43 protein-coding genes (1 of these 43 cut by a window edge) are annotated in these 53,390 nt (G+C 71.0%); 2 read left to right on the forward strand and 41 right to left on the reverse strand.

Annotated features, from left to right (window positions below):
* The 14 genes from ABZS37_RS20770 to pyrR all read right to left on the reverse strand — a co-directional run.
* Nucleotides 1-140, reverse strand: partial view of a primosomal protein N' gene (locus ABZS37_RS20770; RefSeq protein ID WP_355171192.1) — the 5' portion only. The gene continues 1,780 nt to the left of window position 1, outside the view; the window shows 140 of its 1,920 coding nt (coding positions 1-140); its start codon is at nt 138-140; the stop codon falls past the left edge of the window.
* Nucleotides 141-199: 59 nt separating this feature from the next.
* On the reverse strand, nt 200-1,393 hold the full coding sequence (gene metK / locus ABZS37_RS20775) for a methionine adenosyltransferase (RefSeq protein ID WP_204944578.1): 1,194 nt from the start codon (nt 1,391-1,393) through the stop codon (nt 200-202).
* Nucleotides 1,394-1,480: 87 nt separating this feature from the next.
* Nucleotides 1,481-2,689 (reverse strand): bifunctional phosphopantothenoylcysteine decarboxylase/phosphopantothenate--cysteine ligase CoaBC, encoded by a 1,209-nt coding sequence (gene coaBC, locus ABZS37_RS20780; protein ID WP_355171194.1) that lies wholly within the window; start codon nt 2,687-2,689, stop codon nt 1,481-1,483.
* Between the two features lie 14 nt (nt 2,690-2,703).
* Nucleotides 2,704-2,967, reverse strand: a complete 264-nt coding sequence (gene rpoZ / locus ABZS37_RS20785) for a DNA-directed RNA polymerase subunit omega (protein WP_074318577.1) — start codon at nt 2,965-2,967, stop codon at nt 2,704-2,706.
* Nucleotides 2,968-3,031: 64 nt separating this feature from the next.
* Nucleotides 3,032-3,565, reverse strand: coding sequence for a guanylate kinase (locus ABZS37_RS20790; protein WP_355171196.1), 534 nt, complete (start codon nt 3,563-3,565; stop codon nt 3,032-3,034).
* 25 nt (nt 3,566-3,590) lie between these two features.
* Entirely contained in the window at nt 3,591-3,908 is a 318-nt protein-coding gene (mihF, locus tag ABZS37_RS20795) for an integration host factor, actinobacterial type (RefSeq protein ID WP_112584585.1), read from the reverse strand.
* A gap of 178 nt (nt 3,909-4,086) precedes the next feature.
* Nucleotides 4,087-4,923 (reverse strand): orotidine-5'-phosphate decarboxylase, encoded by an 837-nt coding sequence (gene pyrF, locus ABZS37_RS20800; protein WP_355171198.1) that lies wholly within the window; start codon nt 4,921-4,923, stop codon nt 4,087-4,089.
* 72 nt (nt 4,924-4,995) lie between these two features.
* Nucleotides 4,996-6,270, reverse strand: coding sequence for an adenosylmethionine--8-amino-7-oxononanoate transaminase (locus tag ABZS37_RS20805; protein ID WP_355171200.1), 1,275 nt, complete (start codon nt 6,268-6,270; stop codon nt 4,996-4,998).
* Between the two features lie 99 nt (nt 6,271-6,369).
* Complete coding sequence (locus tag ABZS37_RS20810; RefSeq protein WP_355171202.1) at nt 6,370-7,413, reverse strand: quinone-dependent dihydroorotate dehydrogenase; 1,044 nt, start codon at nt 7,411-7,413, stop codon at nt 6,370-6,372.
* The gene (gene carB, locus ABZS37_RS20815; RefSeq protein ID WP_355171204.1) at nt 7,410-10,757 is read right to left on the reverse strand and encodes a carbamoyl-phosphate synthase large subunit; all 3,348 of its coding nucleotides are present in this window, start codon (nt 10,755-10,757) and stop codon (nt 7,410-7,412) included. Before carB ends, ABZS37_RS20810 begins: the two co-directional genes overlap by 4 nt.
* The gene (carA, locus tag ABZS37_RS20820) at nt 10,750-11,943 is read right to left on the reverse strand and encodes a glutamine-hydrolyzing carbamoyl-phosphate synthase small subunit (RefSeq protein WP_355171206.1); all 1,194 of its coding nucleotides are present in this window, start codon (nt 11,941-11,943) and stop codon (nt 10,750-10,752) included. Before carA ends, carB begins: the two co-directional genes overlap by 8 nt.
* Nucleotides 11,940-13,217 (reverse strand): dihydroorotase, encoded by a 1,278-nt coding sequence (locus ABZS37_RS20825; protein ID WP_355171208.1) that lies wholly within the window; start codon nt 13,215-13,217, stop codon nt 11,940-11,942. Before ABZS37_RS20825 ends, carA begins: the two co-directional genes overlap by 4 nt.
* Nucleotides 13,214-14,140: an aspartate carbamoyltransferase catalytic subunit gene (locus ABZS37_RS20830; protein ID WP_355171210.1), complete on the reverse strand. Its 927-nt coding sequence runs from the start codon at nt 14,138-14,140 to the stop codon at nt 13,214-13,216. The genes ABZS37_RS20825 and ABZS37_RS20830 overlap by 4 nt, the downstream gene beginning before the upstream one ends.
* On the reverse strand, nt 14,137-14,721 hold the full coding sequence (gene pyrR / locus ABZS37_RS20835) for a bifunctional pyr operon transcriptional regulator/uracil phosphoribosyltransferase PyrR (RefSeq protein ID WP_355171212.1): 585 nt from the start codon (nt 14,719-14,721) through the stop codon (nt 14,137-14,139). Before pyrR ends, ABZS37_RS20830 begins: the two co-directional genes overlap by 4 nt.
* 289 nt (nt 14,722-15,010) lie before the next feature.
* Here pyrR and ABZS37_RS20840 point away from each other — a divergent pair, with 289 nt between their 5' ends.
* Nucleotides 15,011-15,499: a transcriptional regulator gene (locus tag ABZS37_RS20840; RefSeq protein ID WP_007458348.1), complete on the forward strand. Its 489-nt coding sequence runs from the start codon at nt 15,011-15,013 to the stop codon at nt 15,497-15,499.
* An 83-nt stretch (nt 15,500-15,582) separates the two neighbouring features.
* Here ABZS37_RS20840 and nusB read toward each other — a convergent pair whose 3' ends face one another.
* The 5 genes from nusB to ABZS37_RS20865 form a co-directional block, all read right to left on the reverse strand.
* Nucleotides 15,583-15,993: a transcription antitermination factor NusB gene (gene nusB, locus ABZS37_RS20845; protein WP_354994042.1), complete on the reverse strand. Its 411-nt coding sequence runs from the start codon at nt 15,991-15,993 to the stop codon at nt 15,583-15,585.
* Nucleotides 15,994-16,016: 23 nt separating this feature from the next.
* Complete coding sequence (efp, locus tag ABZS37_RS20850; protein ID WP_354993669.1) at nt 16,017-16,574, reverse strand: elongation factor P; 558 nt, start codon at nt 16,572-16,574, stop codon at nt 16,017-16,019.
* Nucleotides 16,575-17,013: 439 nt separating this feature from the next.
* The gene (gene aroQ / locus ABZS37_RS20855; protein ID WP_355171214.1) at nt 17,014-17,445 is read right to left on the reverse strand and encodes a type II 3-dehydroquinate dehydratase; all 432 of its coding nucleotides are present in this window, start codon (nt 17,443-17,445) and stop codon (nt 17,014-17,016) included.
* Nucleotides 17,442-18,521 carry a 3-dehydroquinate synthase gene (gene aroB, locus ABZS37_RS20860; RefSeq protein WP_355171216.1) on the reverse strand — a complete coding sequence of 360 codons (1,080 nt, stop codon included), beginning with the start codon at nt 18,519-18,521 and terminating at the stop codon, nt 17,442-17,444. The genes aroQ and aroB overlap by 4 nt, the downstream gene beginning before the upstream one ends.
* A gap of 10 nt (nt 18,522-18,531) precedes the next feature.
* On the reverse strand, nt 18,532-19,530 hold the full coding sequence (locus ABZS37_RS20865; protein ID WP_355171218.1) for a YafY family protein: 999 nt from the start codon (nt 19,528-19,530) through the stop codon (nt 18,532-18,534).
* Between the two features lie 79 nt (nt 19,531-19,609).
* On the opposite strand from ABZS37_RS20865, the gene ABZS37_RS20870 reads away from it, so the two are divergent.
* Nucleotides 19,610-20,338 carry an alpha/beta hydrolase gene (locus tag ABZS37_RS20870; RefSeq protein ID WP_355171220.1) on the forward strand — a complete coding sequence of 243 codons (729 nt, stop codon included), beginning with the start codon at nt 19,610-19,612 and terminating at the stop codon, nt 20,336-20,338.
* A gap of 82 nt (nt 20,339-20,420) precedes the next feature.
* Here the strand turns inward: ABZS37_RS20870 and ABZS37_RS20875 are convergent, their stop codons facing one another.
* The 22 genes from ABZS37_RS20875 to ABZS37_RS20980 all read right to left on the reverse strand — a co-directional run bounded on the left by ABZS37_RS20875 (nt 20,421) and on the right by ABZS37_RS20980 (nt 51,425).
* On the reverse strand, nt 20,421-20,924 hold the full coding sequence (locus ABZS37_RS20875; protein ID WP_354993674.1) for a shikimate kinase: 504 nt from the start codon (nt 20,922-20,924) through the stop codon (nt 20,421-20,423).
* The gene (gene aroC, locus ABZS37_RS20880) at nt 20,924-22,102 is read right to left on the reverse strand and encodes a chorismate synthase (RefSeq protein ID WP_355171222.1); all 1,179 of its coding nucleotides are present in this window, start codon (nt 22,100-22,102) and stop codon (nt 20,924-20,926) included. The genes ABZS37_RS20875 and aroC overlap by 1 nt, the downstream gene beginning before the upstream one ends.
* Nucleotides 22,103-22,571: 469 nt before the next feature.
* Nucleotides 22,572-23,093 (reverse strand): hypothetical protein, encoded by a 522-nt coding sequence (locus tag ABZS37_RS20885; RefSeq protein WP_355171224.1) that lies wholly within the window; start codon nt 23,091-23,093, stop codon nt 22,572-22,574.
* Between the two features lie 49 nt (nt 23,094-23,142).
* Nucleotides 23,143-29,241: an RHS repeat-associated core domain-containing protein gene (locus tag ABZS37_RS20890; RefSeq protein ID WP_355171226.1), complete on the reverse strand. Its 6,099-nt coding sequence runs from the start codon at nt 29,239-29,241 to the stop codon at nt 23,143-23,145.
* A gap of 313 nt (nt 29,242-29,554) precedes the next feature.
* Nucleotides 29,555-30,442 (reverse strand): sulfotransferase domain-containing protein, encoded by an 888-nt coding sequence (locus tag ABZS37_RS20895; RefSeq protein WP_355171228.1) that lies wholly within the window; start codon nt 30,440-30,442, stop codon nt 29,555-29,557.
* Nucleotides 30,443-30,455: 13 nt separating this feature from the next.
* Nucleotides 30,456-31,979 carry a polysaccharide biosynthesis C-terminal domain-containing protein gene (locus ABZS37_RS20900; protein ID WP_355171230.1) on the reverse strand — a complete coding sequence of 508 codons (1,524 nt, stop codon included), beginning with the start codon at nt 31,977-31,979 and terminating at the stop codon, nt 30,456-30,458.
* Nucleotides 31,976-33,388, reverse strand: coding sequence for an O-antigen ligase family protein (locus ABZS37_RS20905; RefSeq protein WP_355171232.1), 1,413 nt, complete (start codon nt 33,386-33,388; stop codon nt 31,976-31,978). Before ABZS37_RS20905 ends, ABZS37_RS20900 begins: the two co-directional genes overlap by 4 nt.
* Nucleotides 33,389-33,515: 127 nt before the next feature.
* Entirely contained in the window at nt 33,516-34,457 is a 942-nt protein-coding gene (locus ABZS37_RS20910; RefSeq protein ID WP_355171234.1) for a glycosyltransferase family A protein, read from the reverse strand.
* Nucleotides 34,450-36,108: a lipopolysaccharide biosynthesis protein gene (locus ABZS37_RS20915; RefSeq protein WP_355171236.1), complete on the reverse strand. Its 1,659-nt coding sequence runs from the start codon at nt 36,106-36,108 to the stop codon at nt 34,450-34,452. The genes ABZS37_RS20910 and ABZS37_RS20915 overlap by 8 nt, the downstream gene beginning before the upstream one ends.
* 189 nt (nt 36,109-36,297) lie before the next feature.
* Complete coding sequence (locus tag ABZS37_RS20920) at nt 36,298-38,217, reverse strand: delta-60 repeat domain-containing protein (protein ID WP_355171238.1); 1,920 nt, start codon at nt 38,215-38,217, stop codon at nt 36,298-36,300.
* A gap of 202 nt (nt 38,218-38,419) precedes the next feature.
* On the reverse strand, nt 38,420-39,361 hold the full coding sequence (locus ABZS37_RS20925; protein ID WP_355171240.1) for a glycosyltransferase: 942 nt from the start codon (nt 39,359-39,361) through the stop codon (nt 38,420-38,422).
* An 89-nt stretch (nt 39,362-39,450) separates the two neighbouring features.
* A complete protein-coding gene (locus tag ABZS37_RS20930) occupies nt 39,451-40,281 on the reverse strand; it encodes a phosphatase PAP2 family protein (RefSeq protein WP_355171242.1) in 831 nt (276 codons plus the stop codon).
* A gap of 328 nt (nt 40,282-40,609) precedes the next feature.
* Nucleotides 40,610-41,860, reverse strand: a complete 1,251-nt coding sequence (locus tag ABZS37_RS20935) for a hypothetical protein (protein WP_355171244.1) — start codon at nt 41,858-41,860, stop codon at nt 40,610-40,612.
* Between the two features lie 107 nt (nt 41,861-41,967).
* A complete protein-coding gene (locus ABZS37_RS20940) occupies nt 41,968-43,476 on the reverse strand; it encodes a family 16 glycosylhydrolase (RefSeq protein WP_355171246.1) in 1,509 nt (502 codons plus the stop codon).
* 204 nt (nt 43,477-43,680) lie between these two features.
* A complete protein-coding gene (locus tag ABZS37_RS20945; RefSeq protein ID WP_355171276.1) occupies nt 43,681-44,502 on the reverse strand; it encodes a shikimate dehydrogenase in 822 nt (273 codons plus the stop codon).
* A gap of 383 nt (nt 44,503-44,885) precedes the next feature.
* Nucleotides 44,886-45,251, reverse strand: coding sequence for a hypothetical protein (locus ABZS37_RS20950; RefSeq protein ID WP_355171248.1), 366 nt, complete (start codon nt 45,249-45,251; stop codon nt 44,886-44,888).
* 128 nt (nt 45,252-45,379) lie between these two features.
* Nucleotides 45,380-46,573: an endolytic transglycosylase MltG gene (mltG, locus tag ABZS37_RS20955; protein ID WP_355171250.1), complete on the reverse strand. Its 1,194-nt coding sequence runs from the start codon at nt 46,571-46,573 to the stop codon at nt 45,380-45,382.
* Nucleotides 46,573-47,031, reverse strand: coding sequence for a Holliday junction resolvase RuvX (gene ruvX / locus ABZS37_RS20960; RefSeq protein ID WP_354993688.1), 459 nt, complete (start codon nt 47,029-47,031; stop codon nt 46,573-46,575). Before ruvX ends, mltG begins: the two co-directional genes overlap by 1 nt.
* A gap of 72 nt (nt 47,032-47,103) precedes the next feature.
* A complete protein-coding gene (gene alaS / locus ABZS37_RS20965; protein ID WP_355171252.1) occupies nt 47,104-49,782 on the reverse strand; it encodes an alanine--tRNA ligase in 2,679 nt (892 codons plus the stop codon).
* Nucleotides 49,779-50,084: a hypothetical protein gene (locus tag ABZS37_RS20970; RefSeq protein WP_354993690.1), complete on the reverse strand. Its 306-nt coding sequence runs from the start codon at nt 50,082-50,084 to the stop codon at nt 49,779-49,781. The genes alaS and ABZS37_RS20970 overlap by 4 nt, the downstream gene beginning before the upstream one ends.
* A gap of 29 nt (nt 50,085-50,113) precedes the next feature.
* Nucleotides 50,114-50,578 carry a DUF948 domain-containing protein gene (locus tag ABZS37_RS20975; protein WP_355171254.1) on the reverse strand — a complete coding sequence of 155 codons (465 nt, stop codon included), beginning with the start codon at nt 50,576-50,578 and terminating at the stop codon, nt 50,114-50,116.
* Between the two features lie 151 nt (nt 50,579-50,729).
* Entirely contained in the window at nt 50,730-51,425 is a 696-nt protein-coding gene (locus ABZS37_RS20980; protein WP_355171278.1) for a hypothetical protein, read from the reverse strand.
* Between the last annotated feature and the right edge of the window lie 1,965 nt (nt 51,426-53,390).

Consider the following 53,390-nt stretch of genomic DNA (forward strand, 5'->3'; position numbering starts at 1 on the left):
GCGCGCGACAGCAACCACCCGTCGACGAGTTGCCCGGCGAAGCGCACCTTCACCCGGGTGCCGGGCACCGCCACCTCGTCCAGCTCCGCCGGCACCAGGTAGTCGAACGGCCGGTCCAGGTGCGCCAGCGGGACATCCACGCAGACGCGCGCGACCGGCGACCCGTCCGCGGGTCGCCGGTCGCTACGCGTGGTGGCGGTCAGGCTCCCGCGGCCGACTTGAGGTCGGCGGCCCGGTCGGTGCTCTCCCAGGTCAGGTCCGGCAGCTCCCGGCCGAAGTGGCCGTACGCTGCGGTCTGCTGGTAGATCGGACGGAGCAGGTTGAGGTCCCGGATGATCGCGGCCGGGCGCAGGTCGAACACCTCGGTGACGGCCTTCTCGATCGAGGAGACCGGCACGGTCTCGGTGCCGAACGTCTCGATGAACAGGCTCACCGGGTGCGCCTTGCCGATGGCGTACGCGACCTGCGCCTCGCACCGCTCGGCGAGACCGGCGGCGACCACGTTCTTGGCCACCCAGCGCATGGCGTACGCGGCCGAGCGGTCCACCTTGGACGGGTCCTTGCCGGAGAACGCGCCGCCGCCGTGCCGGGCGTACCCGCCGTACGTGTCGACGATGATCTTGCGGCCGGTCAGCCCGGCGTCACCCATCGGGCCGCCGATCTCGAACCGGCCGGTCGGGTTGACCAGCAGCCGGTAGCCGTCGGTGTCCAGACCGAGGCTCTCCAACTCCGGGGCGATCACGTGGTCGCGCACGTCCGGGGTGAGCAGCGAGTCGAGCGAGATGTCCGCGGCGTGCTGGCTGGACACGACCACGGTGTTCAGCCGGACCGGGCGCAGCCCCTCGTACTCGATGGTCACCTGGGTCTTGCCGTCCGGCCGCAGGTAAGGGATCGTGCCGTCCTTGCGGACCGCGGCGAGACGGCGGGCCAGCCGGTGCGCCAGCGCGATCGGCAGCGGCATCAGCTCGGGCGTCTCCGAGCAGGCGAAGCCGAACATCATGCCCTGGTCGCCGGCGCCCTGGGCGTCCAGCGCGCTCTCCGAAGCCCCGGTACGCAGCTCGAAGGCATTGTCCACGCCCTGCGCGATGTCCTCGGACTGCGCGCCGATGGAGACGCTGACCCCGCAGGAGGCGCCGTCGAAGCCCTTCTTCGACGAGTCGTAGCCGATGTCGAGGATGGTCCGGCGGACGATCGTCGGGATGTCGGCGTACGCCTTGGTGGTCACCTCACCGGCGATGTGTACCTGGCCGGTGGTGATCATGGTCTCCACCGCCACCCGGCTGTGCGGATCCTCGGCCAGCAGCGCGTCGAGGATGCCATCGCTGATCTGGTCGGCGATCTTGTCCGGGTGGCCTTCCGTGACCGATTCGGACGTGAAGAGACGGCGTGTCACGGCACTCCTAAGCGTGTGAGGTCGTTCCGCGGCAGTCTAATCACCACTGCGGCCGGTGTCGGGATCGGTCGCGCCCTGTACCACCCATCAGGAGCGGCCGGTCAGCCGCGTCACGACGAGATCCCACACGGCGTCGGCCACATCCTCCTTGGCCTGCTCGGGCAGTCGGCTGACCGAGCCGTCCGCGCCGATGACCGTCACCGTGTTGGTGTCGGCGCCGAAGACCAGGTCCGGACCGACCTCGTTGACCACGATCAGGTCGGCCCGCTTCCGGGCGAGTTTCGCCCGGCCGTTGGCCTCGGCATCGCCGGTCTCGGCGGCGAACACCACCAGCAGTTGCTCCGGTCGTTTGCGCTGGCCGAGCTCCGCGGCGATGTCCGGGTTCGTGACGAGCTCGATGGTGGGCGCGACACCATCGTCCGACTTCTTGATTTTGCCAGGCGCGTACGTCGCCGGCCGGAAATCGGCCGGAGCCGCCGCCATCACCACCGCGTCGGCCTCGACGGCGGCCTTCAACGTCGCCTCCCGCAACTCGCCGGTGGTGCCCACCCGGATCAGGTCGACGCCAGCGGGGTCGGGAAGGGAGACGTTGGCCGCGATCAGGGTGACCCGGGCGCCCCGGGCGACCGCCGCTCGGGCGAACGCGTAACCCTGCTTGCCCGAGGAGCGGTTACCCAGGAAGCGGACCGGGTCCAACGGCTCCCGGGTGCCACCCGCGGTGACGACCACCCGGCGGCCGGCCAGGTCGGCGGGGGCGGAGTCGCCCCGGGCCAGGACCCGACGGGCGACGGCGAAGATCTCCGCCGGGTCGGGCAGCCGACCCTTGCCGGTGTCGACGCCGGTGAGTCGGCCGACGGCCGGCTCGATGACCCGGACACCCCGAGCGCGCAGCGTGGCGACGTTGGCCACGGTGGCCGGGTGCTCCCACATCTCGGTGTGCATGGCCGGGGCCAGCAGCACCGGGCAGCGGGCGGTCAGCAGGGTGTTGGTGAGCAGGTCGTCGGCGAGCCCGTGCGCGGCCTTGGCGAGCAGGTTGGTGGTGGTCGGTGCGACCACCACCAGGTCGGCCTGCTTACCGAGCCGGACGTGCGGCACCTCGTGGACGTCGGTCCAGACGTCGTCGGCGACCGGCTGGCCGGAGAGCGCCGCCCAGGTCGGCGCCCCAACGAACCGGAGCGCCGACGCGGTCGGCACGACCCGCACCTGGTGGCCCGATTCGGTGAAGAGTCGCAGCAGCTCACACGCCTTGTAGGCGGCGATGCCGCCGCCGACCCCGAGGACGATCGAGGGGGACATCGGCCGTGGAGGGCTTACGGCTGGTCGGTCGGCTCAGCGGTGAGCAGGCCCCCGTTGATCTCGCGCATGGCGATGGAGAGGGGCTTCTCCTGTGGGGTGGTCTCGACGAGCGGGCCGACGTACTCGAGCAGACCCTCACCAAGCTGGCTGTAGTAGGCGTTGACCTGGCGCGCGCGCTTGGCCGCGAAGATGACCAGCGCGTACTTCGACGTCGTCTTCTCGAGGAGCTCGTCGATCGGCGGGTTGGTGATGCCTTCGGGGTTGGCGATGGATCCCACGAATTAACCTCTGCGTCTTTCGAGCCGCGCGGACGCGGTGCTGAGTCTCAATGGCGGCCGACCGTCAGCCGCGCACGCGCGACCAGGCCGGATCCGGATAAGAAGAACCGAGTAAGCCTACCAGCTCATCAACCACCCGACCGGTGCGGTCGTGGGTCAGCGTGTGCTCGAACGCGGCCGCCACGGCGGCGTCGGGTCGGTACCCGGGCGGGCTCAGCAGCACCAACCGGGAATCGGGCAGGCGCGCACGGACCAGCGGAGCGCCGGCCAGGTCGAGCGGGAGCAGCACCGACTGCCCGGCGTCGAGCCGGGCGCGCAGTGGTGGGTACGGGGTGCCCCGGCGGTACGAGCCGATCCGGGACCACTCCAGCAACTCGCCGGCGGCGACCCTGCGATCGAAATCGGCGGGGGCGAGGAAGACACGGTCGACCTCGTCGATCTCCGACTCCCGGCGCGGACGGGTGGTTGCCGGCACCGGGATCCACACGGACGGAGAACGCGCCCGGACGAGCTCGACGACACTCTCCCTGCCGGAACCCGAAGGTCCAGCCAGGACAGTGAGCCGAGCCGCCGGGCGCGCCTCGTCATCCGTGCTCACTGCTTGTTTCTACACGCTGCCAGGTTCAGTTGGCAGCGAACTCTCCAAGCAGTGCCTTGCGCTGCTGCTCGCCGAGGCCGCGCAGGCGACGGCTGTCGGCGATCTTGAGCTTCTCCATGATCTGGGTAGCCCGGATCTTGCCGATGCCCGGCATGGCCTGCAGGACGGCCGAAACCTTGAGCTTGCCCACGACGTCGTCGTTCTCGGCTCGCTCAAGGACAGCACCGAGGGTGGTCTTGCCCTGCTTGAGCTGCTCCTTCAGTTGAGCACGGGCCTTGCGGATCTCCGCGGCCTTCTCGAGCGCGGCAGCGCGTTGTTCGGGGGTCAGTGACGGGAGCGGCACCAGTTCTCCTCAGGTCCCTATCGCGGCGGGCGGGGCGCACCGCCGCATCTGTGAAACGTGGTGTCGCTGTGAACCAAGGGGTCCGTGGTTCCCAGCGCGGGGAAAACTAGCGGCCAACGGAGCTTTCGGCAACGTGGGGGCCGCATGATCACCGTAGAGTGACCGACCCATCAGTCAGTCACCGGGCAGGCAGGACGGCCCGGCAGTCGACCAACACGCGGTCCGCGGCGGCCCGCAGGGCGGCGACATCGGGGCCTGCCGAGAGCACCTCCCGGGAGTACGACGGGAGCACCGAGGCGAGGCTGGAACCGAAGACGGTACGCAGATCGGCTGCGCCGGCACCCTGTGCGCCGAGCCCCGGGGCGAGCAGCGGGCCCCCCACGCCGGAGAGGTCGTGACCGGTTTCTCCGATGGTCGCGCCGACCACCAGACCGAAGCTGCCGAGCGGGGTCGCACCCCTGTTGAGCTGGGAAATCTCGTCGATCACGGTCTGCGCCACGGTGCGGCCGTCGGCCGTGCGGGCCTGCTGAACGGCCGCGCCCTCGGGGTTGGAGGTGAGGGCCAGCACGAACACTCCGCCGCCGTGCTTGGCGGCGAGATCGAACATCGGTGCCAGCGAACCTACCCCCAGGTAGGGGCTCGCGGTGACCGCGTCGACATACAGAGGGCTGGATGGATCGAGGTACGCGGAGGCGTACGCGCTCACCGTCGAACCGATGTCGCCGCGCTTGACGTCGAGCAGAACGAGCGAGCCGGCATTCCGTAACTGTCGGATAGTTGACTCAAGAACCGCCACACCTCGGGACCCGAACCGCTCGAAAAAGGCCGACTGAGGCTTGACCACCGCAACCCGGTCACCGAGCGCTTCCACGACGGTTTGGGTGAACCGGTCAAGCCCCTGAACGTCGTCCGCGAGGCCCCAACGGGCCAGCAGACCGGGATGCGGGTCGATGCCCACACAGAGTGGCCCGCGCTCGGTGATCGCCCGGTGCAGCCGGGTGCCGAAGCTCTCCATCGGAGTGTTCCCCTCTCCTCGTCCGGACGGCAGCCCCGCCCGGGTAACCGTCGACCCGGTGACCGGGCCGACTCAGCCGGCCGCCACCGCCGCCGCCACACCGGCCGCGATCCGGGCCAGGTCGGCGTCGTCGGTGACGTACGGCGGCATCGTGTAGATCAGGTCGCGGAACGGGCGTAGCCACACCCCCTGGTCGACGGCGGCCGTGGTGGCCGCGCCGAGGTCGACCTCGTGATCGAGCTGGACCACCCCGATCGCGCCGAGCACCCGTACGTCGGCCACGCCGGGCGCGCCGCGAAGGGGCTCCAGGCCGGCGCGCAGGCCGGCGCCGACCCTGGCCACCTGTGCCGACCAGTCCCCGGCCCGCAGCAGCCCGATGGAGGCGTTGGCCACCGCGCAGGCCAACGGGTTGCCCATGAACGTGGGTCCGTGCGCCAGGACGCCAGCGGCAGAGATGCCCCGGGCGACCTCCGGGGTGCAGAGCGTCGCCGCGAGCGTCAGGTAACCACCGGTGAGCGCCTTGCCCAGGCACAGCACGTCCGGCGTCACCCCGGCGTGCTCGGCGGCGAACATCTCACCGGTACGGCCGAACCCGGTGGCGATCTCGTCGAAGATCAGCAGGATCCCGTGCGCTCGGGTCACCTCGCGCAGCACCCGTAGGTAACCCGGGTGGTGGAAGCGCATCCCGCCGGCGCCCTGGACGACCGGCTCGACGATCACGGCCGCCAGTTCGTCGGCGTGCCGCTCGACTGTTTCCACCAACGCCGCCACGTACGCGTCGTCGGGCGGGTCGGTGAAGCCGCCCGGTGGGACCGGGGCGAACACCTGCCGGGGCAGCACGTCGCCCCAGAGGTGGTGCATCCCGCCCTCCGGGTCGCAGACGCTCATCGGGTGGAACGTGTCGCCGTGGTAGCCGCCCCGCCAGGTCGCCAGCCGGTGCCGCTGCGGCCGACCGATGGCCCGCTGGTACTGCAGGCACATCTTCACCGCCACCTCGACGCTGACCGAGCCGGAGTCGGCCAGGAACACGTGTTCCAGGCCGTCCGGGGTCAGTTCGACCAGGGTCCGGGCGAGCCGCACGGCGGGCTCGTGGGTGAGCCCACCGAACATCACGTGGCTCATCCGGCCGAGCTGGTCGGTCACCGCCGCGTCCAGCACCGGGTGTCGGTAGCCGTGGATCGCCGCCCACCAGGACGACATCCCGTCCACCAGCTCCCGCCCGTCGGCCAGCCGCAACCGCACCCCCTCGGCGCTCTCCACCACATACGGCGGGTTCGCCGACGGAATCGCGGCGTACGGATGCCAAACATGCGCCCGATCAGCCCCAAGAATCTCCTCAGGCGTCACGCCCACCCCGTCCCCCAGCCCCTACCCACGCCCGCACCCACGCCCGCGTCGATCTAGGGAATCTTGTCGCTACTGGATCTCCAATCACGACGATCTGCCCTAGATCGACGCGGAAGGGGCGGCAGGCGCGGAAGGGGCGGCGCGGGCGGCGGCGCGGACCAGGGCGGGGCCTCGGTAGATGAAGCCGGTGTAGAGCTGCACCAGGGCGGCGCCGGCGTCGAACATCCGCGTTGCGTCGTCCGGGTCCAGCACGCCGCCTACGCCGATGATGGGCAGCCGGCCACCGGTTTCCCGGTGTACGAAGGACACCACCTCGCGGGCCCGGTTGGTGAGCGGCCGACCGGAGAGGCCACCGGCCTGGGCGCCGCGCTCGGCGTCCACAGTGGCCAGCCCGGTACGGGCCAGCGTGGTGTTGGTGGCGATCACTCCGGCGGCGCCCCGGGCCAGGCAGACCTCCAACAGCTCGGCGATCGCCGCCTCGGTCAGATCAGGCGCGATCTTGACCAGCACCGGCTTCTCCCCCACCAGCGCGCCGAGCAGCGCGTCCAGGTGAGCGCGGTCCTGCAACGAACGCAGCCCCGGCGTGTTCGGTGAGGACACGTTCACCGCGAAGTAGTCGCCGTGCCCGCGCAGCGCCCGGTACGAGGCGAGGTAGTCCTCGACCGCCTCGTCGAGCGGTGTCACCTTGGACTTGCCCAGCGAGATGCCCAGCGGCACGCCGATCGGGCGCGGCAGCGCCGTCAGCCGGGCGGCCAGCGCCGCGGCCCCGGCGTTGTTGAAGCCCATCCGGTTGACCACAGCCTCGCTGGTGGGCAGTCGGAACAGCCGCGGCCGGGGGTTGCCCGGCTGGGCGTGCGCGGTGACCGTGCCGACCTCGACGAAGCCGAAGCCGAGCGCCGGCCAGGCCGGCAGCGCCGCCCCGTCCTTGTCCATCCCCGCGGCCAGCCCGACCGGGTTGGGGAACCGCACACCGAACACCGTGCGCGGCGCGCTGACCGCGTACCGGGCCCGCAACGCCGCCAGCGCGGCCGGCCGCCGCGACAGCACGCTCAACCGCCGCAGTGTCCACTCGTGCGCCGCTTCGGCGTCCCCGCCGCCGAGCCGGAACAACCACGGCCGCACCGCCTGCTCGAACAGGGTCACTGAGCCGCCCGGAGGGTGGCGTGCAGGTCCTGCAGAGGGCGTACCTGCATGTCGCCGCGGATCCGTGCCTCGATGCCCATTACAGCCGCGGCGGCGCCGGGGACCGTGGTGATGCAGGGGATGTCGGCGGTGACGGCCGCGCTGCGGATCTCGTAGCCGTCGGAGCGGGCGCTGGCGCCCGAACCCTGCGGCGTGTTGATCACCAGTGCAACGTGGCCGCCGCCGATCAGCGACACCGCGTCGTCCCCCTCACCGGCCTGGTAGTGCTTGCGGATCTGCTCGCACGCGATGCCGTGTCGGCGCAGCACCTCGGCGGTGCCGGTGGTCGCCACGATCTCGAAGCCCAGATCGGCCAGACGCTTGATCGGGAAGATCATGCCGCGCTTGTCCCGGTTGGCCACCGAGACGAAGATCTTCCCGGCGGTCGGCAGCGAGCCGTACGCGGCCGACTGGCTCTTGGCGAAGGCATGCCCGAAGTTGGTGTCGATGCCCATCACCTCACCTGTCGACTTCATCTCCGGCCCGAGCAGCGAGTCGATCCCCTTGCCGGAGCGGGTCCGGAAGCGCTTGAACGGCAGCACCGCCTCCTTGACCGCGATCGGAGCGTCGGCGGGCATCGTGCCCCCGTCCCCCGTCGCCGGCAGCAGGCCCTCGGCGCGCAGCTCGGCGATGCTCGCGCCGAGCGCGATCCGGGCCGCCGCCTTGGCCAGCGGCACCGCCGTCGCCTTGGAGACGAACGGAACGGTCCGCGACGCCCGCGGGTTGGCCTCCAGGACGTAGAGCACGTCGTCCTTGAGCGCGTACTGCACGTTGAGCAGGCCGCGGACGCCGACGCCACGGGCGATGGCCTCGGTGTAGCGGCGGACCTCGACCAGGTGCGAGCCCGCGAGGGTGATCGGCGGCAGCGCGCAGGACGAGTCACCGGAGTGGATGCCGGCCTCCTCGATGTGCTCCATCACCCCGCCGATGTAGACCTCGCCGTCGGCGTCGCACAGCGCGTCCACGTCGATCTCGATGGCGTCGTCGAGGAACCGGTCCACCAGCACGGGGTGATCCGGGGAGATGTCGGTGGCCCGACCGATGTAGTCGCGCAGCGTCGGGTCGTCGTAGACGATCTCCATGCCCCGCCCGCCCAGCACGTACGACGGTCGGACCAGCACCGGGTAGCCGATCTCGTCGGCGATCGTCTTGGCCTCGTCGTACGAGGTGGCCATCCCGTGCGCCGGCGCGCGCAGCCCGGCCCGGGCCAGCACCGCGCCGAACGCGCCCCGCTCCTCGGCCAGGTGGATCGACTCCGGGGAGGTGCCGACCACCGGTATACCCGCGTTCTTGAGCCGCTGCGCCAACCCCAGCGGGGTCTGCCCGCCGAGCTGCACGACCACCCCGACCACGCCCGGCCCGCCGGCCGCCCGGCCGGACGAGTCCTCGGCGTGCCAGACCTCCAGGACGTCCTCGAAGGTCAGCGGCTCGAAGTAGAGCCGGTCTGCGGTGTCGTAGTCGGTGGAGACCGTCTCCGGGTTGCAGTTGACCATGACGGTCTCGTAACCGGCCTCCCGCAACGCCTGAACCGCGTGCACGCAGGAATAGTCGAACTCGATGCCCTGCCCGATCCGGTTCGGGCCGGAGCCCAGGATCAGCACCTTCCGCCGGTCCGACGGCACGACCTCGGTCTCCAGGTCGTACGTCGAGTAGTGGTACGGCGTGGTCGCCTCGAACTCGGCCGCGCAGGTGTCCACGGTCTTGTAGACCGGGCGCACGTCGAGTCGGTGCCGCAGGGTCCGTACGCCGTCCTCGGCGGCCAACTCCGGGCGCAGCGCGGCGAGCTGCCGGTCGGACAGCCCGGCCCGCTTGGCCCGGCGCAGCAGCTCGGCGTCGAGCACCGGGGCGTCCACGATCTCCGCACGCAGCTCGATCAGCGAGGCGATCTGGTCCAGGAACCACGGGTCGATCCCGCCGGAGGCCTCGGCCACCTCGGCGATCGACGCACCGAGGCGCAGCGCCCGCTCGACGGTGTACAGCCGGCCGTCGTGCGGGATCCGCAGCGCGGCGAGGGTGTCCGAGCGGGTGGCCCCCTCTGGGTCCGGAGTGGTCCAGAAACCAGATGATCGGGTCTCCATCGAGCGCATCGCCTTGTTCAGCGCCTCGGTGAAGTTACGCCCGAGGCTCATCGCCTCGCCCACCGACTTCATCGTGGTCGTCAGCTCCGGGTCCGCGCCGGGGAACTTCTCGAACGCGAACCGGGGGATCTTCACCACCACGTAGTCCAAGGCCGGCTCGAAAGCCGCCGGGGTCTTCAACGTGATGTCGTTGGGAATCTCGTCGAGGGTGTAGCCGATGGCCAGCTTCGCGGCGATCTTCGCGATCGGGAAGCCCGTCGCCTTGGAGGCCAGCGCCGAGGAGCGGGACACCCGGGGGTTCATCTCGATCACGACGATCCGGCCGTCGACCGGGTTGACCGCGAACTGGATGTTGCAGCCGCCGGTGTCCACCCCGACCTCGCGCAGCACGGCGATGCCCAGGTCACGCAGGCGCTGGTACTCACGGTCGGTGAGCGTCATGGCCGGGGCCACGGTGACGCTGTCGCCGGTGTGCACGCCCATCGGGTCGATGTTCTCGATCGAGCAGACCACCACCACGTTGTCGTTCCGGTCGCGCATCAGCTCGAGCTCGTACTCCTTCCAGCCGAGCACGCTCTCCTCGATGAGCACCTCGTGCACCGGGCTGGCGGACAGGCCGTCGCCGGCGATGCGGGCCAGGTCCTCCGGAGTGTGCGCCATGCCCGAGCCCAGGCCGCCCATGGTGAACGACGGCCGGATCACCACCGGCAGGCCCAGCTCGGCGACGGTCGCCTCGACCTCGTCCATCGTGTGGCAGACCCGGGAGCGGGGCACCAGCCCGGTGGGCTCGTCGACGCCCAGGCGTACGCCGGCCTTCGCGACGATCTCCTTGAACAACTGGCGGTCCTCGCCCCGGTTGATCGCGTCGATGTTCGCGCCGATCAACTCCACGCCGTACTTGTCCAGGACGCCGGCCTCGTGCAGGGCGACCGCGGTGTTCAGCGCGGTCTGCCCGCCGAGGGTGGCCAGGATCGCGTCCGGCCGCTCCTTGGCGATGACCAGCTCCACGAACTCCGGGGTGATCGGCTCGACGTAGGTCGCGTCGGCGAACTCCGGGTCCGTCATGATCGTCGCTGGGTTGGAGTTGACCAGGCTGACCCGGATCCCCTCACTGCGCAGCACCCGGCAGGCCTGGGTGCCGGAGTAGTCGAACTCGCAGGCCTGCCCGATGACGATCGGCCCCGAGCCGATCACCAGGATGTGCTTGAGATCGGTCCGCTTAGGCATTGCTGCGCCCCTCGCTGTGGGTCCGGCCTTCACTGGGCTGCCGGTCGAGGGCACGGCCTTCGATCAGCTCGGCGAAACGGTCGAAGAGGTAGTCGGCGTCGTGCGGGCCGGCCGCCGCCTCCGGGTGGTACTGCACGGTGAAGGCGGGCACGTCCACGGCCCGCAGCCCCTCGACCACGTTGTCATTGAGGCAGACGTGCGACACCCGCACACCGCCGAAGTCGGTGTCGATCACCTGGTCGGGGACCACCGCGCCGTCACCCGCACCGGGCACCTGCACGGCGAAGCCGTGGTTGTGGCTGGTCACCTCCACCTTGCCGGTGGCCCGGTCGAGCACCGGCTGGTTGATCCCCCGGTGGCCGTAGCCCAGCTTGTAGGTGCCGAAGCCGAGCGCCCGCCCGAGGATCTGGCTGCCGAAGCAGATGCCGAACAGCGGCACCTGCCGCCGCAGCGCCTCCCGGGCCAGCGCCACCGGAGCGTCGGCGGTGGCCGGGTCGCCGGGGCCGGGCGACAGGAAGATCGCGTCGGCGCCGGTGGCGAGCAGCTGATCGATGCTCGACGAGGCCGGCAGCACGTGGGTGGTCACCCCCCGCGTGGCGAGCCGGCGTGGCACGTTGCGCTTGATGCCCAGGTCCAGTGCGGCCACGGTGAACCGGTGTTCGCCGACGGCCTCGACGACGTACGGCTCGGTGGTGGTCACCTCGGCGGACAGGTCCGCGCCCACCATCTGCGGCGCCTGACGGACCCGGGTCAGCAGGCTCTTCGGATCGTTGTCGATGCTGGAGATGCCCACCCGCATGGCACCCCGCTCGCGCAGGTGCCGGGTCAGCGCCCGGGTGTCCACCCCGCTGATGCCCACCACACCCTCGGTGGCGAGACGGTCCTCGAGACCGCCGCTGGCCCGCCAGTTCGAGCCGATCCGGGCCGGGTCGCGCACGACATAGCCAGCCACCCAGATCCGGCCGGACTCGTCGTCCTCGGCGTTGACCCCGGTGTTGCCGATGTGCGGCGCGGTCTGCACCACCACCTGACGGTGGTAGGACGGATCGGTGAGGGTCTCCTGGTAACCGGTCATGCCGGTGTTGAACACCGCCTCGCCGAAGGTCTCCCCGACGCTGCCGTACGCCTCACCGGGGAACGTGCGCCCGTCCTCGAGCACGAGGATCGCGGGCCTGCGCTTGGTCACTTGATGGCCTTTCCGTCCAGGACCGTCGGCTCGCCGCGCAGGAAGGTCGCCACGATGCGACCCGGCAGCGTCATGCGGGCGTACGGGGTGTTGCGACTGCGACTGGCCAACTCCGCCGGCTCGATGGTGCGGCGGACGGCCGGGTCGATCAGGGTCAGGTTGGCCGGCACACCGGGTGCCGGGTCGACGCCGTGCCCGGTCAGCCCGGCGATCCGGGCGGGGGCGCGGGACATCCGCTCGGCGATCAGGTCCCACTCGGGGCCGAGCACGTCCAGCGCGATGGAGAGGGCCGTTTCCAGGCCGAGCATCCCCGGCCGGGCGTACGCCCACTCGCACTCCTTGTCCTCCACCGCGTGCGGAGCATGGTCGGTGGCGATCACGTCGACCACACCGTCGGCGAGCGCGGCGCGCAGGGCGACGACGTCCACGGCGGTGCGCAGCGGCGGGTTGACCTTGAAGACCGGGTCGTAGGTTTCCGCACGCTCGTCGGTGAGCAGCAGGTGGTGCGGGGTGACCTCGGCGGTCACGCGTACCCCACGCGCCTTGGCCTGGCGCAGCACCTCGACGCTGCCGGCGGTGGAGACGTGGCAGACGTGCAGTCGGCTGCCCACGTGCTCGGCGAGCAGCACGTCGCGGGCGATGATCGCCTCCTCGGCGACCGCCGGCCACCCGATCAGCCCGAGCCGGGTGGAGACCTCACCCTCGTGCATCTGGGCGCCCTCGGTGAGCCGGGGCTCCTCGGCGTGCTGGGCGATGATCCCGTCGAACGCCTTGACGTACTCCAGTGCCCGGCGCATCAGCTTCGGGTCGGCGACGCAGTGCCCGTCGTCGGAGAAGATCCGCACCCGGGCCGCGGAGTCGGCCATCGCGCCCAGCTCGGCCAGGCGCTCGCCGGCCAGCCCCACCGTGACCGCGCCGATCGGCTGCACGTCGACCAGACCGGCCTCCCGGCCGAGCCGCCAGACCTGCTCGACCACGCCGGCGGTGTCCGCGACCGGGGAGGTGTTCGCCATCGCGCAGACCGCCGTGTAGCCACCCATTGCCGCCGCGCGGGAGCCGGACTCGACGGTTTCGGCGTCCTCCCGACCGGGCTCGCGCAGGTGGGTGTGCAGGTCGACGAGGCCGGGCAGGGCGACCAGCCCGGTGCCGTCGACCACGGTCGCGTCCGGCGCGGACAGGCCGGGGCCGACCTCGGCGACCAGGCCGTCGCGGATCAGCAGGTCGGTCGGCGGTCCGCCGACGACACTCACGCTGGTGATCAGGTACGCGGTCACCGGTTGTTCCCTCCGAGCAGCAGGTACAGGACGGCCATCCGCACGGAGACCCCGTTGGTGACCTGTTCGACGATGGTGGAGCGGGGTGAGTCGGCGACCTCGGGGGTGATCTCCATCCCCCGGTTCATCGGGCCGGGGTGCATGACGATGGCGTGATCGGGCAGCCGGCGCATACGCGGACCGTCCAGCCCGTAGCGGCGGGCGTACTCACGCGCGGAGGGGAAGTAGGAGTCGTTCATCCGCTCCCGCTGCACCCGCAGCATCATCACCACGTCGACGTCGGGCAGCACGGAGTCGAGGTCGTAGGAGACGTCGGTGCCGGGGGCGAGGGCTCCCGCGATGTCGACCGGGATGAGGGTCGGCGGGCCGACCAGGGTGACCTTGGCGCCGAGGGTGGAGAGCAGCAACACGTTGGAGCGGGCGACCCGGGAGTGCAGCACGTCCCCGACCACCGCGACCGACAGACCGGCAAGCCGGCCCAACCGCGCCCGCATGGTGTACGCGTCCAGCAGCGCCTGGGTGGGGTGCTCGTGGGTCCCGTCACCGGCGTTGACGACCGACCCGTCGACCCAGTTGGCCAGGCGGTGCGGCGCGCCGGAGGCGGGGTGCCGGATGACGACGGCGTCGGCGCCCATGGCCTGCAGGGTCAACGCGGTGTCCTTCAGGCTCTCGCCCTTGGTGACGCTGGACCCCTTCGCGGAAAAGTTGATCACGTCGGCGCTGAGCCGCTTGGCCGCCGCCTCGAAGGAGATACGGGTGCGGGTGGAGTCCTCGTAGAAGAGGTTCACCACGGTCCGGCCGCGCAGCGCGGGCAGCTTCTTGATCTCCCGACCGGCGACGGTGGCCATCTCGGCGGCGGTGTCCAGGATCTCGGTGGCGGTGTCGGCGTCCAGGTCCGCACCGGAGAGCAGATGCTTGATCATGCGGTGGTCCCTCCGTACAGCCTGACCTCGTCGGTGCCGTCGGTCTCGGCGAGCGTCACCTTCACGCTCTCGGCGAGCGAGGTCGGGATGTTCTTGCCGACGTAGTCGGCGCGGATCGGCAGCTCCCGGTGCCCCCGGTCGACCAGGACGGCGAGCTGCACGGACGCCGGGCGACCCACGTCGTTGAGCGCGTCGAGCGCGGCCCGGACGGTCCGGCCGGAGAAGAGCACGTCGTCGACGAGGATGACCCGCTTGCCGTCGATGCCGCCCGACGGCAGCTCGGTCGGGCCGATCGCGCGGGTGGCGTTCCGGCGGAGGTCGTCGCGGTACAGGGTGATGTCGAGCACACCGACCGGAATGGCGACGTCCTCGAAGGTGCTGATCCGCGCGGCGAGCCGCCGGGCGAGGGGGGTGCCCCGGGTGGGAATCCCAAGAAGCACCGTGTCGGCGGCGCCCTGGGTCTTCTCCAGGATCTGGTGAGCGATGCGGTCGACCACGCGTTGCACGTCGGCGCTGGCGAGGATCACCTTCACCGAGGGTTGTCGCGGTGGTGACGAGCGGGCAGCCGGTGGGTATGCCACGGCGGACCTCCTTCCCCGCCTCACTGGACGGGTCGTTAAAGGATGTCGGGCACCTCCGGCCGGACCGCACAGCGGACCTGAGCCGGGGCTTCACGCCACGTTACCAGTGGTCACCGGGCCGATGGACGGCGGCCGCTGACCACCGGATCAGGCCCACGAAATGGGGATAACTTCCCTGACGCTCCTCAACGGTAGGGTCACGACCACTTGACCAGGTGTCGCAATCCCCGTACCGTCACGCTCCGTAGCGATCGACGGGAGAACCCCGAGCAGCACTGGGAGTGTCCGAATGCCCTCTGAATACGCCAAATCTCTGGGCGCCCGCCTGCGCTCCATCCGCCAGCAGCAGGGTCTCTCCCTGCAGGGTGTGGAGGAGAAGTCCAACGGGCGGTGGAAGGCCGTGGTGGTCGGCTCGTACGAGCGTGGCGACCGGGCCGTGACGGTGTCCCGTCTGGCCGAGTTGGCCGAGTTCTACCGCGTCCCCGTCTCGGAGCTGCTGCCCGACGGCAGTGGTGTCCGTCACGAGCCCACCAGCAAGATCGTCCTGGACCTGGAGCGGCTCTACGACGAGGCCTCCGAGGACCTGGCCTACGTCGCCCGCTACGCGCGCGCCATCCAGCAGCAGCGTGGTGACTACAACGGCCGGGTGCTCTCGATCCGCGCCGACGACCTGCGGGCGCTCGCGATCGTCTACGACGCCTCGCCGTCGGGCCTGATCGAGCGGCTCACCGAGCACGGTGTGCTGGTGGCCGACCCCCGGGCGTTCTTCGCCTCCTGAGCTGTCGTTCCACCGAAAGGGCCCGTGCCATCCGGCACGGGCCCTTTTCGTTCGTGGTGCTGGTGTGCTGCGCTGGCGCTGACTCAGCGGGTGGCGTACTCGGCGATCCGGCCGAGGATGCCGTTGAGGAAGCGCGGCGAATCGTCGGTCGACATCTGCCGGGCCAACTCCACAGCCTCGCTGATCGCCACCGCGTCGTCGATCTCGTCGACGTAGAGCAACTCGTAGACGGCGATCCGGGCCAGGTTCCGGTCGACGACCGGCATCCGCTCCAGCGTCCAGCCCTCGGCGTAGCTGGCGATCAGCTCGTCGATCCGGTTGAGGTGCTCGGCAACGCCCTCGACCAGGCCCACCGCGTAGCCCAGGTGCTCCGGTCGGGGCTGCTCGATCCGCTGCACGTAGCCGGCGAGCACCTCCACCGGAGGCTTGTCCCGTAGGTCGGCCTCGTAGAGGACATCCAGCGCCCGCTTGCGCGCCTTGCGGCGCGCCGGCATCTGCTGCTTGGAACCCTCGGCCATCAGGCGCGGCCGAGGTAACGGCCGTCGCGGGTGTCGACCTTGATCTTCTCGCCGGTGGTGATGAACAGCGGCACCGGCACGGTGGCGCCGGTCTCCACGGTCGCCGGCTTGGTGCCGCCGGTCGAGCGGTCGCCCTGCAGGCCCGGCTCGGTGTAGGTGACCTCCAGCACGACGCTGGTGGGCAGCTCGATGTAGAGCGGCACACCCTCGTGGGTGGCGACGGTCGCCTCCGCCTCGGGCAGCAGGTAGTTGGCTGCCTCGCCGACGGTGCCACCGGGCACGGTGATCTGGTCGAAGGTCTCCAGATCCATGAAGACGTAGTCCTCGCCGTCGGCGTACAGGTATTGCATGGTGCGCTTGTCCACGGTCGCGGTTTCGACCTTGGTGCCCGCGTTGAAGGTCTTGTCGACCACCTTCCCGGACAGCACGTTCTTCAGCGTGGTGCGCACGAACGCACCACCCTTACCGGGCTTGACGTGCTGGAACTCGACGACAGCCCACAGCTCGCCGTCCAGGTTGAGTACCAGGCCGTTTTTGAGGTCGTTGGTGGAGGCCATTTCCTGCCTTGATCATCAATTGGCGGACAGACCTTGAGAGTCTACTAGCTGCGTCGCGGTGTGTTTCCCGCCGCGGGTTCGGATGCCGGCCCACGGCGGGCGTTCCCGGCCCGACAACAGTGACAGAAAGTCATGTTCTACCCACTAGTGACCCCCACTCCCACGCCCTTTGCTCTGCTTCAACCGGCGCAACAGCCACGCTCCGTACTCTGCGCACAAGGGCCCCCACCTCTGGCGCACATCACATATCCGCAGCTCGCCACCAGTGTTGCGTCGGTTGAAGCAGAGCAAAGGACCCGTACAGGAGTGGTCTACCCCCTGTGGGATGCCCTCGTAACGGCGGCCGACGGTCACGGCCAGCAATGGGGGCCACCGTCACGCTGAGTAACGTCAATTTACTGGGGCGCAGGGCGGCACGAGAGGCGGAATGCCCTGCTGCTCAGCCGGTCACGGTGGCCAGGTGGTGCAGGGCGAGGCGATAACCGTTGACACCGAGACCGCAGATCACCCCGGTCGCCACCGCGGAGACCACCGAGTGGTGCCGGAACTCCTCGCGGGCGTGGATGTTGGAGAGGTGCACCTCCACCAGCGGCCCGCGCAGCATGGCGCACGCATCCCGCACCGCGTACGAGTAGTGCGACCAGGCAGCCGGGTTGAGCACCACCGCGGCGCCCTCGTCAGCGGCGGTGTGCAGCCAGCCGAGCAGTTCGTGCTCGGCGTCGGTCTGCCGGACCGTCACGTCCAGCCCCAACTGCTCGCCCGTGGACTCGCAGAGCGCCACCAGGTCGGCGTAGGTGGTCGCGCCGTACACCTCGGGCTCGCGGGTGCCCAGCCGGCCCAGGTTCGGCCCGTTCAACACGTAGACCTTCACCCCGCGCAGACCTCCTGGTAGGCGGCCTCCAGCAACGCATCGTCCGGGCCTTCCAGCATCGCCGGGCGAGCCAGCCCGTCCAGCACCACGAAGCGCAGCCGGTTGCCCCGGGCCTTCTTGTCCACCCGCATGGCGGCCAGCAGTTGCGGCCAGGCGTCGGCCGGGTAGCTCACCGGCAGGTCGAGCGCGGCCAGGGTGGCCCGATGCCGGTCGGCGGTCGGGGCGTCCAGCCGGCCGGCGAGCCGGGCCAGCGCGGCGGCGTAGACCAGGCCGACGGCGACGGCGTGCCCGTGCCGCCAGCGGTAGCCCTCGTTCTGCTCGATCGCGTGGGCCAGCGTGTGACCGTAGTTGAGCACCTCCCGCATGCCCGACTCGCGCAGGTCACCGGCGACCACGTCGGCCTTGACCCGGATCGCCCGCTCGATCAGCTCCCGCGTCACCGGTCCGCGCGCGTCGGTGGCCGCCACCGGGTCGCGCTCGACCAGCTCCAGGATCGCCGGGTCCGCGATGAACCCGCACTTGACCACCTCGGCGAGCCCGGCCGCCAGGTCGACCGCGGGCAAACTGTCCAAAGTGGCCAGGTCGGCCAGCACGCCGACCGGCGGGTGGAACGCGCCCACCAGGTTCTTGCCGGCAGCCGTGTTGATGCCCGTCTTGCCACCCACCGCGGCGTCCACCATGCCCAGCAGCGAGGTCGCCACCGGCACCCAGCGCACCCCGCGCAACCAGCAGGCCGCGACGAAGCCGGCCAGGTCGGTCACCGCACCGCCACCCACCCCGACCACCGCGTCGGTGCGGGTGAAGCCGGCCGCTCCGAGCCGGTCCCAGCAGGCGGCGGCCACGTCGATCTGTTTGCCCGACTCGGCGTCGGGCACCTCGATCAGCAGCGGCTCGACGCCAGCGGCGCGCAATCGCTCGCCAAGTGCGTCCGCGAGGGCCTTGAGCGGGGGCGCGTGCAGCACCGCCGCCCGGGTCGCCCCGGGCAGCAGGCCGGGCAGCGCGCCCAGCAGGTCGCGTCCAACCAACACGTCGTACGGCCGCTCGCCGCCGACCGGAATCCGGGTCACCTCGTCCATCGCCGGCAGCCTAGTCCAGCGAACGGCGCGGTGAGGGCAACCGCCCACCTGCTGGCCGGGCGGCCCAGTCGGCCAGCAGGCGGGCGTGCTCGGCCACCGCGGCGCGCAACGCGTCCGGGTGTCGAACAGTGAACGGGCAGCCCAGCCCGGCGAGCAGCGCGGCCGCACCGGGCAGGCTCTCCACCCGGGTCCGCAGCAGCACCCCGTCGGTGGTGGCGGTCAACTCGGCCACGCTGGGCGGAACGCGGCGGCGGGCGGCGACCAGGTCGGTCTCCAGCAACACCTCGATCTCGTGCGTGTACGGCACGCCGGCCAGCGACCGCGTCACCCAGGCCACCGGGTCGAAGCCCTCCGGCACGGTGAACGTCGCCACGCCGGGGGTCACGGCGCCGATGCGGTCCAGCCGGAAGGTGCGGACCTCACCGCGCCGGTGGTCGTGCCCCGTGACGTACCAGCGGCCGGAGTGGAAGACCAGGCCGTACGCGTCGAGCTCCCGGCGCGACTGCTCGCCCCGCCAGGAGCGGTAGTCCAGTGCCACCCGCTGCCGGTGCCGGGCGGCCGCGGCCAGGATGAGCAGGGTGCCCGACGCCGGCCCTCGCTGCGCCTCGGGGCGTCGCAGGGTGAAGCCCAGGTGCTCCTGCACGGCGGCCAGCCGGTCGGCGAGCGCCACCGGCAGCACCCGGCGGATCTTCGTCAGCGCGGTGGCGGTGGCCGGCTGCTCGGTGGCCAGCCCGACCCGCTCCGCGACGACCAGGCCGAGCAGCACGGCCACCGCCTCATCGTCGGTGAGCATCAGCGGCGGCAACCTGAACCCGGGGTGCAGCCGGTAACCGCCGTAGCGGCCCCGGTCGGCGGTGACCGGGATGCCCAGCTCGACCAGGGTGGCCGCGTACCGGCGCACGGTTCGCTCGTCCACACCGAGCCGGCCGGCCAGTTCGGCGGCCGTCGCCCGGTGCCGCGCCTGGAGCAGTTCGAGTAGGGCCAGCACCCGGCCGGCGGGATGTGACACGGGCCACTCCTCCAAACCGGGCGGATTCTGTCCGGATTCGATCGTACGGTCTGTCGGTAGCCGAGAGAAGGAGCGACAGATGGCGACGTTCGTGCTGGTACCGGGGTTCTGGCTGGGTGCCTGGGCGTGGCGGGAGGTGACCGGAACGCTGCGCGCGCAGGGGCATGAGGTCTACCCGATGACACTGACCGGATTGGCCGAGCGTGACCACCTGGCCGGGCCGGAGGTGAGCCTGGAGACGCACACCGCCGACATCGTCCGGCTGATCGAGGTGGAGGACCTGCGCGAGGTGCTGCTGGTCGGGCACTCCGGCGGCGGCATGCCGGTCGCCCAGGCGGCGGACCGCATCCCGGACCGGATCGCCCGCGTGGTCTACGTGGAGAGTGGGCCACTGCCGGACGGCACCGCGCAGTTCGACACGGTGCCGCCCGAGGAGCAGGAGGCGCTGCGGGCCGCCATCGGCGACGGGCACCTGCTGCCACCGCCGGCCTGGGATCCGGCGGCCGACCCGGCCAACCTGGCCGGACTGGACGAACCGACGCTCGCCCTGCTGCGCGCCCGGTCCACTCCGCAGCCGCTGCGGGCGGCGACCGACCCGGTGCGGCGCACCGGCGGTCGCCCGGTGCCGACCGCGCTGGTCGCCAGCACGTTCCCGTTGGCCGTGGTGGAGCAGATGATCGGCCAGGGGCACCCGTTCTTCACCGGGCTGGCCGGCGGTCAGCTGTTCGAGCTGCCGACCGGGCACTGGCCGATGCTCAGCGAACCGAAGGCCCTGGCCGACGTCCTCGACGCCGTCGCCCACGGCTGAGGCGAGGCCCCAGCAACGGGCACCGTCGTCGGACACCGCCCCGCCCGCCGCCCAGCCGCCTGCCCACCGGCTGGGCCCGGCGTCAGCGGGGCAGCAGGGCGGCGATCTCGGTGACGATCTCCGCCGGGGCCCGCCCGTCGGTGGTCACCGTCGCGGTGGCGACCTCGGTGTAGAGCGGCCGGCGCTGGTCCATCAGGTGCTTGAGGGTGGCCCGCGGGTTGATCGCCAGCAGTGGCCGGCCAGCGCCGAGCCCGACCCGCTTCACCGCGTCGGGCAGCTCGACCGAGAGGTGCACCACCCGGTGCCCGACCAGGGCGGCCCGGTTCTCCTCGGCCAGCACCGCGCCGCCGCCGAGGGCGAGCACACCCGTGCCGGCAGCCAACGCCGCGGCCACCGCGGCCCGCTCCAGGGTACGGAAGTGCGCCTCACCCTCGTCGATGAAGATCTCCGGGATCGGCTTGCCGGCCATCTGCTCGATGTCGGTGTCGGTGTCGCGGAACTCCACCCCGAGGGTGGCGGCGAGTGCCCGTCCGACGGTGGTCTTGCCGCAGCCGGGCGCGCCGACCAGCACGACGACCGGTGCCATCAGCGGATGACCAGCGCGTCGAGGTACCCGGCCAGGTTGCGGCGGATCTCGGGGATCGAGTCGCCGCCGAACTTTTCGGTCGCCGCCTCAGCGAGCACCAGGGCCACCATCGCCTCGGCGACCACCGCCGCGGCGGGCACCGCGCAGACGTCCGAACGCTGGTTGATCGCGGTGGCCGGCTCGCCGGTGGCGACATCCACGGTGGCCAGCGCCCGGTTCAGTGAGGAGATCGGCTTCATCGCGGCGCGAACCCGCAGCGGCTCACCGGTGGTGATGCCACCCTCCAGACCGCCGGCCCGGTCGGTGACCCGCCGAACGCCGGTGGCCGACGGGATGATCTCGTCGTGCGCCTCCGAGCCGCGGGACCGGGCCTGCTGCCAGCCGTCGCCGATCTCCACGCCCTTGATGGCCTGAATGGACATCAGCGCGGTGGCCAGTCGGGCGTCGAGCTTGCGGTCCCACTGCACGTGGCTGCCCAACCCCGGCGGCACCCCGTACGCCAGCACCTCGACCACACCGCCGAGGGTGTCGGCGGCCTTCTTCGCGGCATCGACCTCGGCGACCATCAGGGCGCTGGCCTCCGGGTCGAGGCAGCGCAGCGGGTCGGCGTCGATGCGGGCGGCGTCGGCCGGAGTGGGGCGCAGCCCGGGCTTCGCGGCCACCGGGCCCAGCTCGATGACGTGCGAGACGATCTCGATGCCGAGCGCCTGACGGATCAGCGCCTTGGCGACCGCGCCGACGGCGACCCGGGCGGCGGTCTCCCGGGCGCTGGCGCGCTCCAGGATCGGCCGGGCGTCGGTGTGGCCGTACTTCTGCATGCCGGCCAGGTCGGCGTGGCCCGGGCGGGGGCGGGTCAGCGGGGCGTTGCGGGCCTGCTGGGCCAACTCGTCGGGGTCGACCGGGTCGGCGGCCATCACCGTGCGCCACTTCGGCCACTCGGAGTTGCCGACCCGGATCGCCACCGGGCTGCCCAGGGTAAGCCCGTGCCGCAGACCGCCGAGCAGCTCGACCTCGTCCCGCTCGAACGACATCCGGGCGCCCCGGCCGTAGCCCAGCCGTCGGCGGGCCAACTCGTCGGCGATCTCGGTGGTGGTCACCTCGATGCCGGCCGGCACCCCCTCCAGCATCGCGACGAGGGAGGGACCGTGCGATTCACCTGCAGTCAGCCAACGCAACACAGCGGTCAGTCTGTCACGCCCGCGTCTCGTCCCAGCGGACGCGCCTAGCGTGTCCCAGCCTGCGGGCCAGGCGCCGGGATCTCCACCGACGCCCTGGGCCTCACCCACATCCCAGGGCAGTCGCAAGATCGAGCTTTGACCGGATAGTCGGTTATGGGATAGTCACGCCGGTTCCGGTTGGTACATAGTTCCATCGCGCCAACACTCCGGAAGAACAGCCGGAACCCATACCGATCCCTACAACTACTAGGAATCGCCTAGAACGGGCATGCCTCTACCTTGCGAACGCCCTGACCCACAAACAGACACCACACTCCAGGAAGGACATACGATTGCCATGAAGGGTGTGCTGTGCATCGACTACAGAGACTTAACCAATCGAGTCTTTGCAGAAGCCCTGATCGGTTTATAGCACTGAGCGACACCTCACGGTCGTGAGGTGTCGCTCAGCGGGCAGGCGGAACTACTACTACTGGAGAATTCTGGCTACGTCATCTCCATTCAGAGCAACGAGGTCCTCTGCCGCCTCGCGACATACCTCCCGCAGAACAATATGGCCGTCCGAGGTGACCCGAGGATATTGCGGAAGAACTGCCACTTTCCTGATCACGTACATGGACGCCAGAGCGGCAAAGCCGACCGCAAGCAGGACCTCGGACGCTCGCCGATAACTCGGCTCAACATCCTGTTCGACCATCCTGGCCAGCACGAGGAGAACAAGGCTAGTCAGCAAGGCGAGGACAGAGACCGGTGCCGCAGCGAAGTTCGCTATCGTGACGGCCCAAAAGGAGCGCTTTGCACGTCGCGCCTGATCAGGGGTCAATGCCAGAGGAACGGCAATGTCTCTCCTCACAAAGCCACGCCGATTAAGAGCCCGGAACTCAACCACTTGCATCCCCGCCCTGCCGTCCAGCACCGAAAGACGGGGCGGCACGACGGACCCTATCCCTGCGGCAATAATTGCGACGTCAACCCGGCCTTTCAAATCCATGTCACACCCTTACCCACTCTAGAGCGCGCCTTCCTCATAGCCGGAAGCCTCAGTCGACCCATTTCGAGTGCCAGCGGCAGCTCACTCCAGTCCAGTAACCGGTCCAAACCTTGTTGTTGCGGTAGGTGATGATCCGGTAGTCGACCCAGACACCGTACTGCTGGGTGCACTTCCTTCTGTATATGTTCATCATCGCCCAACGCGCAGCCATTACGACGCCGGCGGTAGCGGCGGCGGGTGGGTAGAAGACGCCGGCGATGCCGCCGACAATTGTGATCCCCTCGAGCAAATCCCAATAGTCGGTCAGCACGCGATGAGTGATCGTACAGCGGAGTTTCACGTCGCGAGTCGTACCGCCGTACCACGTCCAGTACTTCTTGTACGAGGTCTTGGAGCAAGGCACGCGAGCCAGTCCACTCACGTCAGTACAGTTGACGGCGTCGCCCGCACAGTACTCGTACGAGTTCAGGTTTCCACCGTATACCGCATCCACCGATCCAAAGCGCCCCATCGTCGGGTTGTAGATACGTGCGCCCATAAGAATGGAGCCGTCCGGCGTGTCGGCGGCACGTTGGGCACCCGCGAGCCATCCGTATCGTTCGCTGCCAGCGTTCGCGGTGCCAGTTGGTGAACCGAGCTCGGTATAGTCCTGAGTGTAAGCCAAGCCAACCTGGGCCTCCGTCATGCCCGCGACGTTGTCACCGTGCAGGTTAAGGATCTTCCAATTGACGCCCGTCGCGTTGTTGAACGTAGCCACCAGCCCCGTCAAGCCCGCGATGGTTCGTGAGAAGTTGGCACCACCCTCCTCAGTCCAGGTCGGAGTGTCCTCGTCGTCGCCATAGTGGTTACGCATGATGAGTCCGTGAGCCGTGTCGGTCCAGGAGCGAATGCGGTTCGCAACAACATCGACCGTGTAGGTCGCCGTCCTGGAGCCCTGCGTAATGGTGCGCACCATGTCGTTGACGTAGTAGCTCGCTTGTCCGGCACCACTCGTTGGAACCGCAGTGTCGGCGGCCGGCTGAGCGGTCCTCCGTCCCAGAGCGTCAAAAACATAGCCGCTCGTGGTCAACCGATCCGCACTGTCGTAGTCCCAGCCGCGCGCCGTGCCTGCTGTCGTCGTCTGGCAGGTGCCATTCGCTCCGGGGGCGTACTCCGTCAGCGCGGTCCGGTTCGCCGTGGCGTCATATTCGTGAACCCTACTGATGCACTGGCTTGCGACGGTGTCACGCACCGCAACGAGCCGAGCCGCCTCGTCGTAGGAGTACGCCCGGTCGGAGACGGTGGAGGTACGTCTCGTTTGCTGACCGTGAGCGTTCTCTACCACCTGCTCCTGGTAAAGGGTGCAGTCGGATTGGCCACAGCCGGGCCGGGTGTAGACGATCTGGACGGCGTTACCCGTTTCGTCCAGCGTCACGAGGACCGCGACGCCGTTGGCCCACGTTTGGCTGGTCAGGGTGCCGTCGGGGTCGTAGGTGCCGACGAAGGTCCCAGCCTGCGAGTCGGCCACCGAGGTCGCCAAGCCCCGTCGTTCGTTACCGCCGTCAAACGTGAACGTGCGGGTTCCCTTGCCGTCCGTAGTGCGGTCCGTCCGACCGACCAAGTCGTAACTGGTGGTCGTGACGCTGCCATCGGAATCGGTGTATGACGTCTGGCGTCCGAGACCGTCATATGTACGCACCACCTCGGCGATAACCGTATCGTTGGCGCTGATCGTCTGGGTCCGCAACAGTTGGCTGCTGGCCTGGTCGTACACCTGCCGGCGGACCTCCAGCGGTGCGCCCAGCCCGCTTGCGACAATCGACGCTTCCGCCTGGCGCCCTGCGGCGTCGTAGGTCATCACGGACCGACGAAGTTCACCTGCACTCGACTTCTCTACCTTGGTGCGCAGTTGTCCGTACAGGTCATAGGTGGTGATCGTGACCGGGAGTTCCTGGCCTGCCTCCGGCTGGCCGCCTAACTCGGTCCGACAAACCAGGCCCTCCCACTCCGCCCGATTGCCGCACTCGGGGAGGGACGCGTTGGCCGTCGCCGTGTAATAGACGGTGACCCTCGTTGCCGGGGTCGTATCGACGCTTCCCCCGCCGGGATTGGTATCCGAAACAACCCGACCAGAAGCGTCGTATTTGGTCCGGGTGACGAGATCGAGTCCACCCGGGTCCGTGGTCACGTGGGTCGCCTGCTTTAGCGTCCAATCGTATTGAGTGGTAGTCGTCCGAGGGTCGGCGTCGGCCGTCTGACCGAGATTGACGTAGCTGACAGATACCCGCTCGGTGGTGAGTAGATTGAATGGCCCCCCGTTGGCTGGCGCCCCCTCGTCGTAGGTAAAGCGGGTGTGGGTGCGACCGCGAACCACCGCACCGGTTGACAGCATCACGTCATGTTCGGGTCCGAAGGTTTCCAGCACCCGCTGACCGTCATCGGCGTACACCGTAGCCGTCGTCAGCCTGACTGCAATCTGAGCCTCTGCAGCAGCGTTGTCGCTACTCGATGCGTCAAGGGCTCGCTTGCGGTTGCTGGCCGTCAGTTCGCCCAAGACATTGCCGAAAGCGTCGTACCACGCGGTGGAGATGTTGCCGCCCGGCTGGACGGTGTTTACAACCCGAGCGTTGGCATCTAGGTAGGTGACAGTGGCCCGGTCGTACGAGCCGGGCAGATTGCCGGTGACCGGGTCGCCAGTCGGCACCTGCATCGGCGGGAACACCGCTGTGGCGTCGGTCGGCGGCTCGGTCTGCCCCCATCGCGCCGTTTGGCTGCCGGACAAGTCGTACGGAGATCCGCTGCCCGAGGTGGGAATCCGGTATACGACCGTCTCAACAGCGGTTCCGGCGCTCAGGGCTGACCGGCTGACCTTATAGAGACGGCCCTTGCCCGGGTCGCTCGGCAGAGTGGTGAACGAGAACTGCCACGGCTGCTCGGCCGGCGGGGTCAGCGAGACGATGATCCCGTTCGAGTCGTAGTAGTAGACGGTGCGCAGCGAGTGCGGTCCGGTGCCGTCGGTGTAGTCCAGCCGCGGGTCGTGGAAGGTCCGGAGCCGGCCGCCGTTGTCGTAGGTGTAGCCGGCGAGCACGACGGTCCGCATCGCCGGGGTGGGCAGATCCGGGTCCCACGCGGTGTAGGAGATCTGCTTCACCCGGCCGGCGTAGTCACCCCACTGCCCGTCACCGAGACCGGTGGCCGTGGTCGTGGTGGCATAGGTGAAGCTCAAGGCCCGGCAGCCGCGAGCCAGGGTGGTGCAGCTGACGCCGGTCGGGACCGGGGCCAGCAGGCGGGTGGGCCGCATGATGTCGTTGGTGCCGACCGTGGCCTTCTCCCAGGAGTAGGTCGTCGCGTTTCCCGACCCGGGAGGCGTGACCGAGGTGGGCGTGTAGACGCCTACCGGGTCGGTCGCGGCCCGGGTGAAGATGACCACGTTGCCCTTGCCGTCCGACAGGGTGAAGCGGCTGGTGGCCGAGTTGAAGGTCAGCTTGTAGGACTCGGCGCCGACCTGAGGCTCGTAGTTGACGCCGGCGGTGTCAACCTTGGTGAAGCCGATCGTCGAGTCGTCCGGCAACTTGACCTGGACCAGGCTGCCGTAGGTGGTGAGCTTCGTGTACGGCGCACCGGCGTCCGACACGACCAGGCCGGAGATCCAACCGGGACCGAACAGCGGGTCAAGGCCCTGCGGCTGGCGACTGTTGACCGTCCGAGAGATGGCCAGTCCGGCGACGGACACGTCTGCGGAGGAGATCTGGTAGTTGCCGGTGATCAGGTTGACCGAGCCGGGCCCGACCTGGGCGGTGTCGGCGGAGGCGAGGTTCCGGTCGAAGCGGAACTTCACGTTGTCGGCCGGCGCACCGTAGTTGCTCAGGTTGAAGTACGGCCGGACCTGGACGGGCCCGTCGCGCGGGATGCTCTGCGCATCCACAGCGGCAAGGGTGGCCGCGACGTCCCAGTTGAGCTTGGGCGCGGCGCCGCTGGTGAGGGCGACCGGCCAGGTGACCGCGCCACCGCCGACGGCGTTCGTGACGTGGCCCGCCGGGATGGTGACCCAGGCGTCGGAGCCGGCCCGACGCCACTGGTAGGTGACGTCACCGAAGGAGGGTGCGGCCGTCGAGGCGAGCACCACCTTGGCGCCACTGACATCGCCGGCCTTCGGCGAGTCCTGGGAGCCGGAGCCGACCTTGAACGGATAGCTGCGCAGCGCGGTCACGTTGCCGGCCGAGTCGCGGGTACGGACCCAGACGCCGTGCCAGCCGGGGGTCAGCGGCTTGATGCTCACGGTTGCCGGAGCCCCGAGGGAAGGTGCGTTCACCACCTTGTTCGGCGGCTGCACGTCCAGGCTGTACTCGTACGCGGCCGCGTCGCTGATGCCGTTCGGGTCGAAGGTGAAGTTGCCGGCGACGTTGGCGTCACCGCCCCACTGGTTCTCCAGATAGGTGGGCGAGGTGACGATCGGTGGGCTACCGATCGAGGTGTCCACCGTGAACTCGCAGAACGTCGACCAGGTGCCGTCGACGGTGCCGTCATTGCCGCGAATCCGCCACTTGTAGGTGGAGCCGTTCGCCAGGACGCCGGACGGGATGGTGGCGCTCAGCGTCGAGCCGGAGGCCGCAGTGCCGGTGATCGTGCTGCCGAGCTTGGTGGTGCCGGCCAGCGTCCACCACTCGAACTCGGCCTTGACCGACGAGCCCTCGGCGTCGGAGATGACGGACTTGAGCTGGGGCGTCGTGGTGTTGATGTTGGGCCCCGCCGAGCCAGTGGCACAGGCGCTCGCCGGCACCGTCGACCGCGTTCCGACCGCCGGGTACGAGTTGTAGGTGACCACCGCGTACGGCACCTGGCTGCTGTCAATCGCGTTGCGGGAGCGGAACTGCTTGAAGCTGTTGGTGCTCGCCTCGTCCGTGCCCCGCACGCCCATGTAGGCGGTGGACTGGTTGGCGGTGGCGGCTCGCTGGAAGAAGGTCGTGCCGCTGATGCTCACCCAACCGTCGGCGCAGCCCGAGCCGCCCTTGGTCTGGGTCGAGGTCGCTTCCTTCTGCGTCCAGCTGGGCTGGGTGCCCCACCGGGTGGCCGACGAGGCGGCACCGGTGGTCCAGATCTCCCACGAGGTCGCGGTGCAGGTGTTCGACCAGAAGTTCCAGAAGTTCACCGTGGCAGAGGTGATCTGCTTGCCCGCCAGCGCCGAGACGCCCCAGTGCACGAAGGCCCGGGCCTTGGTGCTCGGGGAGCCGGCCAGCAGACCGAGCTGGAGGTCGTTCGCCCCACCCCGGTCGACCGTGTCGCCCTCCTTCACATAGGTGTCGAAGGTGGTGTACAGGGGGTTGATCTGGGGGTCGATGGTGACCGGGTACTGGGTCGCGGGATCCTTGAGCCACTTCAGATCCGGGTTCAGCCGCATGGTGAGGCCACCCGCCGCACGGGCCAAACCGTTCGTCGGCCGCTCCGCCTTCGCCGCTACGACCGCTCTGCGCATCGGTTCGCCACTGCCCGCGGACCGCTTCGCGTCCCACATCTCCGGCGCCGGCACGGCCGCGACCGGCCGGCCCTTGGCGTCCTTCAACATCAGCCCACCCGAGCTGTCCTGGGTGAAGGAGGACAGCCCCTTACCTGCCAGTGGGAATGCCAGCGCTGGCAGTCGGTCCACGGCCTCGCGGTTCTTCACCGTGAGGAACTGCGCGAAACCGGTCCGGGTGGCCTCGACCACCAGATCGATGCCGGTCGCTACCTCCGGGTAGGTTGCCCGGTTGCCATCGAGTACCGGCACGGGCAGGGCACCGGCCCAACCCATGCTCAGCCGACCGTCTCCGACACCGACTGCGGCCAACTCGCCACCGGCCTTCCGGGCGCCTGAGATACGCAGCTCCAAGGGGTGTGCGAGGGCTCGGATGGAGCCGTCCGCCGCGGGCTGGAGGGTGAGGTCGATCGGGACCCACCTGTCGTCCTGCCGCATCCGGACCGGACCGGCGTGAACCTTCGCCTCGATCTGCCCGTCGGGGTGGGCGACGTACTCCGCCGACTCCGTGGTCATGCCGGTGATCCGGACCTGCTGGCCGGTCATTCGGGCGGTGACTAGAGCAGCGATCTCATCCGGACGCTCGAGTACCTCGGCGGACTTGGGGCGGGGCGCCGCTTCGGCTCGCTGGACGGGCACCTCGGAGATGCTCGTCACGAGGCTTACCACCACGGCGACAGCCGCTGCCCGACCCCACCGAGACCTGACGAATCTTCCCCAGTTGACCAAAGAAATCCCTGTATGCGCGCGCGCACGTGCCACTGCGGTCCCCCCGTGTCCCAGGCTGAAAGGTGAGCCGGACACTACGGTCGACGATGACAGTGGTCAATAAGAACTTTGGGCGACGACCCAGGGCCCGGAGGAGCGGCCTACACCAGATGAAACGTGGTCGCAAACGGACTGACAGTCACCCTCGGTGACGAACCGATCGATCACTCGCACATGTCCCTGAGCTGTGGTGCGGCAGTCGTCAGGACCAGTCGAATCGCATTCGGAGGCGTTCGGCCAGGGCCGCGTTGTGCGGGGCGAAGTAGGCGCACAGCTCGGCGCGAACGCCAGGGTCCATCGATCCGCTACGCCGGTGGTTGTGGGCCTCGTACGCCGCCAGGCGATGCGACGGAAGGCCCAGAAACTCCAGCACGCGGGCATGGCTGGCAGCGGGCTCCGCGTACAGCGTCTCGCTGGGCAGGATGAGCAGCTGCGCCGGATCAAAGCTCTCCAACCACGGCTCCAGGTGCTCAAGATAGCGGCCACGGGCACGGTAGGTGTACCAGTCGTACGCCTCGCTGAAGTAGGTTGGATCGGCGATCAGCCTCTCCCGCTCCCCCGCCGTGCGCTCCTCCTCCCGGTCCAGCGCCACGGCGAAGTCCAGCGGCTCCTTTCCCTCGGTCCGGCGCTCCTTCCAGTGCGAGTACGCCCGCTCCACCGGGTCGCGGAGCAGAAAGACCAGCCGTACGTCGGGCAGCAGGTCGGCCACCCGCTGCGGGACGAGGGGATGAAACATGTAGAGCGGGGCCGCCTCGCCGACCCGGACCGGTCCACCGTGCCGCCGTTCCAGCGCTCGCCGGTGCCGCTCCGTCGGAAAGTGCGAGCGGTACCAGGCTTCGCCCCGGCCCCAGTTCTCCTCGAAGTAGTGGGAGGTCTTGGTGTTCCAGGCCGGGAAGAGTCTCGGCACCAGGGGATGTTCCAGCAGGTACCGCCAGAGCGACGTGGTGCCCCCGCGCTTGGTGCCGGTGATCAGGAAATCGGGCAGCGGCCGCCGCTCGCTGGTCCGCTCCCCGTACCGGGTGAGGGAGCTGCGGACCTGGTTGGTGACCTGGTGCGGCACGGCCGCCTTGAGCCGGTCGCGGATCGTCATGCTCTTCCTCTCGTCACGCCGGTCTCGGCCTGATCATGGTCACGGCGGAACGGACCAGCCGGCGCACCCGGCGGTCCAGTAGTAGCCCGGCGGCAGCCAGCACCAACACCACCAGGGCCAGGACGAGACCGGCGACACCCCGCCCGACCAGTACCGCGCACAGCACCGCGACCACCGCGGTGCCCCCACCAGCCCCGGCCGCGGCCAGCCCCATCGACCGATTCAGCAGCGGCTCCCCGACCGCGACCCGGGCCGCCACCGCGGCCAGCACGTTCTCCGCGACTATGCCGGCGGTCCAGGCGTACGCGGCACCGAGAGCGCCGTGGGCGGGGATCAGCAACGCGCCGAGCCCGAGGGTGAGCGCCAGCCCGACGAGGGTGGCCAAGAGATGGCGGCGGCTGTTGCCGCTCATGAGCAGCATGGTCTGGACGATGCCGACCCCGGAGTTGACCATCATCGCCCCCGCCAGTACGGCCAACGGGGCCGCCCCGCCCGCGAACCCGCCGCCGAAGAGGCTCAGGAATCCCGGTGCGAATACGGCCAGCAGCAGGTACGCCGGCCAGGACAGGATGATGATCACGATGGTGACCCGCCGGTAGACCAGCACCGCGTCCCCGGTACGCCCCTGCCCGAGCAGCCGGGACAGCTGCGGGGCCACCGCCACCCGGAGGCCCTGCATGATCAGCAGCCCGGCCAGGGCGTACCGGCCCGCCGCGGCGAAGATCCCGGACTGCGTCGCCCCGGCGAGCGCCGAGCAGAGCAGCACCCCGACCCACATGCTGCTGGCATCGATCGCCGCCGAGGCCGCCCGGGGCAGCGCGAACCCCCAGAGCACACGCCAGTCCTCGCCGGTCGGCCGCAGTCTCGCCCCTGCCGCCAGGCCGAGCGGACGAATCAGCAGCACGGCGGCGGCGACCACCGCGATGGCGACGGGCAGCAGCCACCCGCCGAAGCCGACCACCACGCCGGCACCGGCCGCCAGCAACAGCACGGGCCGGGCCAGCGGCACCAGGACGTACTGGATGCCGACGACCGCCCACACCGGCCGCAGCGCCCGGACGGCGGCCAGCAGCACGGTCATCGCGACCGTCACCGGCAGGGCGAGAAAGGCCAGGCGAAGCAGCGCCGGCCCGTCGGCTGAATCGAGCAGGACCGGCGCGAGCCACTCGGCAGCCAACGCACCAGCCGCAGCGACAACGACGCTGAGCAGCAGGGCGGGCAGCAGTGCCACCGGCAGCAGCCGGGCCGCGTCACCCCCGGCACCGTTACGGCGCCGGGGCAGCGCCCAGACCAGCGCGGTGTCGGCCCCGAGACAGCAGACCGCACCGAGAATCGAGATCACTCCGATCGCGGCAAAGAGCACGCCCGAGCCTGCGGCACCGAACCCCCGAACGATCACCACGGTCAGCACGAAGCCCAGCACGCCGTTGACCCCGGCTCCGGCCAGCCCGACCAGCCCGTTGCGGGCGCTCCGGCGTACCTCCCGCTCCCCGGCCGACGGGTCGGCCGCCACGACCGGCGCGGCTGGGCCGGTCATGCCGCCCCTCCCCGACCCGACGGTTCGATCAGCCGCTGCGGCGTCCCGGTGGACGGTTGCCGCGCCGCGGCTCCGTCGGTCGGCGGTGCGGTGCGCAGCGGGACCGACGCGACGCCGGTGCCGACCGCGCTCGGCGGCCCGGCGGGCGGCACCGGCGCCCGGCCCACCCCCCGTGTACGCCAGGGCGCCAGCGGCGCAGGCTGCGACATGGTGGACGGGCCGACCGCGACCCGGTTGACTGGCCCGCTCACCGCAGCCAGCCCGACGCCGACGGCGAAGAAGATCACCGACAGGTTGGGGTCGATGTAGGCGTAGACCGGGATGACCACCAGCGCGATCACCGGCACTGTGCTCAGCCAGTACCCGGCCGGCGAGACCGCCGCGGCCAGCCTCCGGGCGACCAGCACCAGCCAGGCGAGGAAGACCAGCAGGGCGGGGATGCCGTGGCTGTAGAGGATCTGCCAGATCAGCCCTTGGGTGCCCAGCGGCTCCTCGGCGAGAGTGGTGTCCACGCTCTTCGGCGCGCCGTAGCCCAGCAGTGGGGACCGCTCCACCGCCTGCCAGGTCCGCACGTACAGGTCCACCCGGTCAACGTTGGTGTCGGTGCTGCTCACCCGGGCATCGATCATCTCCTGGACCGGCACGACCAGGCTAACCACCCAGACCAGCACCACCAGCCCGGCGATCGAGATGATCAGCCGCGCGTTGCCCCGGATCAGCGCGCGCAGCCCCAAATAGACCATGCCGGCGCCGAGGCCGAGGAACATCCCCCGGTTGAGGGTCATGAACGCCGGCACCACCGACAGCGGCAGCGACACCCAGAGCGCCACCCGGAACCGCCCGGTCCGCACCGAGGTCAGGTACGCCAGCACGCACGGCACCAGCAGGGCGTATGCGGTGCCCCAGTTGTTGGTGTACGGGTACGGCGCGGCGGTGCGGTAGATCGGCGCGCGCGACACCGGGTTGAACTCGTTGGCCCGTACGTGGGTAAGTGCCTGGATGAACCGCTCGCCGGAGATCCCACCGGGCAGCGCCAACTCCACCGGGGTGGTCAGAGCGAAGGTGGGCATCAGCACGGCCAGCCAGCCCAGCGCCACGACGCCCAACCAGTACCAGCCCAGCGGGCGCAGCACCCGTTCCCAGGGCGTGCCCTCCCGGACCAAGGTGTAGACGTAGATGCAGACCACCAGCGCGGTGACCAGGAACCCGAATCGCAGGCCGAAGGTGAGGTAGGCGGTGGCCCGGTCCAGCCGGGTCGCGCTGAGCAGCACCAGCACCAGGAAGACCAGCCAGCAGGCGGTGCCGGCGGGCAGCGGCACCCGGCCCCGGGCCACCAGCAGGGCGAGCAGGGCCAGCCCGAACACCGACCAGCCGAGATAGAAGCCACCCAGCGCCCACCAGAGCGGCATCAGGCCGAACATCGCCGTCAGCGGCCAGACGGGCAGCGGCAGCGAACCCGAGGGTGGACGGGCCGCATGCCCCGGCCGCGCTTTGCTGCTTCCCGACCCCGTCCGCGCGGCGGCGCCGGGCCCTCGGTCAGACACCCCGCCCCGTCCGCTGGGCCAGCCGCAGCACCCGCTCGCCGGAGAGCAGGCCGAGCACCACCGGCACGGTGACCAACACCCGCTTCTCCCGTGGGTTGAGCCGGAGCACCCGGCCGAGTTCCCGAACCGCCTCCCGGCGGCGCCGGCCGGCCGCCAGCGCGAAGGCGATCTGGCCGTGCAGCCGGGCCAAGCCGGTCCGGCTGCCCGCCAGCTCGGGATGCTTGTCGAGCAGGTAGCGGGTGGCCTCGACGATCATCGCCCAGCGGCCGAAGAAGAACGACCCGCCGTGCCAGTCGACCACCACCAGCACCTCGGGCACGATCACCACCGGACCGTGCGCGGCCACCCGCAGCAGCCACTCGTAGTCCTCGCCGTACCCGCCGGGCAACTCCTCGTCGACCGGCCCGACCACGTCCCAGGTGGCGCGGCGGACCAAGACGGTGCTGGAGTGCACCTCCATCACCCGGTCCTCCACGAAGTCGGGCAGCCGCACCTCGGCCCGGTCGAGCTGCCGGTCCTTGGCGATCCCCGGGCCCTCCAGCCGGATGCCGCAGCTCGCGGCTGCGGCATCGGGCCGGCTCGCCAGCAGCTCCACCTGGCGGCGCAGCTTGGCCGGCAGCCAGAAGTCGTCGTCGTCGCAGAACGCGACCAGCTCACCGGTCGCCTCGTCGACGCCGGTGTTGCGGCCGCCCGGCAGCCCCTTGGCGTGGGTGTTGACGGCGTACCGCAGCGAGCGGCCGGCTGGCACGTCGAGGTCGAGCGGGCGGATGTCAATGTGGTCGTAGACCACCACGCACTCCACCGGGCCGGGATAGTCCTGGTCGAGCACGGTCCGTACGGCCCGCTCCAGCAGGCCGGGCCGGTCCCGGGTGGCGACCACCACAGTGACCGGCGGGTATCCGGCCCGGGCCGCCGGGCGGTCGCGGTCAGTCACGTCCCTCTCCCGTCACCACGAACCCGATCGGCTCGGCGCCGACGGCGCGCAGCCGCTCGACCAATTGGCCGAGTTGGGCGGTCCGGGTCCGGTCCCGGGCCGCGACCAGCATCGCCCGCCCTTCCCTGGCGGCCCGTACGCCCCGTTCGTCGTGCAGGGCGGGTGGCGCGTCGAGCACGGTGAGCCCCTCGGCCACCGGGGCGGTCAGGTCGACCAGGCGCACCGATCCGGTGCCGATCCGCAGCTCCGACCCGTCGGTCGCGGCGCCCTCCCCGGACGGCCGGGCCACCGGGATCACCTCGGTCTTGTCCGCCGTGGTGGTGGAGCGGTAGACCCCGCCGTTCTTCGCGTCCGAGGTGGGGAACGGCCGGGGCTTGCGGACCGCCGGGATCACCATGGTGTCCTCCGGGCCCCCGCTGGCCGGCCGGCCGGCCGCCGGGGCGGCAGGGGTGGCTGCGAGGGCGGCTGCGGGCGCCGGGGTGGCCACCGGCCGGGGCCGGGGGCGGACCGGCTCGACCGCCGGGTTGCGCCGCTGCGCCTCCAGCAGCAGTGCCTGGATCCGGTCCCGCATCTCCGGCGTTACACCGAGCCGCACGTCGTGGCCGTTCTGCGCCAGCGCCGCAGCCAGCCCGACGCTGATCTGTTCGCGTCCCTCATTCGTGCTGGCGGAGAGCAGCACCAGCGGGGTGCGCTGGGGCCCGTCCACCCACCGGCCCAGGGCCAGGGCCAGGTAGCGCAGGTCGGCGTCGTCCGGTCGACCGCCGCGCAGCCGGCGCACCGTGCCGAGCAGGGGCGCGCCGACCACGGCGGCGGCCTCGCCGGAGGTTCGCACCCGCCGGTCCATCGACTCCCGGACGAAGGCCACCAGGCCGCCGAGCAGCAGGCCGCCGAGCAGCCCTGCGGCCAGCAGCAGCGGCGCGGCGTCGCGGCTGGAGGGCACCGGGGTACGGGCGGCGCTGGTGATCGCGCCTGGGCTCAGGTCGGCCGAGGCGACCTTGGAGCGCTGCTCGGCGAGGGTCGCGAGCTGGTCGTTGAGCGCCCGCAACTGGTCCAGCAGGGCGCTGGTGCGCGGGGACGGGTTGGTCGAGCTCTCGTTGGCCGGGAGCGACTTCTGGGTCGTCGCGCGCTGGGTGGTGACCAGGGCGATGGTGTCGTCGTACGACTTGAGCACCGCGGCCCGCTGGTTCTCGTAGATCCCGCGCCGCAGGTCGAGGTACGCCTGCGCGGCGCCGTTCGCGCCGTCGACCGCCTCGCCCTCGCTGTGCCCGGCGTAGCCGAAGCGCATCAGCTGACCACCGACCGGCGTCTCCACCTCGAGAGCGTCGGCAACGTCCTCAGTGTTCCGGCCGGTGATCGCGGCGACCTTGTCGATGACGTCGTTGCTGATCGCGATGCCGCTCTCGGCGGTCATGTTGACCGCCCGGTCGGCGCCGCCGGAGGGCACCGAGAACGGGTCGGTGACCACGGCGCGGACCACCACGGCCGTCGTCGCGGTGTACGTGGCGGGGATGAGCGCGAGATAGCCCGCCACCGCTAGCAGCACCAGCGCGGCGCTGCCGGCCACCGTCCGCCACCGGCGCAACGGGATGCGCGCCAGCTCGACCAGGCCGACCGGGCGTTGCCGGGCGGGAGCGACGTCGGTCAGGTCCATCAGTCAGGTCCTCTTGCGATGCGAGTGGCGGGTCGGCGCGGGTCGGACGACCGCGACGCCGGGGACCGGTCGTCATCCCATTGTCGCCGACCGTTCACCGTCCGGTCGACAGCCGTCCGGTCCATGGGCGGACGGGCGGTCCGCCGGTGTCGCGGGGACACCGGTGGACCGCCCGGGCCGGTTCGTGGCTCAGGAGGTGGCGAACCACAGGGTCTTGCCGGACCAGTTCACGCCGGCGCCAGCCGCCGCGATCTCGACCGAGGCGGCGCCGTCGACGGCCGTCTCGTCGAACGGCACCGCGCGCAGCGAGCCGTCCGTGTTGCCGTACACGATCTTGCCGGCGACCCAGGCCATGCCCCGCACGGTGCCCCAGGCCAGGCCCTGGCTGGGCAGCGTGAACTCTGTGCAGCCGACGATGTAGCCATCCGGCTCCAGGTAGCGGTAGAACAGCTTGTTGGTGCCGGCCTTGGTGTAGTACATCCGGCCGTCGAGGTAGAACGCTCCACTCATCGAGGCGGCGCTGAACCAGTTGTTGTAGCCGCTGCTGACCCAGGGCGCGCCGACCGAGCCGCCGGTGAAGATCGACACGTCCAGGTAGCTGCCGCTCGGCGCGCTCGCGTCCGTCTTCGACCAGTAGAGCTTGTTGCCGATCGAGAAGGCCGCGCCGGCCGCGGTGAGGCTGGGCTGGCTGGAGGCGACCGGGGCGCCCACCGTGGTGCCGTTGAAGGACACCTTGGTGGCCTGCCCGTCGGCGGTGCCGAGGTAGAGGTAGCCCGACGCCGCCGTCGGCGCGTTTACCGCCGGCACCGTCCGCCCACCGGCCAGCGGGAACAGACCCAGCCGGCCGTGGTACTCGTTGCCCAGGCCGTCGGAGTCGAAGCCGGCGTACAGGCCGGTGCTGCCCCGCCACAGCTCCCACATGATCGGGCCCCAGTCGGTGGTGCCCGCCGGCGCGCCGGAGCGAGTCGGGTTCCACACCAGTGGCAGCCCGTTGATCGGGTCGAGCGCGCCCAGGCCGAACCGGTTGATCGCCCCGGCCCCGGCGCTGTCGTTGCCGTTGGCGTTGCTCAGCCAGCGGAAGTGCCCGCCGACGTAGACCACGTTGTCGGCCACCTCCACCGAGGTCACCGAATCGGTGCCGGTGTAGTTGACCCAGGTGGCGTCGAGCGCGGCACCCCGGGTGGCGGTCTCGAACCGGGCGATGGCGTCGCAGTACGCGCCGTCGCCCCGGCCTCCGTCGGCGATGATGACGAAGTAGCTGCCATCGTCGGAGAAGTCCACGTCACGGGCGTAGAACGGGAACGACCAGTTGTAGCAGGGTGCCACGTAGCGCTGGGTGCTCCAGTCGGCGACCGTCGGCGTGCCGGCGAGCTCGACGACCACCACCTGGTTGCGAGGCTGGCCGTTGACCTCGGTGAAGTTGCCGACCGCGACCAGGGTGTTGCCGTCCGGCGACACGGCCAAGCCCCAGACCAGCTCGGAGCTGGCCCGCGCGACGCTGGCGTCGATCTGGAAGGTCGGGTCGATGGCACCGGTGGTGGCGTCGAGGCGGGCGAGCAGGGAGTGCTGGGTGCCGTTGACCCAGTGGAAGGCTCCCGCGATGTAGAGCTTGTTGCCGACCACGACGGTCCGCCGGACCAGGCCGCCGTCGCTGCGGCCGACCCAACCGGCAACCGTCGCGCCGGTGGTCGGGTCGAGCTGCACCAGGTTCTTGCGACTCACTCCGTTGACGTTGGCGAAGGCTCCACCGACGATGAGCTTGCCGTCCGGGCTGACCGCGAGGGCGTGCACCGCGCCGTCGACGACGGGGGTGAAGCCGGTCTTCAACGCGCCGCTGGTCTTGTCGTACGCGAAGAGGTAGCTGCGCGCGGTCCAGCTCGCGTCGGCAGCGGCCTTCACCGAGGTGAAGGAGCCACCCACGTAGACGGTGTTGCCGATCTCCGCGAACGCCTTGGTGTCGCCGTTCTGCGCGTGCGGGATGTTGTCCGCCGGGTTCGTGGAGGTCAGGGTGCTGGTAACTGGCTGGAGCCCGTCCGCGCGGGCGGGCGCGGCGACCAGCCCCACGGCGAGCACAGGCGCGACGAACGCGACGAGCCACCGCCTCCACACCGGTCGAGACGACGATCTGAGCAGCACGGGCGCCCCCAATGACGAAGTGAGATCCTGCGTAGCTTGCGGTGCGCGGAGATTTCGCACCATCAACCGACCGGTCCGGTCGGGCCGTACGGGTCGCGGCCGGACGGCCCACGCCGGACGAGAACCGGACACCGCCCGGTGGACCACCCGGCCGATTGAGCCGCCCCGGCCGGCGTCACGACGCCCACCGGAACGGGGTGACCGTACCGGTAGCCGCGATCGTCCACGATGCCGCCTCGATCAGGTCCTCGACGGTGATCGCGTCGGCCTCCCGAGCCAGGACCAGCCCACGGCGGTTCAGCTCCCGGGCCATCTCCACCTGATGGTCGTCGACGTGCTCGCCGTGCCGGCGGCGGCGCGGCACGTAGATCGCCCGCCGGCCGGCCCGCATGGCGGCGAGCGCGGAGCCGACCCCGGCATGCGTCACCACCACGTCGGCCTCCCGCATGGCCTGCTGCATCTCCGCGAACGGCACCTGCCGGCGGGCGCCGGAGGGCATCCGGGCGATCCGGGTCGAACCGATCTGCCAGAACACCTCCGCCTCCGGCGGCAGGACGTCGACCAACCGGTCCAGCAGCCGGGGGAAGCCGAAGGTCTCATGGGTGCCGACCGCGACGACGATCCGGGAGACCGCCCGGGCCGCCGGCGCTGGGGTGGCCCGATATCCGTCGAAGATGGACCCGCCATAGCGCCACCGGCCGTCGGCCCAGCCCGGGTACTGGGTGTAGAGCCGGGTCAACGGCACCCGGGCGACCAGCCGGCCGGTGAGCGACGGCCCCTCAGTGCGGGTGGCGCTCTCGATGTAGTGGCAGGCCAGTCCGCGCAGCGCGGCGGGCAGGATGAACGACATCGCCACGCTGGCACCGGTGCTGATCACCTGGGTGAACCGGCCGCCGCGCAGCACCCGCCGGGCCGCCACCAGGTCGCGCAGCGCGCCGACCGCGTCGCGGGTGGTGGCCGGCGGAACGTGGATGACCTCCTGGCCGTCGAGCAGCGAGCGGCTCTGCGGCGAGTCGAAGGTGACCCAGACGCAGTCGTCCTGCACACCGAGCCGGGGAGCCAGGTCGTGCAGCTCGGCGAGGTGTCCGCCGGTGGAGGCGACGAGAAGGGTGGTCACGTCGTTGCCCGCCTTCCGTGTCGAGGGGTGGCTGGGGAGGCTCCAGGCGGCGCAGGGAGCGAGGGTGGCACGCGCCGGAAACCAGCGGGTCAACTACCGGTCAGGGCATCCGCGCGGGTCGCCTCGGGCCGCGCGGCGGGCGGGCGCAGCCGGCCCTCCACGACGAGCAACGCCAGCGCCACCACGCCGAGCAGCAGCGGGCCGAAGATCCACCCACCGATCACGTCCGTCAGCCAGTGCTTCTCGGCGTAGATGCGGGTATAGCCCTCGACCGCGGCCAACAGGGCAACGACCGTGGCCAGGGCGATCCGGCCACCGCGCGGGATCCGCCAGGTGAGCGCGGCGAGCACCGCGATGGTACCGAAGGTGAGCAGCACCCGGGCGCACCCGCCGGACGGGTAGGTGCCGAGGTCGGTGGGCGGGTGGCCGCGGTCGACCACCTTGGCCAGGATCTCCTGGGTGTACTGCTCCAGTACGAACTGCAGGGGCATCGCGGTCAGCGGGACCCACCAGCGCCGGCGCCGCCAGGCGATGGCGAACCCGATCGCGGCGACCGCGGTCACCCACTTGAGCGGGTAGCGGTCGCCCATCGGGGTGATGAACGAGGTGATCTCCGCCCAACCGGCCACCCGGCGGGCGTGCACATAGTCGAAAACCGGGTGGTCTACGTGCGGTTCGAGGCGGGACAGCGCCTCGCCCAGCGGCCAGCAGATCGTGACGACGACCGCCGACCCGGCGAGCAGCAGGACAGCAGCGGCGCCGGGGCGGCCCAGCGCGGCGGTGAGGCCGGCGACGGTCGCCCGCAGCCGCTCGGCGGCCCGGCCGGCCCGGAGGCGCGGCACCCAGCGGACGGCGACGAGCGGGACGAGCAGCACCGGGAGCAGCACGGACAACGCGCCGACCGTGTAGATGAGGGTCATCGGCCGGCACCGCCGGAAAATCCCATGGCGGGCGCGCCGACGGATGCCCGCCCGGCCAGCCGTCGTCGCGGCACGAACACCGATCCCATCGATCCCCCTGACGCGCCGGCCGACCGCCGGACTGCCCACACCCTGCGGTCCGGTTGAGCCCCACGCCGTTCCGGACCGGATCGACCACGCCGTCGCCGGCAAGTGGTGATCGAGTGGTGACACTTTAGAGCAAGGCCCAGCCGCAGTGGTAGCCGCGAGCGGGATCCGGTGGCTTTTCCCCGGGTTTGCCGGTCGGGAGGCCGACAGTCGTACCGCCCGCCGGAACGTGCGACCGGGGTCAGCGGGACGGGCCGGGGGCCGGCACCGACAACCGGGCGGCTAGCAGGTGCAGCAGCACGGGATGCAGCTTGCCGCTCCAGCCACCCCCGCCAGCGGCCAGTTCCGCCGTGCGTAACCACAGCTCGACGAGATAGGCGTCGGCGACGAGCCGGCGACGAGCCGGGTCGAGACCGAACGCGTCGCCGTGTCGCGCGAGCAGGTCGTCCATCGCCGCGGTCGCCTCCGCCGCTGGCTGGCCGGCCAGCGACAGCGCGCACTGGAAGCCCTGGTGGGCGAGGTCGAACCCGACTGGGCGATCAGCGCCGCTGTTCTCCCAGTCCCAGGCGACCAGCCGGCCCCGATGGGTGCCCAGGTTCCACGGCACCCAATCGCCGTGCCAGTGGCCGAATTCCAACGCCGTGTCGCCGTCCCGCGCGGCCAGCGCCGCCACCGCCGCGGCCACCGGGCCGCCGGCCCGCTCGGCCCGGGCGGTCAGGTCGGCCAGGAAGGGCGAACCGGCCAGTGTGCGCGCGGGCCGGGCCGGCCCGGCCCGGCGAGCCACCGCCAGCATCGCCGCCGCCCGCGGCCGTTGCGGCCGGGGCAGCCGGCGCACCCGGGCCGGCATCGGCTCGACCAGCGTCACCGCCAGGTCACCCCAGCGCAGCTGGCGCAGCAGCCGCGGCACGTCGGGGAAGTCGCCGCCGTCGCGGGGCAGCTCCCGCAGCGCGTCGGCCTCCGCCGCGACCATCGCCCGGGTCGCGTCGTTCCACCCGATCTTCGCGTATGCCCGGGCGACGCCCCGGTCGTCGAAGAGCTGCAACGTCGGCTTGTGGTGCGGGTCCGGCGGGCGGATGCCAATCGCGGCGTGCAGCCGGCGCCCCTCGACCCGTCCGAGGTGCTCGGCGAGGAGCAGCTCCTCCGGCTCGACACCGTCCGGCACGGCGACGGTCAGCACCGGCATCCGGACCCGGCCGGTGGCGCCGAGACCGGCCAGCAGGCCGACGGCGAGCCGGTTGGCCCGCACCCGGGGCGGGCGCAGGGCGTTGTACGCCAGCGTCGACGCGGCGCCCACCCGGCGCGACGCCAACGGCAGCAGGAACTTCGCCCGCTCCACCGAGGGCACCACGGCGTACCGGGCGGCGGGGCCGTGACCCCGCGGCACTGCGGCGGGCCCGGCGCCGACGTGCAACCACAGCCGAGGGTCGGCGAAGATCGCCCGGCTCACCCAGCCCAGCCCGTCCTGGCGTTCCCGTGGATCCGCCACCGTCATACCGCCCCCATTCGCCCGCGCGTGCTGGCGGACACGATAGGGGCAGCGGGCAAGGAACCGCCCGGCGGGCCGAGGCCCGCCGGGCGGTTCGCCGTCGCTGGGCCGAGTCAGCGCTGCCAGACGCGGACGTAGTCGACCCGGAAGTCGGCCGGGAATCGGGTGGCCGCGTCAGGGTCACCCAACCAGCCGCCGACCTGGAAATTCAGCCGCAGGTTGTACGGCTTGTTGAACGCCTCGTCGAACCAGGGCGTGGTACTCCGGTCGCGCTGCCAGACCTGTCGCCCGTCGATGTACCAGCGGATCACGCCGGGCTCCCACTCCGTGGTGTACGTGTGGAAGCCGTCTCCGGGGTAGCCGGTCGGCAGGTCCCAGCGCTGGTCCTGCTTGACCGGCGTGTAGTCGTAGAAGATTGCCTGGGTGGCCGCGTGGTAGTACTGGCTACCGCCGGGCAGCTCCACCACGTCGATCTCACCCTTGCCGCCGTCGTCGGGGCGCAGCCAGAACGCCGGCCACAACCCTCGCGAGTCGGTCGGCCCGTTGGGCGACTGGGCCCGCATCTCGAAGCGGCCGTACTGGAACGACTTCTTCCCGATGGTGTCGAGGTAGCTCTGCGTGTACTGCCGGGTCTGCGAGCTGCACACCGCGGTCTCACGTTGGGCGCGCAGGGTGAGCACGCCGCCGGAGACTAAGGTGTTGTCCGCGTCGTCGACGTTGCAGCCGCGGTCGATGCTGCGGCCCTCGTTGTCGCGCAGGTTCCACCGGGACAGGTCGACCGACGGTCCGTCGAACTCGTCCGCCCAGACCAGCCGCCAACCCGGTACCTGCGTGCCGGGCGGCACCGTCGACGTCGGCGAGGGGGCGGGCGGGGTGGTGGTCGGCGGGGCCGTGGTGACGGTCGGGGTCGGCGAGGCGGTACGGCTCGGCGACGGCGCGGGCGGAGTGGTGGTCGGCGGGGGCGGCGGCGGGTGAGAGGGCCGCGCCGACGGCTTCCCGCTTCGCTCGTAGGTCAGCATCAGCTGCGGCCGGATGGCCGCCCGGCTGTTCTCCCGCGACGCGTAGTAGATGCGCCTGTTCCAATTCTCCTGAATCAGCGCGAAAGAGACCGAGCCGTTGCCGGTCACCGAGCGGGACACATCAAACTCGTTCCAGCCCTGCCGGATCTGGTCGGCGGTGGCCAGCGGCGCGCCGATCGGGGGCCGCTGGTCCCAGGCACCCGCCCCTGCGGCGCTGCCCTGCGCCTGGTGCGCCCGCACCCGCGAGGCGAACTGCTGCCAGGCGTACACCCGCAGGGTAGCCCGGACATTCACGGCGTCGGCGGGCAGGCCGCGCACCGCAAACTCCAGCAGCGCGTCGCGCTGGCCGTTGCGGTTGCCGTCGCAGAGTCGCGGGCAGCTGGCCAGCGTCGTCTTGACGCCGTTGTCGCCGTCCTGCGGGACCTGCGTGGCGGTGGTGTCCGCCGCCGCGGTCAGCACGATCGGTGACACCTCCGCCGCCGTCAGCGGCATCATCGTGGCCACCACACCGGCGACCACGCCCGCACTCAGGACACTGAGGACGACGGCCTTGCGTCGCATTCCTACACCCGGTGCGGCGTGGTGGATTTCGTGCCTGCTCAAGGAACACTCCCTGTCTAGGCGGCGATTACCAGCAGCAGCGTATCGACCGGCGACACACGTGGTGAGCAGGAAACCGAACCTACGACACGACTTAACCAAAGCATAAGAGAGGTCGCGCACAGGCACTCAGGGCCGGCAAACGACCTGACGGGCCGTCGGTTACGCCCACCTCGACGGCGGACCCGGACGGTGGCGCCGCCCACCTCAGCGCCGGGCTGCGGCGAGCGCCGCACGCATCGCCTCGACCGGCGCGGGCACCCCGGTGAACTGCTCGAACTGGCCAACCGCCTGGGCGAGCAGCAGGTCGAGCCCGGACACCACCGGGCAGCCGGCGGCGAGCGCCGACGCGGCCAGCGGTGTCGGCCACGGATCGTAGAGCGCCTCGAAGAGCACGGTGGACGGCCGCCAGTGAACCGTCCTGACGAGCGGGTCGGCGACCCCCTTCGGCACGGTCGAGACCACGACGTCGGCGCCGGCCCGCGCGGCCGCGTGTTCCCAGGCCACTCCCGTCAGCTCCACCCCGACCGCCGCCGCCACCGGTCGCAGCTCGTCGACCGCCACCGCCCGCCGGGCCACCACGGTCACCAAGGTCGCACCGAGCCGGGCGGCGGCGGCCAGGGCCGCGCGAGCGGTGCCGCCGGCGCCGAGCACGGTGACGGTGACACCGGGCGGCACCCCGGCTGCAGTGAGCACCTGCACCATGCCGGCGACGTCGGTGTTGTCCGCGTACCAGGAGCCGTCCGGACGGCGTACCAACGTGTTGGCGGCACCGACGGCGGCAGCGACCGGCGACGCGGCGTCGGCCACCGCGAGCGCCGCCTCCTTGCCCGGCATGGTGACCGACAACCCGGCCCACTCCGGGCCCAGGCCGGCGACCAGATCCGGCAGCTCCGCCGCCGCGCACTCGATCCGGGTGTACGACCAGCCGGTCAGCCCGGCGGCCTTGTATCCGGCGGTATGGATCACCGGGGAGAGGGAATGCGCGATCGGTTTGCCCAGCACCGCGGCCCTACGGTTCGACACGATCACCGCCGGTCACAGCCCGAGGCCCGGTCCAGGTCCGCATCACTCTCCCGCTCTCCCGCACGTGTCGGAGCGACCCTACCCAGAATGTCGCCTGCGGCACCACCGAATCGGATTGCGGCGATGATCAGGCCACCCGTTGATCGATTGACAACCGCCGATAGGAGTGCAGCATTCCTGCGTCGGGTGGCCCACCTTCGGCCTGAAGGCTCCCTTCCCCGCTACGACTACATTTCGGTCGCGGTGAGGAAGGGAGCCTTCGCCTCGTGGTGCGGCAGCGTAATGGCGGACCGCCAAAGCCCCTGCCCGTCAGATGACGCCGGTCACCGGTCGCGGCTCGACGACCGCCACGTCACTCCCGTAAGAGCCGAACGTCATCGACCGAATCAGGGCAGCGTAGCCACCGAGGAGCAGTTGCCGATGCCGGTGCGGCAGATCCGGTAGGAGTAACCCGATCGCGCAAAGGCGGCCCAACCCTCCGCGGAGGTGCAGATGGAGTTACCCTTCCACGACCAAGTGCTGCCGGTCGGAGTGCGCTCCTGCCAACGAGCACAGTGCCCGTCGGTCAGCGGGTCGCGTGCGAAGAGGTCCCAGTCACCGTTCTTGATATACACCGCCCGCCCCGCAGCACCGGTAGTGCTCTTGCTGATCACGGCGGCCTGCGCTGGAACCGCCGCAAAGGCAAGCAGAACCATTGCAGTCGAAGCGACCGCTCCAGCTCGCGCAGCCCATCTCTTCGTCATCACGATCATTCCCCGTTCTCATGACTGTCGATACGGACAGCGACAGTCTAGGCCCGGGGGAAGGCAATGATCAATGCGTTATCGCTGCCCGACTCGGGGCGACGGTTGGATCGCGCAGACCGGGCAGGCAGGGAGACTCAGATGACGCCGGCTTCCTTGGCCTTGGCCTCGTTGCGCTTCTGATCCTCGTACGTCTCAGCGAAGGCCGAGTGACCCTGCTTGTCGATGGCCACGAAGTAGAGCCACTTGCCCGCCGGCGGGTCCATCGCGCCTTCCAGGGCCTGCTTACCGGGGTTGTTGATCGGGGTGGGGATCAGACCCCGCAGCTTGCGGCTATACGGACTTGTCGTGTCGAGCAGCTCCGACTGGTTCATCTCGGCTGAGGTCTTGGTCGGCTTACCGGTCAGCTCCAGCCAGTAATTGACCGTGACGTCCATTTCCAGGCAGTTGCAGGGGAACTCGCCGTACACCCGGTTGTAGGCCACCCGCGCGACCTTGCCGAGGTCGTCCTTGTTGCCGGCCTCAGCCTGGGCCAGCGAGGCCACGATCAACGCCTCATACGGGCTGACCTTGCGTTCCTTCTGCACCCGGTCGGCGAACTTCATCTCCCCGGTCACCGCGAGGAAGTTGTCCACCATCAGCTTGAGGATGCTCTCCGCGGTGGCCTTCGGCGGGATCTCGTACGTGTCCGGGTAGAGGAAGCCCTCGATGGACTTGACGACCTTCTTGCCGTCGTCGCGCTTGAACCACCACTCCGGGACACCGAGCCCCTCCGGGTCCTTCGCGGCGGCCTGGAAGTCCTTGACCGGGATCTTGGTCTTCTCGGAGAGCAGCTTGTAGATGTTCATGCTGGTGCGACCCTCGGGGATCGTCAGCCCATTGACGATCTTGTTCTTCAGATCGAGCATCGCGGTGACGGCGCTCGCGCCGCTCATCTGCTTGCGCAGCTTGTACGTGCCCGGCTGGATGTTCTTGCTGCGCGCGTTGGCCTCGGCCGCCTCGACGAACGCCTTCTGGCTCTTCACCACGTCAGCCGCGACGAGGGCATCGGCCATGTCGGCGAGCAGCGCCCCGTTCTTGATCTCGACGGTGATCTCACCGGCCCCGGCGCCGTCGTAGTCAGGGGTGACGAAGTAGTTCTGGATGCGGTCGAAGCCGTAGAACGCGCCGCCGCCGATGGCGCCCAACAGGACCAGGGCCATCAGCAGTGCCAGGAATGTCTTGCCCCGGCCGCCGCCGGACCCACCCTTGCGCTTGCGGAAGCCGCGCCGGTGCCGGCCCTTCTCCCCCCGCTCCGCATCGTCGAACCCAAGATCCAGATCGTCGATCATTACGTCCGCCTCCGCTGCGCGTCCAGCCAGCTCTGCAGGATCTCCACCGCGGCCGCCTGGTCGACAACCGCACGTTGACGTTTACCTCGGACGCCACGCTCGGCAAGCCTACGAGAAGCGACCACGGTCGACATCCTCTCGTCAGTGAGCGTTACCGGGACGGGCGCTATCACATCGACCAGTCGGTCAGCGTACGCCTTCACGTGGATGGCCGCGGGACCGTGCTTGCCGGCGAGATTGACCGGAAGGCCGACGACAACCTGAACGGCCTCGTGCTCGGCCACCAACGCTGCCAGCTGGGCGAGGTCGCTCGGCACGGCATCCGGCGCCGCCGTGAGATCACGGGCCAGGGTCACCAGCGGCGTGGCCAGGATCCCGTCCGGATCCGAACGGGAAATCCCCACTCGCACCTGACCGACATCCACGCCGATCCGCACACCGCGTGTCATCTTAGCCACGTGCGGTCACCGTCGGTGCCAAACAAGCCAGGGCGGACCGATCGGTCCGCCCTGGCTGACAATGATCGTCCATCACGCCTCAGTGATCGCCTTCTCGACGGTGAGTAGCAGGTTCGGTGCCTCGGCCGCGGGCAGGCCGCCGCCCTGGGCCAGGTCGGGGCTGCCACCGCCGCGCCCGGAGAACGCCGCCTTCACCAGATCCGAGGCGGCCAGGCCCCGGCTGCGCGCGGCCGCGTTGACCGCCACCACCAGGGACGCCTTGCCATTCGACCGGGCCGCCACCGCGACCACCGCCGGCCGCGCCGGGTCGATTTTGCCGCGGATCTCCTGGGCCAGGGTGCGCACGTCGTTTCCGGCCGCGCCCTCCGGCGCCTCCGTGCCCACGTACGCGACCCCACGCAACTCCTTGGCCTGCGCCGCGAGCGTCGCCGCCCCACCCAGCACCAGTTGGGCGCGCAGCTTCTCCAGCTCCTTCTCCGCGTCCCGAAGCTGGGTGACGGTCTGCTCCACCCGGTCGGCGACCTGATCGTTCGGCACCCGGTACAGCTCAGCCAGCCGGGAGACCAGCAGGTGCTCACGGGCCAGGAAGCCGAAGGCGTCCATGCCGACCAACGCCTCGACCCGACGCACGCCGGCGCCGATCGACGACTCGGAGAGGATCTTCACGAGGCCGAGCTGGGCCGAGCGGGCCACGTGCGTGCCGCCGCACAGCTCCCGGGCGTAGTCACCCACCTCAACGACCCGCACCTCCTCGCCGTACTTCTCGCCGAAGAGCGCCATCGCCCCGATCCGCCGCGCCTCGTCCAGCGAGGTGATGAAGGCATGCACCTCCAGGTCGGCCAGGAGCACCTCGTTGACCTGCTGCTCGACGTCGCGCAGCACGCTCGGCGACACCCCGGTCGGGGTGTTGAAGTCGAACCGCAGCCGGCCGGGCGCGTTCAGCGACCCCGCCTGCGTGGCCGACTCGCCGAGGAAGTTCCGCATGGTCTGGTGCACCAGGTGGGTCGCGGTGTGCGACCGGGAGATCGCCCGGCGCCGGGTCGCGTCGATCTCGGCGTAACCGGTCTCGCCCGCACGCACCTCGCCCCGGATCACCCGGGCCCGGTGCACGATCAGGCCGGGCACCGGCTGCTGCACGTCGAGCACCTCGACCTGCCCGCCACCAACGGTGATCATGCCCTGGTCGGGCTGCTGGCCACCGCCCTCCGCGTAGAACGGGGTCGTGTCGAGCACCAGCTCGATGGTGTCGCCCTCGGTCGCCGCCTGACGCGGGCCGTCGGCGCCGAGCAACGCCCGCACCGTCGACTCGCGGGCCACCTCGTTGTACCCGGTGAACGTCACCGGGCCACCCGAGTCGAGCACCGACCGGTACGCCGACAGGTCGACGTGCCCCGTCTTACGGGCCTGCGCGTCCGCCTTCGCCCGGGTCCGCTGGTCGGCCATCAGCCGGCGGAAGCCCTCGTCGTCGACCGCGAGGCCCTGCTCCGCGGCGATCTCCAGGGTCAGGTCGATCGGGAAGCCGTACGTGTCGTGCAGCTGGAACACCTTCGCCCCGGACAGCGCCGCGCCACCCGCGGTGCGGGTCTCGGCGATCGCGGTGTCCAGGATCGTGGTGCCGGCACGCAGGGTGGACAGGAACGCTTCCTCCTCGGCGTACGCGTACTGCGAGATCCGGTCGAAGTCGGTCGCCAGCTCCGGGTACGACGGGGCCATGCAGTCCCGGGCCACCGGCAGCAGCTCGGGCAGCGCCCGCTCCTGCCAGCCGAGCAGCCGGATCGACCGGATCGCCCGACGCATGATCCGGCGCAGCACGTACCCGCGACCCTCGTTGCTCGGGGTCACGCCGTCGCCGATAAGCATCAGCGCCGTCCGCACGTGGTCGGCGATCACCCGCAGCCGCACGTCGTCCGGGTGCGACTCGCTCGCCACGTGGCCGGAGTGCGCGCCGTAGCGCTTGCCGGTCAGCTCGGCCGCCCGAGCCAGGATCGGCCGGACCTCGTCGATCTCGTACAGGTTGTCGACGCCCTGCAGGATCGAGGCCATCCGCTCCAGGCCCATGCCGGTGTCGATGTTCTTCGCCGGCAGGTCACCCAGGATCGGGTAGTCGTCCTTGGTCGTGCCCGGACCCCGCTCGAACTGCATGAAGACGAGGTTCCAGAACTCCATGTAGCGGTCCTCGTCGACCGCCGGGCCACCCTCGCGGCCGTACTCCGGGCCACGGTCGTAGAACAGCTCGGACGACGGGCCGCAGGGGCCGGGGATGCCCATCGACCAGAAGTTGTCCGCCTTGCCCCGACGGACGATCCGCTCGGCCGGCACACCGATCGAGCGCCAGATCTCGAACGCCTCGTCGTCGTCCAGGTAGATCGACGGCCAGATCCGCTCCGGGTCGAGGCCGTACCCGCCCTGGTCCTGCGCCTTGGTGATCAGCTCCCAGGCGAGCGGGATAGCCCCTTCCTTGAAGTAGTCACCGAAGGAGAAGTTGCCGTTCATCTGGAAGAACGTGCCGTGCCGGCTGGTCTTGCCGACCTCGTCGATGTCCGGGGTGCGGAGGCACTTCTGCACACTGACCGCCCGCTGGTACGCGGGAGTCTGCTGACCCAGGAAGTACGGCACGAACTGCACCATGCCGGCGTTGACGAACAGCAGGTTCGGGTCGCTGATGGCGGGCAGCGGAGCGGACGGCACCACGGTGTGGCCATTCGCCTCGAAGTGCGCGAGGTACCGTCGCTTGATCTCCGCCGTCTTCATCGCTGGTGTTCCTCCGGAAAGATTTCTCGATCGCCGATCCGCGGGTCTTCCCGCAGGTCGGCGAACTGATCGTCGAACGCCTCGCCCTGGGCGAACGCCTGGTGGATCTCCTGCTCACGCTCGGCCATCCCCACCCGGACGTCCTCCACGAAGCTACGCAGCGACTCGACGAGTCCGCCAGCGGATTCCGTCACCGAGCTGGCGATGCCGGCCGGCGTGTACGCCTGGGCGGTCCGGGTCGCCTTGCGGACCACGATCACACCGACGGCCACCCCGATACCGAGCCAGAACAAGCGCCTCATGTCTCGCTACCTCCTGGTGCGCCGGTCGGTCAGCGGTTGCCGCGCTTGGCGGCCCGCCGCTGTTGCTTGATGGTGTCGCGCACCTCGCGCTCCGTCTCCGCGTGCCGGCGGCCGGCGGCGGCCTTGCGTACGCTGTAGCCGAACGCGGCCACCTTGACCAGCGGGTTGGCGGCCGCGGCGGAGACGACGGTGGCCAGGTTGGCGACGTTGGCGGTGACGTTCTGCGCGTGGCTGGTCATGGTGTCGACCTTCGCCAGCTGGAGGTTCACACCGTCCAGCGAGGTCTGCACCTGCTCCAGCGCCGTGTTGACGTTCTTTACCGTCGTGTTCACGTCGCCGAGCAGCGGTGCGGTCCGATCGTTGAGGTCGTTGATCATCCGGGTGGTGGCGTCAACCGTGTGCCGCAGCCGCAGGATGGGCAGCGTCAGGATGAGCACCAGCACCGCGAACGCGCACGCCGCGACCAGCGCCGCAATCGCTCCAATGTCGCCCACGCCTGTCCTCCTCATGCAGAGTTCCGCAGGACCCGACGTCCCCGGAACGCACAACCGTCGTACCCGTACCCGGTCGCCAAAACCATCGGCGGTCACCGGCAGCGGGCGTGCCCGCCAGCCCCAGACCCTACCGTCCGTGATGGAGACCGGCTCACGACGGTGAGGGTGTCAGCTCACCCAGCGGATCCCCGCTGACCGTCGGGAACGGATCCTCTCCGGTCAGTGACGGGTCGGTGGTCGGCTGCGGCCTGGTCCGCTCGTCGTCGATCGCGTTGCGTACCTTCACCGACACCAACGAGCCGGTGCACTCCGTCGCAGCGGCCGACGGATCTTCAGACGGCACGATGGCCGGCTTGTCGTCGACGGGCGGCGGCACGCAGGTCGGCTCACGTACCCACAGGTCGAGCGTCAACTCGTCGCGGCGCCAGCAGGTGTAGCTGCCCTTCGTCTGCTGCTCCGGGCATCGGCTCACCTTCCACGGCTGCCAACCGTCCTGGCGCAGCGCGTCCTCGTAGACCTGCGCCGTATCCTTCGGCGCCTTCTCCGAGGTCACGGTGCGCTCACGCAGCCGACAGTCGAGCAGACACCACCGGCTGCCGCTGACCTCGTCGACCGTCTTCGCGGCGGCCCAGCCGGGCACGTTGAGCTGGTCCAGGTTGTCGAAGACCGGGTCACGACTCAGCGTCCGGACGCCGAAGAAGAGCGGCACCGCACCGAGCAGCACGACGCTGACCAGCACCAGCACCGCCGCCCGCAGGCGGCGCCGTTCACGCGACAGCCGCCGCGACTCGGACCGGGCACCCGGTGCGGCGCCGTCGTCAGGCGCGTCCTGGTCGGCCGACCGCAGCGCGGGCCCGCCGGACGGCTCCGGTGCCGGCCGGTCGACCGGCCCGGACGGGGAGGGCACCACGGCGGCGGCACGGGCCACGCCGACGGGCTCGCCGGAGCGGCCGGGCGGCGGCACAGGGGCGACGCCGCTCGGCTCGGGACGGCCGGGCTCCCGATGTGGAGGCAGGGCCCGCCCTGCGGCACGGTCGGACGGCGCAGGTCGACCGGCCGGGGCACCACCACGGGCGACCGCCGGGGACCCGGGACCAGCGCCGGGCTCACCGCTCGCCCGATCGTCGGCGGGGGGCGGCTGAACGCCGCCGGGTGGGCGGACGGCGGCACGAGCCGGGCCGTCCGGACGTGAACGCGGTGCGCCGTCCACGCCCGGTGGCACGGCGGCACGAGCCGGACCTGCGTCCCGGAGGGCCGCCTCGGCACCCGGGCCGGGGCGGGGTGGGCCGTCGGCGCCACGGCGCCCGGCGTCCGGGACCGGTGCGGCACCCGGGGTGGGCCGGGCCCGTCCGGGCGGGGTGGAGCGGGCGGCGCCCCGAGCCGGTGCGGCGGGTCCTGCGCCGGGCGCGGGTCGCCCACCGGCGTACGGATCATCGCCGCGGTCGCTCGCCGGTCCGGGTCGACCCGGACCGGCCGAGCCGTCAGGGCCGGGCTCGGCCTGCGGGTGACGCCGTCGGCCGGTCGGGTCCGGGGTGGGCGTTCCGTCAGGGCTGGACGCGGCCGCCGGACGGCCACGCCGGCCGGTGGGGTCCGGAGCGGGCGTCGCCGCGCCCCGTCCACGGGTGGGCCGCTCGCCGGAGGCCGGCGGATAGGGCAACGCCTGTTCTCCGGTGGATCCCGGCGCCTCAGACCGGACGGCACGACGACCACTCGGAGCGTCCGCGCCCGGGTTGGTCGGCTGCCCGGCGGGCCGGCGGCCGGCGGGACGCTCCGCGGCCGGGTCGGGCACTCCGAGCCGACCGGGCGTGTGGTCGGCGAACTCCCCCGTGCCGGCGGTCGGCGCCGGACGGCGACCCGCGGCGGGCGGGGTGCCACCTCGGCGGTTGACCACCGGGAGGCCGGGGTCGGTGTGCGGCAGGCGGCCGGCCTGGCGCAGCCAGTCGGCGGGCCGCTCCGGGCGGTCCGCCCGAGGTTCGCCGCCAGCCGGCGTACGCCGCTCCGGCTCGTCGGAGACACCCCGGCGACGACCGGTGCCGTCGGTCGGGCCGACGGTGGGCGTGGCGCCGCTGTGACCACCGGATGCCTCGGGCATCGACGGTGCGTTGCCCGAGCGGGGCACCACCGGCTCGTCGGGCTCCGCGGCACGGCGACGGCCGGCGGCTGCCGGACGGGAGCGGTCGGCGGTACGACGGCCGCTGGCCTCCGGTGCCCCGGGGTCGACCGGGCCTGGCCTGCGTCGGGCGGTGCGCGGGTCACGGTCGATGGCGGGGTCGGGTCGCAGGCCGTCCGAGACCGGCGGCACCGCGCCAGCCGGCGCGCCGTCGAACCGGGCCGGGCCGGGGGCGGCGGGTGACCCGGCGGCCCGCGCCGGATCGGGTGCCGGTCCGGCGGCGCGTCGACCGGCGGGCGTCCCGTCGGAGGGCGGCAGTGGACGGCCGGGGTCGGCGGGCTCCGGGCCGGGCCGGCGGCCCGACGGGCCGGCGTCCGGACGGCGCAGCGGCGGCATCGCGTCCGGATGCCCCCCGGGTGCGGCAGCCTCCGGACGACGCCCGGTCGGGGCGGCAGCGTCCGGACGACGGCCCGTCGGATTGGCCTCCGGACGGCGACCGGTCGGGGCGCCCGAGTTCGGTGGGCCCATGGGTGGGCCGGGGGGGGCCGCCGCGGGGCGGGGGCGGGCCGGGCCGCCGGGCGCCTCGGAAGTCGGGCGAGGCCCCGGCGGGCACGATCATGTGCACGTACGTCCAGCGCAGGCTGAAGGTGCGGTTTCCGTCGCTGCGGGTCAGCTGGAACGTCTCGTCCAGGGATCGTCCCG

This window comes from Micromonospora sp. NPDC005413, from assembly GCF_040606435.1.
Classification (GTDB): domain Bacteria; phylum Actinomycetota; class Actinomycetes; order Mycobacteriales; family Micromonosporaceae; genus Micromonospora.

Bases quoted from the DNA above. Each gene is read 5' to 3' on its own strand.
- coaBC (WP_355171194.1), bottom strand. From the start codon at position 2,689: ATGTCCCCCTCGATCGTCCTCGGGGTCGGCGGCGGCATCGCCGCCTAC.
- pyrF (WP_355171198.1), bottom strand. From the start codon at position 4,923: ATGGAGAGCTTCGGCACCCGGCTGCACCGGGCGATCACCGAGCGCGGG.
- carB (WP_355171204.1), bottom strand. From the start codon at position 10,757: ATGCCTAAGCGGACCGATCTCAAGCACATCCTGGTGATCGGCTCGGGG.
- ABZS37_RS20830 (WP_355171210.1), bottom strand. From the start codon at position 14,140: ATGATCAAGCATCTGCTCTCCGGTGCGGACCTGGACGCCGACACCGCC.
- ABZS37_RS20840 (WP_007458348.1), top strand. From the start codon at position 15,011: ATGCCCTCTGAATACGCCAAATCTCTGGGCGCCCGCCTGCGCTCCATC.
- nusB (WP_354994042.1), bottom strand. From the start codon at position 15,993: ATGCCGGCGCGCCGCAAGGCGCGCAAGCGGGCGCTGGATGTCCTCTAC.
- efp (WP_354993669.1), bottom strand. From the start codon at position 16,574: ATGGCCTCCACCAACGACCTCAAAAACGGCCTGGTACTCAACCTGGAC.
- aroB (WP_355171216.1), bottom strand. From the start codon at position 18,521: ATGGACGAGGTGACCCGGATTCCGGTCGGCGGCGAGCGGCCGTACGAC.
- ABZS37_RS20870 (WP_355171220.1), top strand. From the start codon at position 19,610: ATGGCGACGTTCGTGCTGGTACCGGGGTTCTGGCTGGGTGCCTGGGCG.
- ABZS37_RS20875 (WP_354993674.1), bottom strand. From the start codon at position 20,924: ATGGCACCGGTCGTCGTGCTGGTCGGCGCGCCCGGCTGCGGCAAGACC.
- ABZS37_RS20885 (WP_355171224.1), bottom strand. From the start codon at position 23,093: ATGGATTTGAAAGGCCGGGTTGACGTCGCAATTATTGCCGCAGGGATA.
- ABZS37_RS20895 (WP_355171228.1), bottom strand. From the start codon at position 30,442: ATGACGATCCGCGACCGGCTCAAGGCGGCCGTGCCGCACCAGGTCACC.
- ABZS37_RS20900 (WP_355171230.1), bottom strand. From the start codon at position 31,979: ATGACCGGCCCAGCCGCGCCGGTCGTGGCGGCCGACCCGTCGGCCGGG.
- ABZS37_RS20905 (WP_355171232.1), bottom strand. From the start codon at position 33,388: ATGCCGCTCTGGTGGGCGCTGGGTGGCTTCTATCTCGGCTGGTCGGTG.
- ABZS37_RS20915 (WP_355171236.1), bottom strand. From the start codon at position 36,108: ATGGACCTGACCGACGTCGCTCCCGCCCGGCAACGCCCGGTCGGCCTG.
- ABZS37_RS20930 (WP_355171242.1), bottom strand. From the start codon at position 40,281: ATGACCCTCATCTACACGGTCGGCGCGTTGTCCGTGCTGCTCCCGGTG.
- ABZS37_RS20935 (WP_355171244.1), bottom strand. From the start codon at position 41,860: ATGACGGTGGCGGATCCACGGGAACGCCAGGACGGGCTGGGCTGGGTG.
- ABZS37_RS20950 (WP_355171248.1), bottom strand. From the start codon at position 45,251: ATGATCGTGATGACGAAGAGATGGGCTGCGCGAGCTGGAGCGGTCGCT.
- mltG (WP_355171250.1), bottom strand. From the start codon at position 46,573: ATGATCGACGATCTGGATCTTGGGTTCGACGATGCGGAGCGGGGGGAG.
- alaS (WP_355171252.1), bottom strand. From the start codon at position 49,782: ATGAAGACGGCGGAGATCAAGCGACGGTACCTCGCGCACTTCGAGGCG.
- ABZS37_RS20970 (WP_354993690.1), bottom strand. From the start codon at position 50,084: ATGAGGCGCTTGTTCTGGCTCGGTATCGGGGTGGCCGTCGGTGTGATC.